Source organism: Micromonospora sp. NPDC005686 (genome assembly GCF_042871665.1).
Classification (GTDB): domain Bacteria; phylum Actinomycetota; class Actinomycetes; order Mycobacteriales; family Micromonosporaceae; genus Micromonospora.
Genome location: NZ_JBIAIY010000002.1, coordinates 462732 through 518905 on the forward strand (window position 1 = coordinate 462732; position 56174 = coordinate 518905).

General features: G+C 73.3%; 52 protein-coding genes and 1 pseudogene (2 of these 53 cut by a window edge). 36 read left to right on the forward strand and 17 right to left on the reverse strand.

The annotated features are described in order from the left end of the window. Positions 1–1259, forward strand: partial view of a fused MFS/spermidine synthase gene (locus ACFYON_RS06045; protein ID WP_354874851.1) — the 3' portion only. Its footprint begins 298 nt before the window's first position; the window shows 1259 of its 1557 coding nt (coding positions 299–1557); the start codon falls outside the window, past its left edge; the stop codon is at positions 1257–1259. Positions 1260–1330: 71 nt separating this feature from the next. Beyond that, positions 1331–2950: a protein kinase gene (locus ACFYON_RS06050; RefSeq protein ID WP_387188793.1), complete on the forward strand. Its 1620-nt coding sequence runs from the start codon at positions 1331–1333 to the stop codon at positions 2948–2950. Between the two features lie 73 nt (positions 2951–3023). On the opposite strand, the gene ACFYON_RS06055 is transcribed toward ACFYON_RS06050, so the two are convergent. Further along, a complete protein-coding gene (locus tag ACFYON_RS06055) occupies positions 3024–3692 on the reverse strand; it encodes a potassium channel family protein (protein WP_387320617.1) in 669 nt (222 codons plus the stop codon). Continuing rightward, complete coding sequence (locus ACFYON_RS06060) at positions 3682–5016, reverse strand: potassium transporter TrkG (RefSeq protein WP_355093530.1); 1335 nt, start codon at positions 5014–5016, stop codon at positions 3682–3684. The genes ACFYON_RS06055 and ACFYON_RS06060 overlap by 11 nt, the downstream gene beginning before the upstream one ends. 106 nt (positions 5017–5122) lie before the next feature. Here ACFYON_RS06060 and ACFYON_RS06065 point away from each other — a divergent pair, with 106 nt between their 5' ends. Together ACFYON_RS06065 and ACFYON_RS06070 are read left to right on the forward strand one after the other, a co-directional pair. Next, positions 5123–6241 (forward strand): glycerophosphodiester phosphodiesterase, encoded by a 1119-nt coding sequence (locus tag ACFYON_RS06065; RefSeq protein ID WP_357707237.1) that lies wholly within the window; start codon positions 5123–5125, stop codon positions 6239–6241. 241 nt (positions 6242–6482) lie between these two features. Continuing rightward, positions 6483–7238, forward strand: a complete 756-nt coding sequence (locus tag ACFYON_RS06070) for a phage Gp37/Gp68 family protein (protein WP_357707238.1) — start codon at positions 6483–6485, stop codon at positions 7236–7238. A gap of 24 nt (positions 7239–7262) precedes the next feature. On the opposite strand, the gene tcmP is transcribed toward ACFYON_RS06070, so the two are convergent. Beyond that, the gene (tcmP, locus tag ACFYON_RS06075; RefSeq protein WP_357707240.1) at positions 7263–8438 is read right to left on the reverse strand and encodes a three-Cys-motif partner protein TcmP; all 1176 of its coding nucleotides are present in this window, start codon (positions 8436–8438) and stop codon (positions 7263–7265) included. Between the two features lie 227 nt (positions 8439–8665). Beyond that, positions 8666–8896, reverse strand: a complete 231-nt coding sequence (locus ACFYON_RS06080; RefSeq protein WP_357707243.1) for a winged helix-turn-helix domain-containing protein — start codon at positions 8894–8896, stop codon at positions 8666–8668. A 283-nt stretch (positions 8897–9179) separates the two neighbouring features. Between ACFYON_RS06080 and ACFYON_RS06085 the strand changes: the two genes are divergently transcribed. The 7 genes from ACFYON_RS06085 (at position 9180) to ACFYON_RS06115 (ending at position 15429) form a co-directional block, all read left to right on the forward strand. After that, positions 9180–9482: a DivIVA domain-containing protein gene (locus ACFYON_RS06085; protein ID WP_355014791.1), complete on the forward strand. Its 303-nt coding sequence runs from the start codon at positions 9180–9182 to the stop codon at positions 9480–9482. A gap of 323 nt (positions 9483–9805) precedes the next feature. Continuing rightward, a complete protein-coding gene (locus ACFYON_RS06090; protein WP_354874237.1) occupies positions 9806–11008 on the forward strand; it encodes a substrate-binding domain-containing protein in 1203 nt (400 codons plus the stop codon). 4 nt (positions 11009–11012) lie between these two features. Continuing rightward, positions 11013–11756 carry an ABC transporter ATP-binding protein gene (locus tag ACFYON_RS06095; RefSeq protein WP_184688734.1) on the forward strand — a complete coding sequence of 248 codons (744 nt, stop codon included), beginning with the start codon at positions 11013–11015 and terminating at the stop codon, positions 11754–11756. Beyond that, positions 11756–12484 carry an ABC transporter ATP-binding protein gene (locus ACFYON_RS06100; protein ID WP_354874239.1) on the forward strand — a complete coding sequence of 243 codons (729 nt, stop codon included), beginning with the start codon at positions 11756–11758 and terminating at the stop codon, positions 12482–12484. The genes ACFYON_RS06095 and ACFYON_RS06100 overlap by 1 nt, the downstream gene beginning before the upstream one ends. A 58-nt stretch (positions 12485–12542) precedes the next feature. After that, positions 12543–13433: a branched-chain amino acid ABC transporter permease gene (locus ACFYON_RS06105; RefSeq protein WP_302905485.1), complete on the forward strand. Its 891-nt coding sequence runs from the start codon at positions 12543–12545 to the stop codon at positions 13431–13433. Next, positions 13430–14548 (forward strand): branched-chain amino acid ABC transporter permease, encoded by a 1119-nt coding sequence (locus tag ACFYON_RS06110; RefSeq protein WP_354874242.1) that lies wholly within the window; start codon positions 13430–13432, stop codon positions 14546–14548. Before ACFYON_RS06105 ends, ACFYON_RS06110 begins: the two co-directional genes overlap by 4 nt. Positions 14549–14679: 131 nt before the next feature. After that, positions 14680–15429, forward strand: coding sequence for an SDR family oxidoreductase (locus ACFYON_RS06115; protein ID WP_354874244.1), 750 nt, complete (start codon positions 14680–14682; stop codon positions 15427–15429). A gap of 53 nt (positions 15430–15482) precedes the next feature. On the opposite strand, the gene ACFYON_RS06120 is transcribed toward ACFYON_RS06115, so the two are convergent. Next, positions 15483–16283, reverse strand: coding sequence for a hypothetical protein (locus ACFYON_RS06120; RefSeq protein ID WP_355093528.1), 801 nt, complete (start codon positions 16281–16283; stop codon positions 15483–15485). 165 nt (positions 16284–16448) lie between these two features. Here ACFYON_RS06120 and ACFYON_RS06125 point away from each other — a divergent pair, with 165 nt between their 5' ends. The 4 genes from ACFYON_RS06125 (at position 16449) to ACFYON_RS06140 (ending at position 21807) form a co-directional block, all read left to right on the forward strand. Further along, positions 16449–18212 (forward strand): BTAD domain-containing putative transcriptional regulator, encoded by a 1764-nt coding sequence (locus ACFYON_RS06125; protein WP_354874248.1) that lies wholly within the window; start codon positions 16449–16451, stop codon positions 18210–18212. Next, positions 18209–20329 (forward strand): DEAD/DEAH box helicase, encoded by a 2121-nt coding sequence (locus ACFYON_RS06130; RefSeq protein WP_354874250.1) that lies wholly within the window; start codon positions 18209–18211, stop codon positions 20327–20329. Before ACFYON_RS06125 ends, ACFYON_RS06130 begins: the two co-directional genes overlap by 4 nt. Positions 20330–20462: 133 nt before the next feature. Beyond that, on the forward strand, positions 20463–20693 hold the full coding sequence (locus ACFYON_RS06135; protein WP_354874252.1) for a heavy metal-associated domain-containing protein: 231 nt from the start codon (positions 20463–20465) through the stop codon (positions 20691–20693). After that, the gene (locus ACFYON_RS06140; protein WP_387256811.1) at positions 20686–21807 is read left to right on the forward strand and encodes a hypothetical protein; all 1122 of its coding nucleotides are present in this window, start codon (positions 20686–20688) and stop codon (positions 21805–21807) included. The genes ACFYON_RS06135 and ACFYON_RS06140 overlap by 8 nt, the downstream gene beginning before the upstream one ends. Positions 21808–21832: 25 nt before the next feature. Here ACFYON_RS06140 and ACFYON_RS06145 read toward each other — a convergent pair whose 3' ends face one another. Then, complete coding sequence (locus tag ACFYON_RS06145) at positions 21833–22252, reverse strand: helix-turn-helix transcriptional regulator (RefSeq protein ID WP_026268433.1); 420 nt, start codon at positions 22250–22252, stop codon at positions 21833–21835. A gap of 232 nt (positions 22253–22484) precedes the next feature. On the opposite strand from ACFYON_RS06145, the gene ACFYON_RS06150 reads away from it, so the two are divergent. After that, positions 22485–22874 carry a hypothetical protein gene (locus ACFYON_RS06150; protein ID WP_354874256.1) on the forward strand — a complete coding sequence of 130 codons (390 nt, stop codon included), beginning with the start codon at positions 22485–22487 and terminating at the stop codon, positions 22872–22874. An 8-nt stretch (positions 22875–22882) separates the two neighbouring features. Here ACFYON_RS06150 and ACFYON_RS06155 read toward each other — a convergent pair whose 3' ends face one another. Beyond that, on the reverse strand, positions 22883–24031 hold the full coding sequence (locus ACFYON_RS06155; protein WP_354874258.1) for an SAM-dependent methyltransferase: 1149 nt from the start codon (positions 24029–24031) through the stop codon (positions 22883–22885). 181 nt (positions 24032–24212) lie between these two features. Then, positions 24213–25889, reverse strand: a complete 1677-nt coding sequence (locus ACFYON_RS06160; RefSeq protein WP_354874260.1) for a DEAD/DEAH box helicase — start codon at positions 25887–25889, stop codon at positions 24213–24215. Positions 25890–26158: 269 nt separating this feature from the next. Here ACFYON_RS06160 and ACFYON_RS06165 point away from each other — a divergent pair, with 269 nt between their 5' ends. Then, complete coding sequence (locus ACFYON_RS06165; RefSeq protein ID WP_354874262.1) at positions 26159–26392, forward strand: hypothetical protein; 234 nt, start codon at positions 26159–26161, stop codon at positions 26390–26392. Positions 26393–26484: 92 nt separating this feature from the next. Here the strand turns inward: ACFYON_RS06165 and ACFYON_RS06170 are convergent, their stop codons facing one another. Then, complete coding sequence (locus ACFYON_RS06170; protein WP_013288692.1) at positions 26485–26712, reverse strand: DUF3107 domain-containing protein; 228 nt, start codon at positions 26710–26712, stop codon at positions 26485–26487. A 65-nt stretch (positions 26713–26777) separates the two neighbouring features. Then, on the reverse strand, positions 26778–27416 hold the full coding sequence (locus tag ACFYON_RS06175) for a TetR/AcrR family transcriptional regulator (protein ID WP_354874265.1): 639 nt from the start codon (positions 27414–27416) through the stop codon (positions 26778–26780). A 149-nt stretch (positions 27417–27565) separates the two neighbouring features. Here ACFYON_RS06175 and ACFYON_RS06180 point away from each other — a divergent pair, with 149 nt between their 5' ends. The 6 genes and pseudogenes from ACFYON_RS06180 to ACFYON_RS06205 form a co-directional block, all read left to right on the forward strand. Then, positions 27566–30508: a hypothetical protein gene (locus ACFYON_RS06180; RefSeq protein ID WP_354874267.1), complete on the forward strand. Its 2943-nt coding sequence runs from the start codon at positions 27566–27568 to the stop codon at positions 30506–30508. 41 nt (positions 30509–30549) lie between these two features. After that, on the forward strand, positions 30550–31551 hold the full coding sequence (locus tag ACFYON_RS06185; protein ID WP_354874269.1) for an alpha/beta hydrolase: 1002 nt from the start codon (positions 30550–30552) through the stop codon (positions 31549–31551). Positions 31552–31556: 5 nt separating this feature from the next. Further along, positions 31557–32396, forward strand: coding sequence for a DUF3152 domain-containing protein (locus ACFYON_RS06190; RefSeq protein WP_354874271.1), 840 nt, complete (start codon positions 31557–31559; stop codon positions 32394–32396). Positions 32397–32474: 78 nt separating this feature from the next. Continuing rightward, positions 32475–33299, forward strand: coding sequence for a DUF3152 domain-containing protein (locus ACFYON_RS06195; protein WP_354874273.1), 825 nt, complete (start codon positions 32475–32477; stop codon positions 33297–33299). Positions 33300–33340: 41 nt separating this feature from the next. Next, a complete protein-coding gene (moeZ, locus tag ACFYON_RS06200; RefSeq protein WP_354874275.1) occupies positions 33341–34588 on the forward strand; it encodes an adenylyltransferase/sulfurtransferase MoeZ in 1248 nt (415 codons plus the stop codon). Between the two features lie 119 nt (positions 34589–34707). Further along, positions 34708–35577, forward strand: a pseudogene (locus tag ACFYON_RS06205) (hypothetical protein); the annotation flags it as partial. Positions 35578–36137: 560 nt separating this feature from the next. On the opposite strand, the gene ACFYON_RS06210 reads toward ACFYON_RS06205, so the two are convergent. Together ACFYON_RS06210 and proB are read right to left on the reverse strand one after the other, a co-directional pair. Next, positions 36138–37379: a glutamate-5-semialdehyde dehydrogenase gene (locus tag ACFYON_RS06210; protein WP_354874277.1), complete on the reverse strand. Its 1242-nt coding sequence runs from the start codon at positions 37377–37379 to the stop codon at positions 36138–36140. A gap of 42 nt (positions 37380–37421) precedes the next feature. Then, positions 37422–38579 carry a glutamate 5-kinase gene (gene proB, locus ACFYON_RS06215; protein WP_354874279.1) on the reverse strand — a complete coding sequence of 386 codons (1158 nt, stop codon included), beginning with the start codon at positions 38577–38579 and terminating at the stop codon, positions 37422–37424. Positions 38580–38592: 13 nt separating this feature from the next. Here proB and ACFYON_RS06220 point away from each other — a divergent pair, with 13 nt between their 5' ends. From ACFYON_RS06220 to ACFYON_RS06230, 3 genes are read left to right on the forward strand one after another with little or no spacing between them, the layout of a single operon-like run. Continuing rightward, complete coding sequence (locus tag ACFYON_RS06220) at positions 38593–38904, forward strand: MGMT family protein (protein WP_354874281.1); 312 nt, start codon at positions 38593–38595, stop codon at positions 38902–38904. Positions 38905–38936: 32 nt separating this feature from the next. Then, entirely contained in the window at positions 38937–40310 is a 1374-nt protein-coding gene (locus ACFYON_RS06225; protein ID WP_354874283.1) for an MFS transporter, read from the forward strand. A 31-nt stretch (positions 40311–40341) separates the two neighbouring features. Then, entirely contained in the window at positions 40342–41820 is a 1479-nt protein-coding gene (locus ACFYON_RS06230; protein WP_354874285.1) for an aminotransferase class V-fold PLP-dependent enzyme, read from the forward strand. A gap of 48 nt (positions 41821–41868) precedes the next feature. Here the strand turns inward: ACFYON_RS06230 and ACFYON_RS06235 are convergent, their stop codons facing one another. The 3 genes from ACFYON_RS06235 to ACFYON_RS06245 form a co-directional block, all read right to left on the reverse strand. Further along, the gene (locus tag ACFYON_RS06235; RefSeq protein WP_354874287.1) at positions 41869–42810 is read right to left on the reverse strand and encodes a hypothetical protein; all 942 of its coding nucleotides are present in this window, start codon (positions 42808–42810) and stop codon (positions 41869–41871) included. A gap of 100 nt (positions 42811–42910) precedes the next feature. Beyond that, the gene (locus ACFYON_RS06240) at positions 42911–44101 is read right to left on the reverse strand and encodes a hypothetical protein (RefSeq protein WP_354874289.1); all 1191 of its coding nucleotides are present in this window, start codon (positions 44099–44101) and stop codon (positions 42911–42913) included. Next, entirely contained in the window at positions 44094–44651 is a 558-nt protein-coding gene (locus tag ACFYON_RS06245; protein WP_354874291.1) for a SigE family RNA polymerase sigma factor, read from the reverse strand. Before ACFYON_RS06245 ends, ACFYON_RS06240 begins: the two co-directional genes overlap by 8 nt. A 135-nt stretch (positions 44652–44786) precedes the next feature. On the opposite strand from ACFYON_RS06245, the gene ACFYON_RS06250 reads away from it, so the two are divergent. The 3 genes from ACFYON_RS06250 (at position 44787) to ACFYON_RS06260 (ending at position 48760) form a co-directional block, all read left to right on the forward strand. Then, positions 44787–45344, forward strand: coding sequence for an NADH-quinone oxidoreductase subunit B (locus ACFYON_RS06250; protein ID WP_387320621.1), 558 nt, complete (start codon positions 44787–44789; stop codon positions 45342–45344). Between the two features lie 84 nt (positions 45345–45428). Beyond that, positions 45429–47342 (forward strand): carboxypeptidase-like regulatory domain-containing protein, encoded by a 1914-nt coding sequence (locus tag ACFYON_RS06255; RefSeq protein WP_354874295.1) that lies wholly within the window; start codon positions 45429–45431, stop codon positions 47340–47342. Positions 47343–47443: 101 nt separating this feature from the next. Further along, positions 47444–48760 carry a DUF2252 domain-containing protein gene (locus ACFYON_RS06260; protein ID WP_354874297.1) on the forward strand — a complete coding sequence of 439 codons (1317 nt, stop codon included), beginning with the start codon at positions 47444–47446 and terminating at the stop codon, positions 48758–48760. 35 nt (positions 48761–48795) lie between these two features. On the opposite strand, the gene ACFYON_RS06265 is transcribed toward ACFYON_RS06260, so the two are convergent. Next, the gene (locus ACFYON_RS06265; RefSeq protein WP_354874299.1) at positions 48796–49842 is read right to left on the reverse strand and encodes a glucose 1-dehydrogenase; all 1047 of its coding nucleotides are present in this window, start codon (positions 49840–49842) and stop codon (positions 48796–48798) included. A gap of 103 nt (positions 49843–49945) precedes the next feature. Here ACFYON_RS06265 and ACFYON_RS06270 point away from each other — a divergent pair, with 103 nt between their 5' ends. After that, positions 49946–50818, forward strand: coding sequence for an NADH-quinone oxidoreductase subunit C (locus tag ACFYON_RS06270; protein WP_387187596.1), 873 nt, complete (start codon positions 49946–49948; stop codon positions 50816–50818). Next, a complete protein-coding gene (gene nuoH / locus ACFYON_RS06275; RefSeq protein WP_354874301.1) occupies positions 50818–51780 on the forward strand; it encodes an NADH-quinone oxidoreductase subunit NuoH in 963 nt (320 codons plus the stop codon). Before ACFYON_RS06270 ends, nuoH begins: the two co-directional genes overlap by 1 nt. A 136-nt stretch (positions 51781–51916) precedes the next feature. Here nuoH and ACFYON_RS06280 read toward each other — a convergent pair whose 3' ends face one another. Continuing rightward, positions 51917–52960: a glutathione S-transferase C-terminal domain-containing protein gene (locus tag ACFYON_RS06280; protein WP_354874303.1), complete on the reverse strand. Its 1044-nt coding sequence runs from the start codon at positions 52958–52960 to the stop codon at positions 51917–51919. A 94-nt stretch (positions 52961–53054) separates the two neighbouring features. Here ACFYON_RS06280 and ACFYON_RS06285 point away from each other — a divergent pair, with 94 nt between their 5' ends. From ACFYON_RS06285 to ACFYON_RS06305, 5 genes are all read left to right on the forward strand, one after another. After that, on the forward strand, positions 53055–53477 hold the full coding sequence (locus ACFYON_RS06285) for an ester cyclase (RefSeq protein ID WP_354874305.1): 423 nt from the start codon (positions 53055–53057) through the stop codon (positions 53475–53477). A gap of 70 nt (positions 53478–53547) precedes the next feature. Next, positions 53548–54138, forward strand: coding sequence for an NADH-quinone oxidoreductase subunit I (locus ACFYON_RS06290; protein ID WP_354874307.1), 591 nt, complete (start codon positions 53548–53550; stop codon positions 54136–54138). Further along, on the forward strand, positions 54135–54659 hold the full coding sequence (locus ACFYON_RS06295; RefSeq protein ID WP_354874309.1) for an NADH-quinone oxidoreductase subunit J: 525 nt from the start codon (positions 54135–54137) through the stop codon (positions 54657–54659). Before ACFYON_RS06290 ends, ACFYON_RS06295 begins: the two co-directional genes overlap by 4 nt. Next, the gene (gene nuoK, locus ACFYON_RS06300) at positions 54656–55036 is read left to right on the forward strand and encodes an NADH-quinone oxidoreductase subunit NuoK (RefSeq protein ID WP_354874311.1); all 381 of its coding nucleotides are present in this window, start codon (positions 54656–54658) and stop codon (positions 55034–55036) included. The genes ACFYON_RS06295 and nuoK overlap by 4 nt, the downstream gene beginning before the upstream one ends. Further along, positions 55033–56174, forward strand: partial view of an NADH-quinone oxidoreductase subunit L gene (locus tag ACFYON_RS06305; RefSeq protein ID WP_387187592.1) — the 5' portion only. Its footprint extends 784 nt past the window's final position; only the first 1142 of its 1926 coding nucleotides appear in the window; its start codon is at positions 55033–55035; its stop codon lies off the right edge, out of view. The genes nuoK and ACFYON_RS06305 overlap by 4 nt, the downstream gene beginning before the upstream one ends.

Below are 56174 nucleotides of genomic sequence, written 5' to 3' on the forward strand. Positions count from 1 at the left end.
GCATCGCCACCGCCGTGACGCTGCCGATCGTCAGGTACGCCGGCGAGGTGCTGCGCGGCGGCGCGGCGAGCGCGGTGCTCCTGCTGACCGCGGTGACCGTCCTGCTGCCGGCCGCGTTGCTGGCCGGGATCACGCCGCTCGTGGTGAAACTCCAGCTCGCCGACCTGCGCCGGACCGGGCAGGTGGTGGGCAAGTTGTCCGGCATCGGCACGCTCGGCGGCATCACCGCCACGCTCGGCACCGGTTTCGTGCTGGTGGCCGCGCTGTCCAGCACCGTCATCGTGCTGGGGCTTGCCGCCGTGCTCGGGGTGACCGGGCTGGCGCTCGGCTTCTGGCTGCGCCGGCAGGCGGGTGCCGCGAAGCTGTCCGCGCCGGGCCGGGTCAAGGCCGCGCTGGCGTTGCTCGGCCTCGCCGCCGCCGGGCTCACGGCCGCGGCGCCGAACCCGTGCGACGTGGAGACCGCGTACCACTGCGCCCGGGCCGAGGTGGACCCGTCGTGGCCGCAGGGGCGCACGCTCTACCTCAACTCGGCGGAGCACTCGTACGTCGACCTGAACGAGCCCACCCACCTGAAGTACGCGTACACGCAGTGGATCGGCCTGGTCGCGGACGCGGCGCGGCCGGCGAAGCAGCCGATGGACGCGCTGCACCTGGGCGGTGGCGGCTTCACCGTGCCGCACTACCTGGCCGCGACCCGGCCCGGCACCGACAACCTGGTGTTCGAGCTGGACGGCGGCCTGGTCGAGCTGGACCGCCGGGAACTGGGCCTGCGTACCGGCCCGCTGATGCGCGCCGAGGTGGGCGACGCGCGGGTGCTGCTGCGCGGCGAGCCGACCGACAGCCGGGACTTCATCGTCGGTGACGCGTTCGGCCACCTCGTGGTGCCGTGGCACCTGGCGACCCGGGAGATGGCCGCCGACATCCGGCGGGTGCTGCGCCCGGACGGCATCTACGTGCAGAACGTCATCGACTACCCGCCGGGCCGGTTCATCCGCGCCGAGCTGGCCACCGTGAAGGCCGAGTTCGCGCACGTCGCGCTGATCGCCCCGCCCGGCGCGATCGACGGGAGACAGGGCGCCAACTTCGTGATCGTCGCCTCGGACGCGCCACTGCCGCTGGCCGCGATCCCGCCCGGGCTGAAGCTGCTGCCCGAGCCGGCCGAGTTGCTGGACGAGGCGAAGGTGACCGAATGGGTCGGGGACGCGATGGTGCTCACCGACGACTACGCGCCGGTGGACCAACTGCTGGCGACCGCCTGAACGGGTGACTTTCCTGACCGATTCCGACCGTTGAGGTGTACCGGAGCCCACATCGGGCAACAGGACCGACCATGGGTGGACCGGTCAGGAACGGCGTACAACTGCTCGGCGAGCGATATCGCTTGGTCGAGCAGTTGGGTGCGGGCGGCATGTCGGTCGTCTGGCGCGGCTACGACGAGGTGCTGGGCCGGCAGGTGGCGGTCAAGGTGCTGGCCTCGCGGCTGGCCAGCGACAAGGCGTTCCGGCACCGGATCCGGGTGGAGGCGCAGGCGGCCGCGCGGCTGTGCCACCCCAACATCACGAACGTGTACGACTACGGCGAGTCCGTGCAGGTCGGCCTGACCGTGCCGTACGTCGTCATGGAGCTGGTCGACGGCGGCCCGCTCAGCGGCCGGCTCGGCCGCGACGGGCAGCTCCCCTGGCGGGAGGCCATGACCATCGGCGCGGAGGTCGCCTCGGCGCTGGCCGCCGCGCACGCGCGGGGCGTGGTGCACCGGGACGTGACCCCGGGCAACGTGATGCTGACCCCGACCGGGGTGAAGGTCGTCGACTTCGGCATCTCGGCGCTGGTGGGGGAGAGCGACAAGGGGCCGGACGGCGCGCTGCTCGGAACGCCCGCCTACCTCGCTCCGGAGCGGCTGGACAACGGCCACGTCTCCCCGGCCACCGACGTGTACGCGGTCGGGCTGCTGCTCTACCGCATGCTGACCGGCCGCCTGCCGTGGCAGGCCAGCACCACCACCGAGATGCTGCGCGCGCACATGTACCGCGACCCGGACCCGATGCCCGCCGTGCCGGGGCTGCCCGAGCCGGTCGCCGCACTGGTGCAGCGGTGCCTGGCCAAGCGGCCCGAGGACCGCCCGGCCACCGCCGAGGTGGCCCGTACGCTCGCCGAGGCGGCCGGCATCGCGGCGATCGTGCCGGTGTCACCGGCGTTCGGCCGGATGGACCCGGCGCTCGCCGAGAACGCCGGCACCACCATCCTGCCGTGGTCGGCGGAGACCGACGCGCTGCCGTTCTCCGTGGTGCGTACCCGCACGAGGCGGGCGGTGGTGCGGCGGCGCAAGGTGGAGGCGGGCGTGGCCGCCGTCGGCTTGATCGCGGTGACCGCCACCCTGTGGGGGCTGACGTCGCGCAGCCCCGCGAGCGGCGGGGTGGAGCCGACCGAGGCGCGGATGAGCATGCCCGAGCCGATCCCCTGCGCAGTCGACTACTCGCTGCGCCGCGACACCGGCAAGGACTTCGCCGCCGAGCTGACGCTCACCAACACCAGCGACCGGGAACTGCGCGGCTGGACCATGAACTTCACGTTCCCCGGGAAGCAGACGGTCACCACGGCTCAGCCCACGGCACGTCAGGTGGGGCGTACCGTCTCGATCGCCGCACCGGCGGCGGACCCGGCGCTGGCCCCCGGCGCGTCGACGAAGCTGACGCTGGCCGGCCGCTACACCGGGAGCAACACGCTGCCCGTGGAGTTCCGCGTCGGGGACAGCTCCTGCGGGGTGCAGGTCTCCGGCATCGCCGGCTCGGCGCCGACCACCGCGCCGGCGGTGAAGACGCCGGTCAAGCCGGCCACCAAGACCACCACCAAGAGTGGGCCGGCGAAGGCCAAGCCGGCACCGGCGAAACCGAAGCCCAAGGCCGCGCCGAAGCCCAGGGGCAAGGAGGGCCCCAAGGGAAAAGCAAGGTAGACCGGCCGAAGGGGGGTGGGCACGGCAAGGGCAAGGGCCCGAAGAAGGGCTGACTGCCAGGTGGGCGAAGCCGTCAGCTCAGCGCGGAGAAGCGCTGCACCTGGATGATGCCGCCCTCCACGATGAGCACGCTGTCCGACTCCAGCATCGTGTCCGGCCCGGCGTACCGGAACGGCTCCCCGGACTGCTTCGCGCCCACCACCATCACGCCGTACCGGTCCTGCGGGGCGATGTCGCGCAGTGAGCGCCCGACCAGCGGCGCGGGCACCTTGATCTTGGCGATGGCGAAGTCGTCGTCGAACTCGATGAAGTCGAGCATCCGGCTGACGATCAGGTGTGCCACCCGCTCCCCGGTCTCCGCCTCGGGGAAGACCACATGGTGCGCGCCGACCGAGTGCAGGATCTTGACGTGCTTCTCCGAGACGGCCCGCGCCCAGATCTGCTCGATGCCCAACTCCGCCAGGGCCAGCACGGTGAGCACGCTCGCCTCCAGCGACGCGCCGATCGCGACCACGACCCGGCGGAAGTCCGCCATTCCGAGCTGGCGCAGCACCGCCTCCTCGGTGCTGTCCGCCTGCACCACCCGGTCGAGGTCGGACGACCAGTGCTGGACCCGGGCCGGGTCACGGTCGACCGCCAGCACCTCGTGACCGAGGCGTGACAGGGAGTTCGCCAGGCGCGAGCCGAACCGGCCCAGGCCGATCACCGCGATGCCCGTCTCGTCCGGATGCCTAGCCGACAATGGGTTGCTCCTGCGGATAGCGGTACAGCCGCCGACGGGTGTTCAACGCGATGGCGGAGCCGAGGGTGAGCGGCCCGACCCGGCCGATGTACATGAGCGCGGTCAGCACGTACTGGCCCGGTGGGGAGAGCTGCCCGGCCACCCCGACGGTCAGGCCGGTGGTGCTGAACGCGGAGGTGACCTCGAACAGCGCGGCCGAGAACGACACGTGCGAGGTCATCGCGATCAGGCCGACCGTACCGCCGGCCACCAGCGCCACGCTCAGCAGCGCCACCGTCAGCGCCTGCCGCTGGCTGGCCGCAGCCACCCGGCGGCGCCCGACCGTGGTGTCCCGCTCGCCCCGCAGCTCGGCCCAGATGGCGAAAGCGAGCAGGAAGAACGTGGAGACCTTGATGCCACCGGCGGTGCTGGCGCTGCCGCCGCCGATGAACATCAGTCCGATCAGCATGGGGTAGCTCTCGTCGGTGAGCCGCCCGACGTGGATCACGTCGAAGCCGCCGGTACGGCTCAGCGCGATCTGGGTGAACGACGCCAGCAGCTTGCCCGGCACGTCGTAGGCGCCGATCGTGAACGGGTTGGCCCATTCGGCCAGCAGCAGGTAGGCGACGCCGAAGACGATCAGCACCAGGCTGCCCCAGACGGTCAGCTTCGTGGCGACCGCCCAGCGCGCCGGCCGCCGCCACTCGCGTACCGCCTCGAACAGCGCCGGGAAGCCGAGCCCGCCGATGATCGCGCCGAGGCTGAGCGGCAACGCCACCCAACCGTCGCGGGAGAACGCGATCAGCCCGTCGGAGTAGAGCGCGAACCCGCCGTTGTTGAACGCCTGGACCGAGTGGAACACCGCCGACCAGAGCGCCCGGCCCGGCCGGTAGTCGTACGCCAGGAACAAGCGCGCGGCGATCACCGCCGTCATCAGGGCCTCGGTGGCGAACACGGTCGCCGCGATGCGCACCAGCAGCCGGCGTACGTCGCCGAGACCGAACTCGGCGGTCTCCGCCTGCACCAGCAGCCGGTTGCGCAGGCCGAGCTGGCGGGAGACCGCCAGGATCACCAGCGACGCCCCGGTCAGGATGCCCAGACCGCCGAGCTGGGTCAGCACGGTGATGATGACGAGCCCGAAGCTGTTCCAGTAGTTCGGCGTGTCGGTCACCGCCATCCCGGTCACCGACACCGCCGACGTGGACGTGAACAGCGCGGTGACGAACGGCGTGTAGCGCTGCTCGCTGGCTGCCCAGGGCAGCACGAGCAGGCCCGTGCCGGCCAGGATCACCGCCAGGAACCCCAACGGCACCAGCCGTACGGGCTTCCGGAGCAGGCGGCGCACCCCGTCATCTTCCGTCCGGAGATTCACCGGCAGGTCAGGAACCGACCAACTGGCGGTCAACCACACCCGGTCTGCTGTGCGTACCCATCGACGACAGGAGACGGCGTTGCGACGTACCCTTTCCACCCTCGGCGTGGCCGGCGCGCTGCTCGCGGCGGCGGCAGTGGTGGTGCCGGCAGTGGCCGCCCAGGCCGGCCCGGACCACCATGCCGAGCGTGCCCACGCGCCCCAGCGGCCGATCGTGATCGGCCACCGCGGGGCGAGCGGCTACCGCCCGGAGCACACCATCGAGGCCTACCGGCTCGCCATCCGCCAGGGCGCCGACTTCATCGAGCCGGACCTGGTCTCGACGAAGGACGGCGTCCTCGTCGCGCGGCACGAGAACGAGATCTCCGGTACGACCGACGTGGCCGCCCGCACCGAGTTCGCCGCCCGCAAGGCGACGAAGACCATCGACGGGGTGACTGTCACCGGCTGGTTCACCGAGGACTTCACGCTGGCCGAGCTGAAGACGCTGCGGGCCAAGGAACGCCTGCCGCAGGTGCGGGTCGCCAACACCGCGTTCGACGGCAGGTTCGAGATCCCGACGTTCCAGGAGGTCATCGACCTGGCGCGGGCCGAGTCGAAGGCGCGGGGCCGGACCATCGGGGTCTACCCGGAGACCAAGCACCCGAGCTACTTCGCGGCGATCGGCCGCCCGCTGGAGGAGCCGCTGGTCGCGGTGCTGCGCCGCAACCGGCTCACCCACCGCGCCGACCCGGTGTTCGTGCAGAGCTTCGAGACCGCCAACCTGCGCAAGCTCGACAAGATGATCGACGTGCGGCTGGTGCAGCTCATGGACGCGACCGGCGCCCCCTACGACTTCGTCGCGGGGGGCGACAAGCGGACCTACGCGGACCTGGCCACGCCCGCCGGACTGGCCTGGATCTCCCGGTACGCCGACGGCGTCGGCCTGAACAAGAACCTGATCGTGCCCCGCGACTCCGCCGGCCGGCTGCTCGCGCCGACCCCGGTGATCCGCGACGCGCACCGGCAGAAGCTCGCGGTGCACGCGTGGACGTTCCGGGCCGAGAACCAGTTCCTGCCGGTGGACTTCCGCATCGGCACCGACCCGAACGCGCGTGGTGACATCACGTCCGAGTACGAGCTGTTCCTCGACCTGGGTCTGGACGGCGTGTTCAGCGACCACCCCGACACGGCGGTGGCCGCCCGAGCCGGCCGCTGACCACCGCGTCCGTGCGGGAGATTCGCTGATCCGGTGACTCGAAGGGGTGAGGGTGTCCGGAAGTGTCCGGGCACCCTCACTGCTTCTCCTCTCGGCAATCACGCCCAGCGCCCCCGCGACCCGGCCACCGGGAATTCGTTCAGCACAATGAAGGCGAGAGATCGGTCGGAAAGCTGCCGCGCCCTTCCCATGCGTACGGATGTTCGACAGGATGGGCACTTCGCGACCGGAAGGAGGGCGCATGGCCGACAAGAGCGCCATCGAATGGACGGAAGCAACCTGGAATCCCACCACCGGTTGTGACCGCATCTCCGACGGCTGCGACAACTGTTACGCGTTGACGCTCGCGAAGCGCCTCAAGGCCATGGGCTCCACGAAATACCAGACCGACGGCGATCCGCGCACCTCTGGTCCCGGGTTCGGTGTCGCCCTGCACGCCGATGCCCTGGACATTCCTCGCCGCTGGCGTGACCCGCGCACCGTTTTCGTCAATTCCATGTCAGACCTTTTTCATGCCCGGGTCCCCCTCGACTATGTGCAACAGGTGTTCGCCGTGATGCGCGAGACGCCACGGCACACCTTCCAGGTGCTCACCAAGCGCGCTGCGCGACTGGCGAAGGTCAGCCACCACCTCGACTGGCCGGCGAATGTCTGGATGGGTGTGAGCGTCGAGAACGGCACGTACCGAGAGCGAGTCGATCAGCTGCGGGAGGTGCCGGCTGCGGTGCGCTTTATCTCGGCGGAGCCGTTGCTCGGTCCGTTGTCAAACCTAGATCTCGACGGCATCGACTGGTTGATCGCAGGAGGAGAGTCCGGGCAGGGCTGCCGCCCGATGGATCCGGCGTGGGTCCGTGACCTACGGGACCAATGCAGGTCCGCCGGCACTGCCTTCTTCTTCAAGCAATGGGGCGGGCGCACGCCGAAGGTTGGGGGTCGGTTGCTGGACGGCCGCACCTGGGATGAGATGCCATTGCCCCGCACGCTCGCGTCAGCCTAGGGGCGCAGAGGCCGGGCCACCACGTCACGGGCGCCAGACGACTTCTTTCCAAAAGTCGCCCGTGCCAGGGCAGCTGATCTGTTCTCGCCGGTACAGCGCCTTGACGGCTTGCCGCACGTGAGGGGCCCAGGCCTGTCCGAGCACCTCACCGTAGACCTCAGGCACGTGATCAACGATCTTGCAAGACCTATGCCGTTCCAGCAGTTTCATGAGGTTCCGCTCGATCGTCCCGGACCAGCGCTGGGCGTTCTCGGCCTTGTACTGCTCGGCATCGAAGACGGGGCCGTCGCCGAACAAGGTGTCAGCCAGGTGATCGTTTCGGCGTAGCTGTTCCTTCACCCAGGCCTCCTCCCACTCGACGCCGGCCTTACCCAGGGTGTCGGCAAAATGCCAGGCTCCTTCGCCGTGCCTTGTGAACAGGGTGAGGACGTACTTCGGCGCGAGGCCGGGCCGTGGCCGCACGGGCATCCGCACCGCCTGATAGTCCGATCCCTCGGCGAGGTTTCGGGCGTACCTGTCCGCGACCCGCAATGCGACGTCCGTGGCGCGCTCGTCATCTTGCGAGTCGGACACCTGGGCGAAGTAGCTGCGCCACCAAGCCCCGCCGAGGAACCGATCCAGTCGCGCGGCGGTCTTCTGCTCGCTCCCCGACAGGCCGCCCGGCCTTTGACCTGCGACGTGGACGGCACGCCCCATGCGCGCCACCGTGGAGACGCTGAAATGGAGCAATACCTCGGTGGGGGGCCAACTGGGCCGACCGAGCAGCCGGGTGCGAATCAGGTCGAAGTCGAGGGCTGGGCCGAAGGGATCGAGAAAGGCGAAGAGTGAGGCGCCCTTGGCCCGAGCCAACAACTCGGGGAGGTGCTGGTCGAGGCTGCCCTGACGCAGTTCACGTTGGACCGGGCCACCCTTCTCGCGGAGGACCTGCTCCAGGTTCGCGTAGCTGTCCGGGTCTTGCTCTACAAAGAATCCCAGTACGTCGCGGAAGCCCTGAACGAACTCGGCACACCGGGACAGGAGCAGGGGTGAACCCGGCTCCCCGCCGTCGTACTCGCCCCTGCCGGCGTAGCCGTCCAGGAAGACGATCGGGTTGCCCTGGCCCGTCTTGGACGCGAACACCACTGGATAGCGCTTGAGGATGCCGTGCTTGAGGACGGCGGCTGCCTTCTTGGAGCGGAAGAATTCGTCGTTTGCGGACAAGAGCCCTCCCCGCAGCACTCGCTTTCAGTGATGCGAAGATAGCGCTACGTAACTGCTCTCGTGGGCCGTGCTTTGGTCGCTCGAGGGTGCTCGAACCGCCAAGCATGCCCAGTGAGCAGCCGTGATGTCCTTGGCCGGATGCGCAAGGCGGCGGGACGGAGTCCATGATCTGACTAAACGGTGGTCGGCTGCCCCGGTGGTGCGAGATTCAAGATCCGGTGCGAGGCCTAGCGGGTAGGCGGCTCGGCTACATACGTGCCGCGGCCGGGCTGGCCGGTGATCAGCTCGCGATCGTGCAGCAGTGACATCGCGCGGTATGCGGTGTTCATGTGGACGCCGTAGGTCTCGGCCAACTCGCGCGTGGAGGGCAGCCGGTCGCCCGGCTTCAGTTCGCCACTCTTGATCTTCGCGGCGATGTCGTTGGCGATACGGCGGAACGGTGCTTCTGCTGTGGGCATGGTGGGGACTCCGGTTGGTTCGGCGAATCCGATCCTGCCCTACCTGCACAAGTAACTGCAACAAGTCGCCCAGCGCGTCGAGAGTGGAGGCTCGCGCATAACCAGATACTGGTGTAGGTTGAGTCGCGTCCGGCTCCGGTTGGTTCGGCAAACCTCGGGAGTCGGACCCGGATTGGGCTCCGGGGTCGTACCGCCGAACGGGCTGCGGTCTCGGTGCCGGCGACCCGCCCGCGTCCCCTGTCTGCGGGCGGGTCGCCTCCACGGCTCGGTGAGGAGGATCGGCGTGCGAAACGTGCTCAACCTGTTCCAGTCGGCGCGGCGAAGCCGCCCCGGGAGGCCGCCGAACGAGGGCTGGTACCGCTCGGAGTCGTGCCGGCCGCTGAGCGTCGGACAGGTCCGCGAGCGGCGGTTCCGCACGGTGCGGCGCGGGCTCGACCCGGCGGAGGTGCACGCCTTCCTCTACCGGGTGGCGGGTGACCTGGCGCTGGCCCGGCGCGACGCGTCCCGGTACGCCGAGGAGAACACGCGCATCAAGGCGGCGCTCAAGAGTTGGCAGTCCCGGTTCACGCCGGGCGCGCAGCGGTGAGCCGGGAGCGGTTCGTCGTACACCTGCCGGTGCTCGCGGCCGACCTCGACGGCGCGCGGGGGTTCGCGCGGGCGGCCGACCATGACGGGGCGTGCGGCGGGCGGTGACCGGGGCGCGATGGCGTGGGCCGACACCGCCGGCGGTGTGTGCGTGGTGAGTGCGGCCATCCGGGGTCGGCGCGGTTACGTGGCGATGTCCGGCGTTGTAACGAGCGGCCATCCCGTCACGGGTACTTGTGTGCGCCGACCACATAGCCCGTGGGTGACGTCACTTCTAGCGTGAGCCGACAACTGACATTCCCCCTGTCCTCACCTGGAGTCGCTATGACGATCCGGCACACGCGACGGGTGTTCCTTACCGCAGCCACCTCGGTGGCGGTCGCTCTGGCCGCCACCGCCTGTGGCAGCCCGCAGGACACCGCATCCGGCGGCGGCGACGCCGCCCCGGTCAAGGTCGGTCTGGTCTACTCCCAGTCCGGGCCGCTCGCCAGCTACGGCAAGCAGTACATCGAGGGTTTCAAGGCCGGCCTCGACTTCGCCACCAAGGGCACCGGCAAGGTCGGTGACCGCACGATCGAGGTGACCGAGGCCGACGACGCGGGCGACCCGGCCAAGGCCGTGTCCGCCGCGAAGGACCTGATCGGCAAGGGTACGAAGATCATCGCCGGGTCCACCTCGTCCGGGGTGGCGCTCCAGGTGGCGCCGATCGCCGCGCAGAACAAGGTGCTGTTCATCTCCGGCCCGGCCGCCACCGACGCGGTGACGGGCGCGAACAAGTACACGTTCCGTTCCGGCCGCCAGTCCTGGCAGGACGTGGTGACCGCCCGGTCGTTCATCGGCGACGCGGGCGGCAGGAAGGTTGTCGTGTTCGCGCAGGACGGCGCGTTCGGCGACGCGAACGAGGCCGCCGTCAAGGCCGTCATCGGCGGCGCCGGCGCGAACGTGAGCAGCGTCCGGGCCCCGGCCAGCGCCACCGAGTTCACGCCGTTCGCCAGCCAGATCAAGGCCGCCAAGCCGGACCTGCTCTTCGTCGCCTGGGCCGGCACCACCGCCGGCGCCATGTGGCAGACGCTCGACCAGCAGGGCGTCCTCGCGTCCACCACTGTCGTCACCGGCCTGGACATCCGCGCCTCCTGGCCGACGTTCGGCGCGGCCGGCAGCAAGATCTCGTTCCTGTCGCACTACTTCGACGGGGCCAGCGACACCGAGGCCGCCAAGGCCGCGAAGGCGAAGGTGCCGGGCGGCACGCTCGACCTGTTCCACCCGGACGGGTTCGCCGCCGCGCAGATGGTCGTCCGGGCCGTGCAGGAGGGCGGCGACGACGTGGAGAAGATGGTCAAGGCGCTGGAGGGCTGGGAGTTCGAGGGCGTCAAGGGCACCATGAAGATCCGCGCCGAGGACCACGCCCTGCTCCAGCCGATGTACCAGGCCAAGCTCTCCGGCAGCGGCACCACCTTCACGGCGACCGCGCAGAAGTCGCTCACCGGTGACGAGAGCGCGCCGCCGGTCGCGCAGATGAAGGGCTGAGGAGGTGCTCGCCACCCGCGGTCTGACCTGGCGGATCGGTGAGGTCGCCATCGTCGACTCCGTCTACCTCGATCTGGCGCCGGGGGAGTTCCTCGGCGTGATCGGGCCCAACGGCGCCGGCAAGACCTCCCTGTTCAACCTGATCACCGGCCTGCGCCGGCCCACCGAGGGCACGGTCCTGCTGGACGGCGCGGACATCACCGCGCTTGCGCCGCACCGGCGGGCCCGGCTCGGCCTGGGGCGTACCTTCCAGGCGTCCTCGGTCTTCGGCTCGCTGACCGTGCGGGAGAACGTCCGGCTCGCCGTACAGGCACACCGGGGTGGCTCGATGAAGCTGTGGCGGCGGGCGGCGGCCGACCGGGAGGTGGCCGCCGCCGCCGACGCGGCGCTCGACCGGGTCGGCCTGCACCACAGGGGTACGGCGCTCGCCGGCACCCTGGCCCACGGCGAGAAGCGCAAGCTGGAGATCGCGCTGCTGCTCGCCGGTGAACCCCGGGTGATGCTCCTGGACGAGCCGATGGCCGGGGTGAGCGCCGAGGACGTGCCCGAGCTGGTCAGCGTGATCAAGTCGTTGACCGGCGACAGCGGCCGGGCGGTGCTCATGGTGGAACACCACATGGACGTGATCCTGGAGCTGGCCGACCGGATCGCCGTGATGCACCACGGCGCGCTGCTGGCGTGCGACACCCCGGAGACGGTGATGGCGAACGCCACCGTGCAGGAGGCGTACCTGGGGGAGGCCCTCTGATGGTGGAACCTGTCCTGTCCGTCGAGGGCCTGTCCGTGCGGATCGCCGGACTGCACATCCTCCAAGGGGTGTCGTTCGAGGTCGCGCCCACCGGCGTCACGGTGCTGCTCGGCCGCAACGGCGTCGGCAAGACCACCACGCTGCGCGCGATCGTCGGGCTGACGCCGCGCGGCGGCGAGGTGCGCGGGACCGTGCGGATGGGCGCGCGGAGCCTGCTCGCCCGCCCCACCCACCGGCTGGTCCGCGACGGCCTCGGCTACGTGCCGGAGGACCGCTGCGTCTTCGCCGCGCTCACCGTCGCGGAGAACCTGCGGCTCGCCGAACGGCGGGGCGTCGCGCCCGCGTACGACAAGGTCTTCGCGCTCTTCCCGGAGCTGGAGCGGCGCGGACGGCAACGGGCCGGCTCGCTGTCGGGCGGGCAGCAGCAGATGCTCGCGATCGGCCGGGTGCTGCTGAACGACAACCGGCTGCTGCTGGTCGACGAGCCGACGAAAGGGCTGGCGCCGAAGGTGGTGACCGAGGTGGCCGAGGTGCTGGAACGGGTGGCGGAATCCGTGCCGGTGCTGCTCGTCGAGCAGAACCTGGCGGTGGTACGGCGGCTGGCGACCGACGCGGTGGTGCTCTCCGCCGGGAAGGTCGCCTGGACCGGCGACGCCCAGGAGTTGCTGCTGGAGACGGCGCTGACCAAGTCGCTGCTCGGTGTCGGTTCGGCGGAGGTGCATCGGTGAGCGCGAGGAGTGAGCCGGGTTTGCGAGCCCCGCAGTCGCGAACGAAAGGTGGCACAGCGTGAACACAGTGGTCCTGCTGACGCTGACCGGGCTGGGACTGGCGGCGCTGTACTTCCTGGTCGCCTCCGGCCTGTCCCTGGTGTTCGGCCTCGCCGACGTGCTCAACTTCGCGCACGGGCTGTTCCTCGGCGTGGGCGCGTACGCGACGTGGTGGGCGGCGGGCAACCTGCCCGGCGCCGGGCCGGACGGGCTCGGGTTCGTGCTGGCAGTCGTCTTCGGCGTGCTGGCCGGTTCGCTCGTCGCGGTGCTGGTGGAGCTGGTGCTGATCCGGCCGCTCTACTCCCGCACCATCGAACAGGTGCTGGTCACCGTCGGCCTGTCGCTGGCCGGTGTGGCGCTGCTCCAGGCCACCTGGGGCGCCGATCCGCGACCGTTCCCGCGCCCGGACTGGAGCCGGGGCGTCACATCGGTGCTCGGCGCCCAGGTGCCGAACGCCGGACTGCTGCTGATCGTCGCCGCCGCGGTGGTGCTCGGCGCGCTGCTGGCGTTCCTGCGCTGGACCCGGTACGGCCTGATCATCCGGGCCGGCGTGGAGAACCGGGAGATGGTCACCGCGCTCGGCATCGACGTGCGCAAGGCGTTCACGCTGGTCTTCGCGATCGGCGGGGCCGCCGCCGCGCTGGCCGGTGCGCTCGGCGGCGTCTACTTCGGCACGGTCTCGCCGGGGCAGGGCGGCTCGCTGCTGATCTTCGCCTTCATCGTGGTGGTGATCGGCGGGATGGGCTCGGTGGTCGGGTCCGCGTACGCGGCGGTCGCGGTGGGGCTGCTGCAACAGTTCGTCAACTACTACGGCACGTCCGGCCTGGGCGACCTGTGCGTGGTCGGTCTGCTCGCCGTGGTGCTGCTGCTGCGTCCGCAGGGCCTGGCCGGAAAGGTGGCTCACGCATGACCGAGGTCAAGAGCGCCGATGCGCCGGCACCCCCGGCGGCGGTGCCGGACGAGCTGACCCCCGGCCACGCCCGCTGGCACGGACTGCGCCCGTACCTGCCGCTGGTGGCGCTGGTGGTGGCGGCGATCCTGCCGTACTCCACACTGCACCTGCCCGGGATCTTCGAGGGGCCGCTGAACTCGCCGGGCACGCTGCAACTGCTCGCCATCTGCCTGGTCTTCGGTGGGCTCGCGGCCGGCTACGACCTGCTGTTCGGGCGTACCGGGATGCTCTCCTTCGGCCACGCGCTCTACTTCGCCGCCGGGGTGTACGGCACGGACATCCTGGTCACCAAGGCCGGGCTGCCGCTGTGGCAGGCCGGCGTGCTGACGGTGACCGGCGGCACCACGCTCGCCGCGCTGCTCGGCGCGGTGGCCCTGCGTACCGTGGGCATCGCGTTCGCCATGGTGACGCTGGCGTTCGCGCAGGTCGGGGCGATCCTGGTGGCCCGCGACTTCGGCGGCCTCACCGGCGGCGAGGAAGGGCTGCCGCTGGACGTGTCCGGGCTGCCGTCTGCGCTGGTGGGCGTGACGAACACGGTGAACCTGTACTGGCTGGCGCTGGCGTACCTGGTGATCGTGGTCCTCGTGGTGCACCGGGTCAGCGCCTCGCCGACCGGGCGGGTGCTGGCCGGGCTGCGCGACGACGAGCGGCGCATCGGGGTGCTCGGGCTCGATCCGTACCGGTTCAAGCTGGTCGCGTTCACGCTCGCCGGTGGTCTCGCGTCCGCCGGTGGGGTGGTGTACGTGCTGATCGTCGGCGGCGCCAGCCCGCACATCACCTCGTCGGAGCTGACGCTGTCGCTGCTGGTCATGGTGGTGCTCGGCGGACCCGGCACGCGGTGGGGGCCGGTGCTGGGCGGTGTCCTCTACATGTACCTGGATCACCGGCTCACCGCGTTCGGCAGCAGCGACGCGGTGAACAGCCTGCCCGCGTTCCTCAGCCAGCCGCTGAGCCAGCCGCTGTTCGTCCTGGGCACCGTCTTCATCCTGGCCGTCTACTTCTTCCCCGGCGGCCTGGCCAGCCTGCGCTCCCGCCTGACCCCCCTCCTGACCGCCCTCCGCCGCCCCCGCTGACCCCTCCCGCCTCTGCCCCACCCCTGCCCCGGCGATCATGAAGTTAACGCCGCGACACGCCGTGCCCGATGGCGCTAACTTCATGATCGCCCGGGGTAGGGCCGGGACGGGACGCGGGAAGGGGAGACCTCATGGGGGATCGGCGGCTTGCGGTTGTCAGTGGGGGTGGGACCGGGATCGGGGCTGCTGTGGCGCATGGGCTCGTCGGGGACGGGTTCGACGTTCTTGTCGTGGGGCGGCGGGCCGGCGTGCTCGAATCGGCTGCGCGGCGGATCTGTGACGAGAGCGGGCGGGACGGGGCGGTCACCGCTGTCGCTGCCGATCTGACCGAACCGGGGCAGGTCGGTGCGGTGGTGGAGGCCGTGGGGGAGCGCGCGGTGGACGCCGTGGTCAACAACGCCGGGGGCTACCTCGGCGGGGCGACCGACTCGCTCGGCGGGGTGGCGGACTGGTGGCGGGCCAACCTGGACGCCAACGTGCTGACCGCCGTGCTGCTCACCGAGGCGCTGCTGCCCGCCCTGCGCCGTCCCGGCGGCCGGGTGGTCCTGCTCAGCTCGATCGCCGCGCAGCGCGGTGGCGCCGGGCCGTACTCGGCCGCGAAGGCCGCGCTGCACGGCTGGGCGTACGACCTCGCCGCCCAGCTCGGCCCGGAACAGATCACTGTGAACGTGGTCAGCCCCGGCTACGTGGCCGAGACCGAGTTCTTCGGCGACCGGATGACGCCGGAGGGGCACGCCAAACGGGTCGCCGCCACGCTCGTCGGCCGGGCCGGTGTGCCGGACGACATCGCGGCGGCCGTCCGTTACCTGGTCGGCCCGTCCGCCGGGTACGTCACCGGGCAGGTGCTCGGCGTCAACGGCGGCTCGGTGCTCGGCCGCTGACACGCCGAAGGGGCGGCGGCCCCCCGTGTGGCCACCGCCCTCGTCCGTCGTCGTCAGCCGTTGAGCATCTCGTACGCCGTCGCCGGCGCCTTCTGCACCTGCGCGCCGGTCGGCGCGCTGATCTTCGGCGCCTTGCCGAAGTCGTAGTACTTGGCGACCAGCTTCATCGCCTTCTTCTTGCCCGCGGCCGGCACGTTCAGGGTCAGCGAGGTGAGGTTCCCGTCCGGCCCGACCACTGCCGTGAACGGCACCTTCTTGGCCGCGTCACCGAGCGCGTCCACATCCACTGTGGTGAAGCTCTCGCGGATGTCGGCGTTCGCGGTCAGGTCGGCGAGCCCGGTGTACTTCCCGTCGCCCTGGTCCTCGACCGTCTCCGCGGTCCGGATGACCGCGGCCATGTTGGCCGGGTCGGCGTTCTGGTAGACCGGCACGTCGGAGGCTTCGTCGAGCTTGGTGCGGTCCAGGAGCATCCAGCGCTTCGGCAGCTTCATCATGTCCTGCAGGCCGGCCATTCCGGTGATCTTGACCCGCATCCAGATGTCCTCCTCGATCACGCGGAAGGTCATCCCCATGGTGAACTCCGGGTCCTTGCTCTTCTCCGACACGGACAGCTCAAGGCCGTGCGCCGCCGGGTCGACCACCCCGTCGAACTTGTCCGCGCCCTCGATGGTGGTGAACCGGAAGGCCGGGTCGTTCTCGTCCGGCACGGCGGCCAGCAGCGTGGCCTTCGGGTCGGCCGACGGGCTCGGCGCCGGTCCGGCGCTCTCGGTGGCGTCCCCCGTCCCGCACCCCGCGGACAGGACGGTGGTGGCCAGCACTGCCGTCGCGAGAGCCGCGATCCGCCGGAGGCTCACGACGGATCCGAATCGCTGCGTCATGGTGTTCGACTCACTTTCCCAGGTGGTTGTTGCCGGGTAAGTATCGCCAGACGTCACGGCGGCCTCGCTGCCGATATGCTGCCGTCCGACTGCCGTCGGCCACAGTGGGCGGCAGCAGCTGGTACGGGGGCGGAAACTCGCATGTCAGAGGCGCTGCGCTTCGAACTCCTCGGCCCGCAGCGGGCGTGGTATGCCGACCGTCCGCTCGATCTTGGCCCGGCCAAGCAGCGGGCGGTGCTGGCCGTGCTGCTGCTCGCCGCCGGCCGTCCCGTCCCGACCGGGCAGATCGTCGAGGCGGTCTGGCCGGACGAGGCGCCGGTGAACGGCCTCAACGTGGTGCAGAAGTACGTGGCCGGTCTGCGCCGGGTGCTGGAACCCGACCGCTCACCGCGTACCCCGGCCCGGGTGCTCACCCTCACCGACGCCGGCTACCTGTTGCGCGTGCCGCCCGAGGCGGTGGACGTGGTGCGCTTCGAGCGCGGCGTGCGGCGTGCCCGGGCGGCGCAGGCGCCCGGCCGTACGGAGGAGGCGCTCGCCGAGGTGAGCGCCGCGCTGGACCTGTGGCAGGGGGAGCCGTTCACCGGGTTCGCCGGGCCGTACTTCGACGCGGCCCGGCACCGGCTGGTGGAGCTGCGCGCGGTCGCGCTGGAGACGCGTACCGACCTGGAACTGGCCGCCGGCCGGCACGGCGAGCTGGTCGGCCGCCTGGTCGAGCTGGTCGCCGAGTTCCCGGTCCGGGAGCGGCTGCGTCAGCAGCTCATGCTGGCGCTGCACCGCAGCGGGCGGCAGGCCGAGGCGCTGGCCGCCTACCGCGACTACGCGGGGCTGCTCCGCGACGAGTACGGCATCGAGCCGGGCGAACCGCTTCAGGATCTGCACCGGCGGATCCTGCGCGCCGACCCGGACCTTCTGGCGCGTCCGGAGCGGGCCGGACCGGGCGGGCGGTGGTCGGGCGGCCCGGAGCCGCCTCCGGCCGCCGCCGATCACCCGGCGGGCGCACCGGCCCAGCTCACCGTTCCGGCTCAGCTCACCGTTCCGGTGCAGTTCACCGTCTCGGCGCAGCCGGGCGGTCCGCTCCCCCCGGCACCCTCAGCCGAGTCGCCGACCGGCCTGCCGGCCTGGGTCTCGCCCCCTGTCGCACCGCTGTTCGGCGCCGTCCCGCAGTCCAGGCGTCCCACCGGTGTGCCCGGGTGGCTGAGCGTCGCCGCGACGGTGGGTGGCGCGCTCACCGCCCTGTTCTCGTTCGGCATGCTCACCTGGCTGGTGGTGCTGCTGTACGGCTTCTGGCGACGCGGCTGGGGCAGCGTCGTCGCCGCGGTCTGCTACCTGACCGTGGCCGTGACGTTCCTGGTGGTCGTCGGTGGCAGCGAGTCGGAGGAGGTCACCGCGCCCGAGGGCACCATGATCGCGATCTGGCTGAGCGCCTGGGTGGCGGGCGTCCCGCACGTGGTGCTGCTCAACGGTCGGCTGCTCGCCTGGGTGCGTGGCCTCTGGCGCGGGCGGCCGTACGCCGACCGCAACCGGCTGCGCCGGGAGTACGCCCGTTACCTGCTCTACCAGTACCCGTCGGCCCGCAACGACCTGCGCATCGGGCGTCCCGACCTGCCCCGCGCGTACGACGACGGCGGACTGGTGGACATCAACTCGGTGCCGGATCCGGTGATCGCCGGGCTGCCGGGACTGACCCGGTCGCAGGCACAGCACGTGGTGGTCGACCGGCGGATGCGGGGCCCGTACACGTCGATGGAGGAGCTGGCCTCGCGGTGCCTGCTGCCGGCGGCGGCGACGGACTCGTTGCGCGAGCTGCTGATCTTCCTGCCGCCCGCACCGGCGCCCGCTTCGCCGCCCACGCCGCCGCCCGGTCCGCCGGTGGCGTCGGCCGTCCCTGGTAGAAATGCCGGATGAGTCAGGATCGGATGGCCGTCCGGGAGCGCGCCGAGGCGGTGCTGCGGCGGCTGGCGGGTGACCACGCCCGGCTGCGCGAGGACCAGTGGCGAGCAATCGAGGCGCTCGTTGTCGACCGGCGGCGGGTGCTCTGCGTGCAGCGCACCGGCTGGGGCAAGTCGGCCGTCTACTTCGTGGCCACCGCGCTGCTGCGTGAGAACGGCGAGCACGGGCCGACGGTGATCGTCTCGCCGCTGCTGGCGCTGATGCGCAACCAGGTCGAGTCCGCCGCCCGGGCCGGCATCCGGGCGCGCACCATCAACTCGGCGAACCTCGACGAGTGGGACGAGATCACCGCCGAGATCCACGCCGGGGCGGTCGACGTGCTGCTGATCAGCCCGGAGCGCCTGAACAACCCGGACTTCCGCGACGGTGTGCTGCCGAAGCTGGCGGCCACCACCGGGCTGCTCGTGGTGGACGAGGCGCACTGCGTCTCCGACTGGGGACACGACTTCCGTCCCGACTACCGGCGGCTGCGCACGTTCCTGGCCAACTTGCCCGAGCGCACGCCGGTGCTCGCCACCACCGCCACCGCCAACGCCCGGGTCACGCAGGATGTGGCCGAGCAGTTGGGTGACGCGCTGGTGCTGCGGGGCACACTCGACCGGGAGTCGCTGCGCCTCGGCGTACTCGATCTGCCGAGTCCGGCCCACCGCCTGGCCTGGCTGGCCGACCACCTGGACCGGCTCCCCGGCTCGGGGATCGTCTACACGCTCACCGTGGCGGCGGCCACCGAGACGGCCGAGTTCCTGCGCGGCCGGGGCTGGCCGGTCGCCTCCTACACGGGGCAGGCCGAGGACGCCGACCGGCGGGCCGCCGAGCAGGACCTGCTGGACAACAAGATCAAGGCGCTGGTCGCCACGAGCGCGCTCGGCATGGGCTTCGACAAGCCCGACCTCGGCTTCGTGGTGCACCTGGGTGCGCCGCCCTCGCCGATCGCCTACTACCAGCAGGTCGGCCGCGCGGGCCGGGCCGTCGAGCACGCCGAGGTGCTGCTGCTGCCCGGCGTGGAGGACGCGGCGATCTGGCGGTACTTCGCCTCGCTCGCCTTCCCGCCCGAGGAGCAGGTCCGCGCCGTGCTCGCCGCGCTGGACACCGCGCGGCCGATCTCCACGCAGGCCCTGGAACCGGTGGTCGACCTGCGCCGGACCCGGCTGGAGCTGATGCTCAAGGTGCTCGACGTGGACGGCGCGGTCCGCCGGGTGCGCGGCGGCTGGCTCGCCACCGGCGAGCCGTGGGTCTACGACGAGGCCCGGTTGCGGCGCGTCGCCGACGCGCGCGCCGCCGAGCAGCGGGCCATGCGGGAGTACGCCTCGACGTCCGGCTGCCGGATGCGTTACCTGCGGGAAGGGCTGGACGACACCGGTGCGCAGGACTGCGGGCGGTGCGACAACTGCGCCGGCCCGCTGTTCGACGCCGCCGTCTCCGAGCCGGCGCTGACCGCCGCGCAGACCTTCCTCGGGCGTCCCGGCGTGCCGATCCCGCCGAAGAAGCTCTGGCCGACCGGGTTGGAGGCGGTCGGCGTACCCCTGAAGGGCCGCATTCCCCCGGCGGAGCAGGCGCTGGCCGGCCGGGCCGTGGGACGCCTGTCCGACCTGGGGTGGGGCGGGCGGCTGCGTGGGCTGGTCGGGCCGGAGGCGCCGGACGGCCCGGTGCCCGACGACGTGGTGGCCGCGGTGGTCGAGGTGCTGAAGGCGTGGGCGCACGGCGACGACCCGTGGCCCCGGCGGCCGGCGGGCGTGGTCGCGGTCGGCTCCCGGACGCGACCGCTGCTGGTGGGCTCGCTGGCCGAGCGGATCGCCGCCGTGGGCCGGCTGCCGCTGCTCGGCCAGGTCGTCCCGGCCGGTCCGGCGGGCGGCGGCGGGCCGCGCGGCAACAGCGCCCAGCGGGTACGCGCGCTGCACGGCGCCTTCCACCTGCCGGACGAGCTGGCCGGCGCGCTGCCGGGGCTGGACGGTCCGGTGCTGCTGGTGGACGACCTGGTCGACTCGGGCTGGACGATGGCGATGGTGGCGCGGCTGCTGCGCCGGGCCGGCGCCCCGGACGTGCTGCCGCTGGCGCTCGCGGTGGCCGGCTGACCCGTCGCGGCCGTGCGCGGTCCCCGCGGTTCGCCGGTCGCGTGGAAAGTTCCCGGGCCGGGCGGAATGCGAGCGTCACCACCGTCGGCGGACCGTCGTCCGGCCTGCGTCCGGGCGGCGGTACCGTGGGGCCATGACCGAGCAGCGACCCGTCGTCGAGACGTACACCGTGACCGGGATGACCTGCGAACACTGCGTCAAGGCGGTGACCGAGGAGCTGTCCGCGCTGCCCGGCGTCGACGAGGTCCGGATCGATCTGACGAGCGGCACCGCCACTGTCACCAGCGAGGCGCCGTTGTCCGTCGAGTCCGTTCGCGCCGCGGTGGACGAGGCGGGTTACGAGCTGGTCGGCGGCGGTGCCTGAGTCGTCGTCGGTCACGTCCGGCACCGGCGTCGTCCCCGACGACTCCCGGGCCGGTTCCGACGCTCCCGCGGCAGGGCCCGGTGACGCGGCTCGGTCCGGGGACGCGGCTCGGTCCGGGGACGCGGCTCGGTCCGGGGACGGCACGGACGGCCGGGCCGGGGCGGCTGCGGCCGGTCCCGTGGCGGTGGACCGGGAGACGCTGCGGCTGGCCCTGGTGGTGGGCGGCCTGGTGCTCGCCGTACTGCTCGGTTTCGGCCTCGGGCGGATGAACGCGCCGGCCGACCCGGCCCGGCCGGCGGGCGCGACGACAGGCGGGGTCGCCACCGGCGCCGACGGCGGCGCGCACGCCCACTCACCCGGGACCGGCGCGCACACGCACGACGGCGCCACTGTCACCCAGGGCGGCGGCGACGGCGCGACCGGGCTGTCGATCACCTCGGCCGGCTACACGCTCGTGCCGTCGACCGAGCTGGTCGCGGGCCGCGCCGGTGAGCTGCGCTTCCAGATCCGCGACGACCAGCGCCGGGCGGTCACCCGGTACGCCGTCGTGCACGACAAGCCGATGCACGTGATCATGGTCCGGCGTGACCTCAGCGGCTACCGGCACCTGCACCCGACGATGGCCGCCGACGGCACCTGGTCGGTGCCGGTCACGCCGCCGGAGGCGGGCCCCTGGCGGATGTACGCCGACTTCACCACCGTCGCCGACGACGGCCGCCAGGTCGCCGTGGTGCTCGGCGCCGACCTGACCGCGTCCGGCGCGTACCAGCCCCGGCCGCTGTCCGCCGCCGCCACGTCGGCCACCGTCGACGGGTTCACCGTCGCCTACACCGGCACGCCGGAGGTGGGGAAGGCGGTGCCACTGCGGTTCCGGGTCACCGGCACCGACGGCGCGGCGGCGTCGCTGGAGCCGTACCTCGGGGCGTACGGGCACCTGGTTGCGTTGCGTAAGGGCGATCTCGGCTACCTGCACGTCCACCCGGAGCCGGTGCGCGACGGCGATGACGTGACGTTCTGGCTGACCGCGCCGGGGCCGGGAAGCTACCGGATGTTCCTGGACTTCCAGGTCGGCGGCGTGGTGCGGACCGCCGAGTTCACGCTGACCGTGACCTGAGCCGCAGGCCGTCGCGCCTGAGCGGTCAGCCGGCCCGGCGGACCGGGCGGCGGGCCAGATAGCGGAGCAGATCGCGGATGTGGTGCTTCTCCTCGGCGGGCACGTTCGGGTCGGCGAGCCGGTCCAGGATGACCCGCACATCGGCCTCCACCGGGCCGTCCTCGGCGCCCCGGCGGCGGGGCACCGGCCCGGCGTCGGGCAGGCCCAGCGCGCGGAACGCCGCCGCCACCGGCAGGTCGAGGGCGGCGCAGAAGCCGCGCACCTTGGCGAGTTCGGGATAGTCCTGCCAGTCTCCGGCCAGCCAGCGGAACACAGTGGAACGGCCCACGCCGGTGTGGGTGGCGAGGTCGGTCACCGTCCAGCCGCGTTCCTCGCGCGCGGCATCGATGGCCCGGCGTACGAAGCGCGCGAAGGCCATCTGCGGCGAAACGTCTGCAGAACCCATTCCTGGTGGATCTGTCCCCTTCCTCCGGTGGCCCGGCTCGCCCATCGAGCGTAGCCCGCCCGGCGTGAGAAGTAACCGCCTGATCGGCCCGGAGGGCACGCTGGCAGGACGATCAAATGCCGAACTGCCGTTCGGGTAATACACTTCGGGCAACAGGCTGAGGGACCCTGAGAAGCGATGGAGGAGAAGTATGGCCGAGCCGGACCGTTCCGTACCGCATCGCCCTGGCGCGGTGAGTCTCTTCTTCGTTGCCAAGGCCGCGGTGTTCGCGCTCGGCTTCTGGCTCTGGCTACTGGTGCTGGCGGTACGCGGCGGCGAGGCGACAGGCGTACACCTGATCGCCGCGACCGGCGCGATCTGCACCACGCTGGTCTCGGTGGTGCTCGGCGCGCGGATGGCGTTGCAGCGCAACGCCGCCGTCCGGCACGCCGAGCTGAAGCGGCTGCTCGTCGACATCTCGTGGAACGCCTTCGCCGCCGCCGGGAACGGCGAGCAGCGCGGGAAGGTGGTGCCGTTCCCGAGCGCCGCACACGACGTCGAGCACGCCCCGAACCGCGGTTCCGGCGAGCGGGTGTCGGTGCTGGACCGGGGTGACCGCAACCGGGGTGACCTGGGACGGTAGGCCGCCGGTCAGCGCGCCTCGGCCAGCAGCGTCTCCAGCCGGGGCGTGACGCCCCACTGGTCGACCAGTTCGCGATACTCGGCCCGCTGCCCGTCGGTCGGGGCGCCGGCCGTCCGCCGCGCCCGGATCAGCAGGTTGCGCGGCGTGTGCTGGGAGTCGACGAACTCCACCACCTCGGCGCGGTAGCCGTGCAGGCGCAGCAGCGCGGCCCGCACCGCGTCGGTGAGCACGTCGGCGAACCGTTCCCGCAGGATGCCCTGCCGGGTCAGCAGCTCGTACGGCGCGGGCGCCTGCCCGGCCCGCAACTGCGCGGCCAGGTCGTGGTGGCAGCAGGGCGCGGCGAGCACCCAGCGAGCCTCCCAGCGCACCGCCCGGGCCAGCGCCTCGTCGGTGGCGGTGTCGCAGGCGTGCAGCGCCAGCACCAGATCGGGCACCGGTTCGACTGCCGCCTCGGCGATGGTGCCGGCCACGAAACCGACCCGGTCGGACCAGCCCAGGCGCTCGGCCAGCTCGGTGTTGCGGCGGCGCTGGTCCTCGCGTACGTCCACCCCGACCAGTGTCACGTCCAGGCCGCGCTGGTCGAGGTAGCGGTAGGCGGCGAAGGTCAGGTACGCGTTGCCGCAGCCCAGGTCCACCACCCGCAGTGGGCCGGTGAGGTCGTCGGGCAGCGTGGCCGCGAGCGCGCGCAGGAAGGCGTCGACCTGGCGGCGCTTGGCCGCCGAGCCGCCGATCTCGCGGAACAGGGGATCACCGGGGTCGAGCAGCCATTCCTTGGCCCGGTCGTGCCCGCCCGGCTCGGCGGCCGGACGGCTGGCCGCCGCGCGGTGCACCTGCGCCTCGCCGGACTTGGTGACCCGGAGCTGGAGCGTGGTGTCGGCGGTCTCGACGTGCCAGTTGCCGAACGGCTCGGCGAGCAGCTCGTCGACCGCCCCGCCGGCCTCCGTGCCAGGCGCCACGTTGCGGGTGTGCGGTCGTGAGCCGTCGGTGACGGCGATCTGCAACCGGGGGCCGGCCTTCAGCGTGACCGGGCGCAGTTCCGCGCGGGCCACCGAGGGACGCTGCCCACGGCGGCGCCCGGCGGCGACCGCGCGGGTCAGCCCCGGCGCGAGCAGCAGCGCCCGCACCTCAGCCAGCGCCGACTCCAACGCCTCAGCCATCTGTACCTACCTCTCCTGGCCCTCGCCCCACCCGCCGACAGCCCGGCGATCATGAAGTTGGCCGGTGGCGCGCACGGCGTGTCGCGCCGTCAACTTCATGATCGTCGGATGATCCGGACGGTGCCGGGACGGGGACGGCCTCCCGGGACCGGGGTCCGGGAGGCCGTTTCCGTTGCGTTCGTCAGTCGGCGTTCGTCGCCTCGGCGGGCACGCCGGTGCCGCCGCCACGGCGCCGACGCCGGCGACGCGGCTTGCTCGCCGCCTCGCCCTCCGCGGGCTGCGGTGCGTCAGCGGCGGTCTCGGTCGCGCCCTCGGTGCCGATCACCGCGGTCGGCTCACCGGCCGTCGTCTCGCCGGCCCGGCGACGGCGCCGCCGACGCGGCGTACGCGAGGTCTCGTCGTCCCCGGCGTCGGCCTGCGGGGCGGACGAACCGGCGGACGAACCGCCCTCGCCGCCCCGGCCACGGCCGCGGTCACGGTCGCGGTCCGGGCCCTCGCCGCGGTCGCGACCCCGGCTGTCGCCGCGTCGCGCGCCCCGGCGCGACCGGCCACCGCCGCCCAGGTCCTCCTCGACCTCGGCGGACAGGCCGGCGCGGGTGCGCTCGGCGGTCGGCAGCGTGCTGCTGACCTCCGTCGGGATGTCCAGGTCCGTGTAGAGGTGCGCGGAGGTGTGGTACGTCTCCGGCGGCTCGGGCATGTCCAGCCCGAGCGTCTTGTCGACGATCCGCCAGCGAGGCATGTCGTCCCAGTCGACGAAGGTCACAGCGACACCCGTGGCCCCGGCCCGGCCGGTACGGCCGATGCGGTGGGTGTAGGTGTCCTGGTCCTCCGGGCAGTCGTAATTGATCACGTGCGTGACGCCGGTGACGTCGATGCCCCGGGCCGCGACGTCGGTGGCGACGAGCGTGTCGATCTTGCCGGCCCGGAACGCCCGCAGCGCCCGCTCGCGCGCGCCCTGCCCGAGGTCACCGTGCACGGCGGCGACGGCGAAGCCACGGAAGTCGAGATCCTCGGCGACCCGGTCGGCGGCCCGCTTGGTACGGGTGAAGATCATGGTCAGCCCGCGGCCCTCGGCCTGAAGGATGCGCGCCACGATCTCGACCTTGTTCATCGAGTGCGTGCGGTACGCGAGCTGCTTGGTCTGCGGCGAGGGGCCGGTCTCGGCGGTGTGCCCGGCGTGGATGGTCACCGGGCGGCGCAGGAAGCGCCGGGACAGCGCGACGATCGGGTCCGGCATGGTGGCCGAGAACAGCATGGTCTGCCGGTCCTCCGGCAGCATCGCCAGAATCTTCTCGACGTCGTCCAGGAAGCCCAGGTCGAGCATGCGGTCGGCCTCGTCGAGGACGAGCGCGCGGACCCGGTCGAGGCGCAGGTGCTTCTGCTTCTGCAGGTCCAGCAGGCGGCCCGGGGTGCCGACCAGGACCTCGACGCCCTTGCGCAGCGCCTCGATCTGCGGCTCGTACGCCACGCCGCCGTAGATCGGCAGCACCCGGACGCCCCGGGTGCGGCCGGCGGCGTCGAGGTCCTTGGCGACCTGGATGCCCAGCTCACGGGTGGGTACGACGACCAGCGCCTGCGGGACGCCGTCGCTGCCCTCGGACGGGGCGAAGACCCGCTCCAGCAGCGGGATGCCGAAGCCGAGCGTCTTGCCGGTGCCGGTCGGCGCCTGACCGATCAGGTCGACGCCGCGCAGCGCGATCGGCAGCGCGTACTCCTGGATGGCGAAGGCGCGGGTGATGCCGGCGGCGGCCAGCGCCTCGACGGTCTCCTGCCGCGCGCCGAGCGCGGCGAACGTGGGTGCCTCCGGGGGGACCGGAGCGGTGGGGGCCAGTGGCTGGCCGGAAATCTGCTCGCTCATATGGATCTGGGGGTGCCCTCTCGTGGTGCGCCCCTCAGGTCCTCAGGGCGCGATCGGTGTGGCGCGGGCCACGCGGTCAGGGGCGAATTCGCCGAGCCGGACCGGGCCGCACGCGCGTCGGGGACCGGCGTCGGTCAGCAAGTGACCGAATCGGTGCCCACGGCAATTATCTCATCCTACCTGAACGGTCACTGAGTCGTCCCGATTCCCAGGTGGTGGCCGTGCGCGCGGGGCATCCCGTTGTGACCTGAGTCACAGATGTGGCGCCCATGACCTGCGCTCGTGCCGGCGGCGAGCCCACCGCCCCCGACCTGCGTCGCCGCGCCGCGCTCGGCGAGATGGCCGCCGCGAGATCGCGCACCACCGGCGGCTCACCGGTCGGCTCCGCCGGCGACCGGGGCGCGCTCGTCGCGGTCATACGGGCGGACCGGTGGGGGGATGTGCCGGGGCTGCTGCGCCGGCTACCCGGGCGCATACCGGGATCTGCTCGGCGTGCGGGTTGACCGAGGCGCACACCGCGCGGACGGCAACCGCCGGGTAGAACAACTGAGCCGCCGTGGCGGGAGGCCCGCCACGGCGGCCGGTGCCGCGGGAATCAGCGAACGGTGAACCCGACGGCGCGGGGCGACGCCTCGGCGATCTCGACGTAGGCGACCTTGCCGACCGGCACGATCACGCGCCGGCCCTTCTCGTCGGTCAGGGAGAGGGTGCCCTCACTCTTGGCGAAGGCGTCGGTCACGATCTGCTCGATCTCGGCCGGCGACTGCGCGCTTTCCAGGACCAGCTCCCGCGGCGCGTACTGCACGCCGATCTTGACCTCCACTGTGCCTCCTCAACTGGGGCGAAAAAGCCACCGTGGGAAGGCTATCCGATCCGGTGGGCCGATGTTCAGGCTGACTCACCTTGCAGCGGGAAGCTGGCGATGCCACGCCAGGACAGGGCCGCGACCAGCGCCTCGGCCTCTCCCTTGGGCACCTGCCGGCCACCGGCCAGCCAGAACTGGGCGGCCGTCTCGGCGGCGCCGACCAGGCCCGAGGCGAGCAGTTCGGCGCGCGAGCGGCTGACCCCGGTGTCCGAGATGATCGTGTCGGTGATGGCCGCGATGCAGCCCTGCTCGACCCGCTCCACCCGCTGCCGCACCCCCGGGTCGTTGCGCAGGTCCGACTCGAAGACCAGCCGGAACGCCTCGCTCTCGTGGTCGACGAAGTCGAAGTACGCGCGCACCGCGGCGCCGACCCGCTCCTTGTTGTCGTTGGTGCCGCTCATCGCGGCCTGCACGTTGGCGACTATCGCGTCACAGTGCGTGTCCAGCAGTGCCAGGTACAGCTCCATCTTCCCGGGAAAGTGCTGGTAGAGCACCGGCTTGGAGACACCGGCCCGCTCGGCGATGTCGTCCATCGCGGCGGCGTGGTAGCCCTGCGCGACGAACACCTCCTGGGCGGCGGCGAGCAGCTGCTTACGGCGCGCCGAGCGGGGCAGGCGGGTGGGCCGACCGGCGGTCTGTGCACCGTTCCCCACTGCGGTCATCGGATCCTCCGAGTATCTGCGTACGAGCCGGCACGTATCACCCGAACCGGTCCGGGTCCGTGAACCCGTCGCGGAATTGGCCCGCCGCTGTAACTTATCGCCACTGTCACCACACGGTAGCCTCAGCGGGGGCGACCAAGGAGCGCGCGGTGAGTGAAACAGGGCAACCCGGAGCCGCCACCCCGGGAGAGCACGGCGACGGGACGGGCCAGCAGGACGACCCGGCCCGTACCGGCGGCGGTTGGGCGCCCCCGCCGAACGGCTGGTCCCGCGGCGCTCCGGCGCCCGGCGGCTGGCCCTACGGCGACCTCGGCGGCTGGGCCGCCTCCTCGCCCCGGCACGGCGACCTGCCCGCCCCGCTGCCCGGCCACTCCGCGCCGGAACCGGGCCGCGCCAACGGCCGCCACGTCAACGGCGTGCACCACGCCGGTGAGGAGTCACCAGTGACCCGCCAGGCGCCGGTCAGTGCCCCGCCCGCGGACGAGCCGCCCCGGCCCGTCGACGGCGAACGGCTGGCCGTCCCGGCCCCACGCCCGGCGCCGACGATCGAGCAGCAGACCGACCCGGGCGACGTCGCCGGCTCCCGGCACGCCGCCGACGACCCGGCCACCCGGACGGCGCGCTGGGCCGACAGCGGGCCGACCTCCGCGCCCCCGGCCCTCCAGGTCCCGCCGGTCGGCGCCGCCGCCTCCGGTTTCGAGGTGCCGCCGGGCTTCCACGCGCCGAACACCGAATCCACCCCGTCGCTGTCCCGGGGCTGGGCCGACCGGCCGGTCACCCCGCTGCCGGCCGCGAACCGGCCGGAGGACGTACCGGGCGAGGTCCACCCGTCCGAGGGCCGGGAGGCCGCCGAGCCGCGGGCCGCCGCCGACCCTCCGGTGGCGGACGACCCGAGGGCCGCCGAACCGGACTGGTCGGGGCCGTCCTGGAACCGCCCGAGCTGGGGTGACGGCTGGGCCCCGCCCTGGGCCCGCACCGAGGAGCCGCCGGCCCACCGGTCCGAGGAGCCGCCGGTCCGAGGCGCCGAGGAGCCGCCGGCCCGCCGCGCCGAGGAGCCCGCCGAGCGGCGGGAGTGGGCGGACGACAGCGCCGCCCAGCGCACCGTCCGCGGCGACCGCGCGGCCGAGTGGGCGCCCGAGCCGGTGCGGCCGTACGAGCCGGCCCGCGTCGAGCCGCCCGCCGCCTACGAGCCACCCCGGCCCGAGCCGCCCGCCGCCTACGAGCCACCCCGGCCCGAGCCGGTACGGGCGTACGAGCCGTTGCGCGTCGAGCCGGCCGCCGCGCCCGAGGCGGCGCGGCAGTACCAGCAGTCCGCCGGTCCCGATGCGGCGCGGTCGTACCAGCCGTTCGCCGAGTCCGAGGGGCCCCGGCAGCACGAGCCGGGTACCGGGCCGGAGCCGGCGCGCGGGTTCGAGCCGCCGGCCGGGCCGGAGCCGACGCTCGAGGCGACTCGGCCGTTCCGGCTGGCCCGGGGCGACGCCGAGCCGCCGCGCGGCTACGAGCGCCCCTCCTGGGCCGCACCGCCGGTGCCGGTTCCCCCGCTGATCACGCCCCCCGGTCCCGGGCCGGCGAGTGCCCCGCCCGCGCCCGGTGCGCCACCCGTGCCCGGTGCCCCGACCCTGCCGGCCGGTGGATACGCCCCGGCGCCCCCCGCCGAAGCGGCTACCCCCGCCCCGCCGGTCTCCGGCGCTCCCGCCGCGAGCGGCACGCCGCGCCCCGACCACACACCCGCGCCCCACCCGACGAGCGCCCCTCCCTACGCGGCCCGCCGGTCCGCACCGGAACCGGTGCCGGCCGCCGACGCGGTCGCCGAGCCCTCACCGGAGGAACCGTTCCCCGTGCTGCCGCAGCGCGTCCCCTCGGAACCGGACGTGCCAGTCGTGCCGGAGCCACCGGCAGTGGAACCGTCCGCCGAGACCCCCGAACTCGCCCGCATCGCCACCCATCTGCGCCGGGACGACGAACCCGCCCCGCTGCGGGAGCGGCCGGAGGGCTTCGACGTCAACGCGATCCTCGACGCGGTCCGCGAGGTGGCGGGCGTACGCGACGCAGCGCTGCGCCGTACCCCGGCCGGCGCGCACAGCCTCCGGCTCGACCTGGCCGACGGCGCGGACCCGGCCGAGGTGAGCCGCATGGTGGCCCGGCTGCTCCAGGATCGGATGGGCCTGGCCGCCGCCCCGCAGAACCTGCCCGGCGCACCCGCCGTGCCGCCGCCGGCCCCGCTGCGCCGCCGGTCGGCCCGGCTGGACCGCTCCGGCGAGACGCGCGCGGGCGAGACCCGGGCGCCCGGGGCGCAGTCCACCCCGGGCGAGGCCTGTGCCGCGCAGCCCGAGCCGGGCGAGCCCCGTATCCAGGCGCCGCGTAACGGCGACGAGCCGGTCGGCGACGAGACGCCGGCGCGTACCGGCGTGGCACGTCCGGCCGCGAACCGCTCCGGAGACGCGCGGTTCGGTGCGGACCGGCCCGTGCGTCCGGCCGAGGCGCCCGGCGACGGCGACGAGCCGCCGCGCCGCCGCCGGCAGGCCACCCACCGGGGCCGGGCCACGGTGGACGAGACGTCGCTGGCCGCCGCGCCGACCGGCACGTCGACCGGCAGCCCGGTCACGCTCGGCACGTCGTACTCCGGTGGGCAGATGACCACGACGGAGACCGCGCCGTCGCGGCCGCTGGACACCGGCGGCGTTCTGGGGCCCCGGGTGGTGATCGAGCACGTCCTGGTGAGCACGTTCGGCCTGGACGCCACCACCGAGGTCCGCCTGGTCGCGGGCGACCGGACGGCCGAGGGCCACGCGACCGGGCCGGCTGTCGACGGGTACGTGCTGCGGCTCTGCGCGGTGGCCGCCGCCGCCGCGGTGGACGAGCTGCTCGGCGGGAGCGTCCCGGCCGGTGAGCGGGGCCGCTGCTTCGTGGAGCACGCCGCCGTGGTGCCGTTCGGCAACTGTGAGGTGGCGACAGTCGTGGTGCTGCTGGTCTGCGACGGCTGGGTGGAGCAGTTGGCCGGCTCGGCGCTGGTGGCCGGGGATCCCCGGCAGGCGGTCGTGCGGGCCACGCTCGCGGCGGTGAACCGGCGGCTGGAGGCACTGCTGTCCTGAGCGACGCTGTGCGGTACGGCCCGGGCGGGGAGACTGGAGACATGAAGCGCGCCGCACTCTGGCCGGAACACAGCCTTCCCGCACACCAGGTCCTGCCGCCGCCCTGGCCCGGCCGGCATGTACGCCTCGACGGCACGCTCGTGCACGTCCGCGACACCCCGGCCACCGGGCCCGGCGCGGAGCCCGCGCTCTACGTGCACGGTCTCGGCGGGTCGGCGCAGAACTGGACCGACCTGGCCGGCCTGCTCGCGGACCGGCTCGACGGCCAGGCGATCGACCTGCCCGGGTTCGGGCGCAGCGAGCCCGGGCCGCGCTACACCATCCCGTCCTTCGCCGAGCGGGTGATCCGCTGGATCGAGCACAGCGACAGAGGGCCGGTGCACCTGTTCGGCAACTCGCTGGGCGGCGCGATCTCGGTCCGGGTGGCCGCGCTGCGCCCCGACCTGGTCCGCACGCTCACCCTGGTCTCGCCCGCCCTGCCCTTCCTGGACTTCCGGCGCTCGTTGCAGGGGCGGATGCTGCCGCTGCTGGCGATCCCCCGGGGTGAACGCCTGGCCGCCTGGCGGCTGGCCCAGTTCAGCCCGGAGGTGACGGCGCAGCAGGTGATGGAGGCGTGCGTGGCGGACCTGACCCGGATCAGCGAGCAGCGCCGGCAGGAGTCCATCGACGAGATCCGGGTCCGGTACGAGGCGGCCCACTACGCCGCCGCGTACGTGCGGACGTTCCGGGGCCTGGTCGCCAGTTTCCTGCGCTCGTACCTGCCGGGTGAGGGCGCGCTCTGGCGGCAGGCGGCGGCGGTACGGGCGCCCACGCTGGTGGTGGGCGGGCGGCAGGACCGGCTGGTCGACGTGCGGGTGGCGCCGCAGGCGGCCCGGGTGATCCCGGACAGCCGGCTGCTGATGCTCGACGGCGTCGGGCACGTGGCCCAGTTGGAGGTGCCCCGGACCGTGGCGCGGGCGGTGCTGGGGCTGCTCGCCGAGGCGACGCCGTCGCTCGCCACCGGCACGGGGGAGAGCGGAAGGGAGCATGACGTGGCAGGCTGAGCCGGATGCCCCGCTCCCGTTCCTCCTTCCCTCACTGGCGTTCCGCCCTCGTGGTCTGTGCCTTCGTCGCCGCCGCCGCGATCGGTGTCGGCGTGGCGGTGCAACTGCCGTCGGCGGGCGCGGGAACCCGGGCCACCGACGGGTTCGCCGCCCAGCCTCCGGCCCCGACGCGGGAGCCGTCCACGCCGAGCGTCTCGCCGCCGCCCCCGGTGGTGACGTCCAGTTCGCCGGCCGCGCCGGTGCTGAGGCTGTCGGCCCCGGGGCCGGCGAAGGGCCGGGGCAGCTTCGCCTACGACGACCGCACCAGCGGCGTGCTCGGCCGCTCGGGGACGCTGCACCGTTACCGGGTGGCGGCGGAGAACGGCTCCGGCGAGGAGGCCCGCGCCTTCGGCGAGACGGTGCAGCGCGCGCTGGCCGGCCCGGGTGGCTGGGCCGGTGGCAAGCTGCGGTTGCAGCGGGTCGGCCCGGACGGCGGGCACGACTTCACGATCTACCTCGCCACCCGGGAGACGGCCAGGCGGCTGTGCGGGGCGGGCGGGATCGACATCCGGATCGGCGGGGTGCCGTACACGTCGTGCCGGGTGCCGGGCAAAGTGGTGATCAACCTGGACCGGTGGCGGACCTCGGCGCCGCACCTGGTCGCCGCCGGGATGCCGCTGGACACCTACCGGTTCTACGTGGTCAATCACGAGGTGGGACACCAGCTCGGGCACCGGCACGAGGGGTGCCCCGGCGCGGGCCGGGCGGCGCCGGTGATGCAGCAGCAGACGCTGTTCCTCAAGGGGTGCCGGCCGAATCCGTGGCCCAACGTGGGCGGGAAGCGGTACACCGGACCGGGCCTCTGATCGTCCGATCGTGAGGAACATTCGCGGCATAGGCGGCAAAAGCAGCTAAATGCCCGAATTGCATGGCACGCTGAGGTCATGACCTCGTCGTACCCCTACGACAGACCTGCCGCGCCGCCGCCCGAGCGTCCCACCCTGCGCCGGATGCGCCGTCGCCGTCGCCGCTCGGTGCTGCTGCTGGCGATGCTGCTCGCGGCCGTCAGCGGCGCGATGGGCATCACCCGGCTGAGCGCCCCGCCGGCCGACAGCGCCCAGGCGCCGCTCGCCGCCGAACCGTCGCTGGCGCGCGGTGCCGAGCCGGACGTCCCGGCCGCGACGCCGACCGGCTACCCCACCGCCGGCCCCGGCACGTTCGCGGTGGCCCAGGGCCGATCTCCGGTACGCGGACACGAGGGCCCGCTGCGCCGCTACCGGATCGAGGTCGAGCAGGGTACGGGGCAGGACGCCGACGGCTTCGCCGCCACCGTGGACGCGGTGCTGGGCGACCCGCGGAGCTGGATCGCCTCTGGGGAGCTGCGGGTGCAGCGGGTGCCCGAGGCGGCGGCGGCCGACTTCACCGTCTACCTCGCCACCCCGGTCACCTCCGAGCGGATGTGCGCCGAGGGCGGCCTGCGCACCGACCGGTACACCTCCTGCCGGCTGCCCGGCCGGGTCGTGCTCAACCTGGCCCGCTGGATGACGGCGGTGCCCGACTACGGCGCCCCGATCGGGGTCTACCGGACGTACGTGATCAACCACGAGGTCGGACACGAGTTCGGCGAACTGCACCAGGCGTGCCCCGCGCCGGGGGCGCCCGCGCCGGTCATGCAGCAGCAGACGTACGGGCTGGACGGCTGCGTGCCGAACGCCTGGCCGTACGTCGGCGGGGTCCGGTACTCCGGCGAGCCCATCGACGGCGTCTGAGTTATTCCCGGTCCCGCAGTTCGGGCGCAGTGTCCCTCATCATGGCCGATCCCCGCTCCGGCGAGCGACAATGGCGCGGTCACACCGCCGATCCCGGGGAGTCCACCGTGTCGTTGCCCCCGCTCGTCGAACCCGCCGCCGAGCTGACCGTAGACGAGATCCGCCGCTACTCACGCCACCTGATCATCCCGGACGTCGGGGTCGAGGGGCAGAAGCGGCTGAAGAACGCCCGGGTGCTCTGTGTGGGCGCCGGTGGCCTCGGCTCACCCGCGTTGCTCTACCTGGCCGCGGCCGGTGTCGGCACGCTCGGCATCATCGACTTCGACACCGTCGACGAGTCGAACCTCCAGCGCCAGGTCATCCACGGCGTCTCCGACGTGGGCCGGTCCAAGGCCGAGTCCGCCGCGGCGTCGATCCGCGAGATCAACCCGCTGGTCAACGTGGAGATCCACAACACCGCGCTGGACCGGGAGAACGTCCGGGACATCTTCTCCCGGTACGACCTGATCGTCGACGGCACCGACAACTTCGCCACCCGCTACATGGTCAACGACGCGGCCGTGCTGCTCGGCAAGCCGTACGTCTGGGGTTCGATCTACCGCTTCGACGGCCAGGCGTCGGTGTTCTGGGCCGAGCACGGCCCCTGCTACCGCTGCCTCTACCCGGAGCCCCCGCCGCCCGGCATGGTCCCCTCCTGCGCCGAGGGCGGCGTGCTCGGCGTGCTCTGCGCCTCGATCGGGTCGATCCAGGTCAACGAGGCGATCAAGCTGCTCGCCGGCATCGGTGAGCCGCTCGTCGGCCGGCTGATGGTCTACGACGCCCTGGAGATGAGCTACCGCAAGATCAAGGTCCGCAAGGACCCGAACTGCGTGCTCTGCGGCGAGAACCCGACCCTCACCGACCTGATGGAGGACTACGAGGACTTCTGCGGCGCGGTCTCCGAGGAGGCCCAGGAGGCGGTGGTCGACTCGACCATCACGGCGCTGGAGCTGAAGGACTGGCAGGACTCGGGCAAGGACATCTTCCTGGTCGACGTGCGCGAGCCCGCCGAGTACGAGATCGTCCGGATCCCCGGCTCGACGCTCATCCCCAAGGGCGAGATCCTGTCCGGCGAGGCGCTGGCGAAGTTCCCGCAGGACCGGCAGATCGTGCTGCACTGCAAGTCCGGCGTCCGGTCCGCCGAGGCACTGGCCGCGCTGAAGGCGGCCGGCTTCGGCGACGCGGTGCACCTCCAGGGCGGCGTGCTCTCCTGGGTCAAGCAGGTCGACCCGTCGCTGCCCGCGTACTGAGTCGTGTCGATGGGCCCGCCCGGTGTTCCCGGGTGGGCCCGTCGTGCTTTCCGAGGGCTCCTGGCGTGGGCATACGCCGGGTCTCGTGACCCGGCGGCGGCCGGTGGGCCGGGGCGGTCCTGGCCGAGCTACCGAGGCGTAACCCCGGCCGCACCAGTACCGTCAGTGCCGTGGTGGACTTGGACGCGGCGATCGGATTCGTCGTCGCTCACGGTGACGCGGTGGACCGCGCCCGCCTCTCCCGGTTGCGTACCGGCGCTCCGGTGCCCTCCGGCGTGCTCGACGCCGCCGAGACCGGGCAGGCGCCCGGCGGCGGCTGGCCCGCCGTCCTCGACGGCGAGGTCGCCTCGATCGACGCGACCTGCTTCCGCCTCGCTGAGCTGGACGACCTCGGCGCGCTGGGCCGCCCGGCCGCCCGGCACGCGCTGGACTGGCTGGCCGCCCGGCAACTGCCCGACGGCGGCTGGGACGAGGACCCGTCGCTGGCCGGGCTCGCCCCCGAGTGGGCCACGCCCGGCGATCCCGAGGCCCGGCTCTACCAGACCGCGAACGCGGGGTTCTGGCTGACGGTGGCCGGGCTGGACGCCCGCGCCGCCGGGCCGCTGGACCACCGGGTCGGCGGCGCGTACGCCGGTGTGGTGCAGGCGGCGGCGCAGGCGCTGGCCGCGCAGCTCGCGCCGGACGGAAGCTGGCCGTCCTTCCTGCCCGCCGGCTGGCTGGCCGCCGCGGTGCTGCACCGCCAGCGGATGTACTACGAGTCGGCGCGCATCCAGGCGGTGCTGGCCGACCGGATCCCCGGGATGTCCCCGGCCGACGTGGCCTGGCTCGCCGCCACGCTGCGCCGGGCCGACGTGGGCGAGGAGCAGTGGCTGCTGGTCTCGGCGCGCCGGCGGCTCGCCGAGACCCAGCGCAGCGACGGTGGCTGGGACAGCGACGACGGTCACCAGTTCGACGTGCACACCACGCTGCGGGCGATCCGCGCGTGCCGCCCGCACGCGCCGGAGGCCCCGGTGTCCGGAGCGCCGTTCGTGGCGCCGCAGACCGCCGAACTGTCCGCGCCGCCGGCCGTGCCGGCCCCACGCCCGCGCCGGCTCCCCGCACCGCCGCCTGCGACTGCGCCGCCCTCTTCCGCGCCTGCGCCGCCCGCCCCGGCTCCCGATCCCGAGCCGCCGCACCGCCTCGGACCCGAGCCGTCGGCTGGGTCGGGGGGCGCGTTGTCGACCGGGCCGCGGATCGCGCCCGCGTCGTCGGCCGGTCCGGACGGCGGGCAGGGGCCGTGGTCCGCCTGGATCGTCGCGCCCGACCTGCTCCCCGACGAGAGCACCGGGCCCACCGCGCCGTCAGCGCCGGACCCGCCGTCCGCCGCCCCGGCGTCGCCGGGGCTGCCTCCGCTCGCCATACCGCCATCGGCCGACGGTGATCCACTCCAGATCGCCTAGCTTCCAGCACGTTGATCAACGCCAGTTCGGCGAGGTGGCGGCATCGGAGGCAGCGGGACGCCGACGTGGCGCCCCACCGCCAGGCGAGATCGGGGCCGGCACCGGATCGATCAGCGCACGTGACCGTCCCCGGTGACCACATACTTGGTGCTGGTCAGCTCCGGCAGACCCATCGGGCCGCGGGCGTGCAGCTTCTGCGTCGAGATGCCGATCTCCGCGCCGAAGCCGAACTCGCCGCCGTCGGTGAAGCGGGTGGACGCGTTGACCATGACCGCTGCGGCGTCCACCCGGGCCACGAACTCCCGGGCCGCCCGCTGCGAGTCGGTGACGATCGCCTCGGTGTGGCCGGTGCCGTACCGGCGGATGTGCGCGACCGCCGCGTCGAGCGAGTCGACCACGGCGACGGAGATGTCGGCGGAGAGGTACTCGGTGCCGAAGTCCTCCTCGGTGGCCGGGACCACTGCGGCGGAATGGGCGGCGACCTCGGGCGTGCCGTGCACTGTCACCCCGGCGTCGGCGAACGCGGCCAGCACGGCCGGCAGGAACGCGTCCGCGACGTCGCGGTGCACCAGCAGCGACTCGGCCGTGTTGCAGGTGGACAGGCGCTGCGTCTTGGCGTTCAGCGTGACCGCCAGGGCCTTGCCGAGGTCGGCGGCGGCGTCCACGTACACGTGGCAGTTGCCCACGCCGGTCTCGATCACCGGCACCGTGGACTCCTCCACCACGGCGCGGATCAGTGACGCGCCGCCGCGCGGGATCAGCACGTCGACCAGGCCGCGGGCGCGCATCAGCTCCTTCACCGAGTCGCGGGTGCTGGAGTCGAGCAGCTGCACCGCGTCCGCCGGCAGCCCGGCGCCGGCGACCGCGTCGCGCAGCACCGCCACCAGCGCCGCGTTCGAGTGCGCGGCCGACGAGGAGCCGCGCAGCAGCGCCGCGTTGCCGGACTTCAGGCAGATCCCGGCGGCGTCGACTGTCACGTTCGGCCGGCCCTCGTAGACGATGCCGACCACCCCGAACGGCACCCGGATCTGGCGCAGTTCCAGGCCGTTGGGCAGGGTCGAGCCGCGTACCACCTCACCGACCGGGTCGGGCAGCGCGGCCATCTGGCGCAGCGCGTCGGCGATGGCGGCCACCCGGCCCTCGTCGAGCGCGAGCCGGTCGAGCACGGCCGCGGACAGCCCGGCGTCGCGCCCGGCCGCCAGGTCCGCCGCGTTCGCCGTCAGGATCTCCGGGGTACGCGCCACGAGCGCGTCGGCCATCGCGTGCAGCGCGGCGTCCTTGACGGTACGGGTGGCCGTGGCCAGGGCTTCCGCCGCGTCCCGGGCTCGCCGGGCCTGCTCGACGACGCTCATGGTGCGTACTCCTTCGGAGGTGTTTTAAGGAGGGGCCCTTGCTTACAGCAGGACCAGGTCGTCGCGGTGGACGACCTCACGTTCGTACGCCGGGCCGAGCGCCGCGGCGAGTTCGGAGGTGGACCGGCCGAGCAGGCCGGGCAGCTCCACCGCGTCGTAGTTGACCAGGCCCCGGGCCACCGGCGCGCCGGCGCTGTCGACCAGGTCCACCGGGTCACCGGCGGTGAACGCGCCGTCGACTGCGGTGATGCCGGCGGGCAGCAGCGACTTGCGGCGGCCGACCACCGCCTGCACCGCGCCGGGGTCGAGGTGCAGCCGGCCGCGGGGGGCGGTGGCGTGCGCCAGCCAGAACAGACGGGCGGCGGGACGGCGGCTGCTCGGGTGGAAGTACGTGCCGACCGGCTCCCCGGCCAGCGCCGACGCGGCCAGCGGCGCGGCGGTGAGCACCACCGGGATGCCGAAGCCGGTGGCGATCCGGGCCGCCTCGACCTTCGTCACCATGCCGCCGGTGCCCACCCCGGCGCGGCCGGCCCCGCCGACGTCCACGCCCGCCAGGTCGCCCTCGCCGTGCACCTCGGTGATCCGGGTGCTGCCCGGCCGGGAGGGATCACCGGTCCAGAGCGCGTCGACGTCGGAGAGCAGCACCAGCAGGTCGGCATCGACGAGCGCGGCCACGAGCGCGGCGAGGCGGTCGTTGTCGCCGAACCGGATCTCCTCGGTGGCCACCGTGTCGTTCTCGTTGACGATCGGCACGGCGCGCAGGTCGAGCAGCTTGCGCAGCGTCCGGTACGCGTTGCGGTAGTGCGCCCGCCGGGTCACGTCGTCCACGGTGAGCAGCACCTGCCCGACGGTGCGGCCGTGCCGGGCGAACGCGGCGGCGTACCGGCCGATCAGCAGGCCCTGGCCGACGCTGGCGGCGGCCTGCTGGGTGGCCAGGTCACGCGGGCGCCGGGGCAGCCGCAGCGGGGCGAGCCCGGCGGCGATCGCGCCGGAGGAGACCAGCACCACCTCGCGTCCGGCGGCGGCCAGCCCGCCGAGCGTGTCGACGAGCGCGTCGACCCGGGCGTCGTCGAGGCCGCCCGTCGCGGTGGTCAGCGAGGACGAACCGATCTTGACCACGATCCGCCGGGCCGAGGTGACTGCTTCACGCACCCGACCATTCTGCGCGCTGCGGTCTGCCGCGCCGCGGCGCGTTCCCATATCGTGGCAGCTCGTGACACCTGACGAGTACGTCGAGGCGGTGCTGGCGCTCGTCGAGCGGATTCCGCCGGGGCGGGCGATGTCGTACGGAGCGGTGGCCGACGCGCTCGCCGACCGCTCGGGGCGGGCGTCGCCACGGCTGGTCGGCTCGATCATGGCGCGGCACGGGGGCGGGGTGCCCTGGCACCGGGTGGTGAACGCGGCGGGGCGGCTGCCGCCGGGCCACGAGCGCAAGGCCCGGGAACGGCTGCTCGCCGAGGGGTGCCCGCTGCGCGGCGACCGGGTGGACCTGGCGGCGGCGTCCTGGTCCCCGGAGGGGATGTGACGCGGGCCATAACGTGAGTAGCATTCGGCTCCATGACGGTCTCGGCCCTGCCCCGCCGGGTGCACCTCGGGTACGCGCTGGGTTCCCTGGTCACCGGCGCCTTCGGCACCGTGCCCGGGCTGCTCCTGCTGCCGTACCTCACCGACACGCTCGGCGTCGCCGCCGGGCTGGCCGCGCTGCTGGTGCTGCTGCCGAAGGCGTGGGACGTGCTGGTCAACCCGGTCGCCGGGCGGATCTCCGACCGGACCCGGTCCCGCTGGGGCGCGCGCCGGCCGTACCTGCTCGGTGGCGGGCTGGCGCTCGCCGTGCTGTTCGCCTCGATCTTCGCCGCGCCGTTCGCCGACGGTCCGGCCGCCGCCGCGTACGTGGCGCTGGCGTTCCTGGCGACCGCCACCGCGTTCGCGTTCTTCCAGGTGCCGTACGTGGCCATGCCGGCCGAGCTGACCGCCGATCCGGCGGAGCGTACCCGGATGATGACCTGGCGGATCGCGGTGCTGGCGCTGGCCATCCTGGTCTCCGGCGCGGTGGCCCCGGCGGTGGTGACCGCCGGCGGCGAGGGCGTGCCCGGCCACCGGTGGATGGGCCTGTTCGTCGCCGCGCTCATCGTCGCCGGCACCGTCGGCGTCTTCCTCGGCACCCGGTCCGCGCCGACCGGCACGGTGGGGGAGAGCGAGCCGAGCCTGCGCGCCCAGCTCGCGGTCGCCACCGGCAACCGGCCGTTCCGGGTGCTGCTGATCTGCTTCGTGATCCAGTCCGCCGGGGTGGCCACCGTGCTGGCCGGGGTGAAGTACTTCGCCGACCAGGTGCTGCGCGAGCCGGACAGCGGCCCGACGCTGCTGTTCGCGTGTTTCGTCGCGCCCGCGCTGCTGGTCATGCCGCTCTGGTCCCGGGCCGGTGCCCGGCTGGGCAAGCGGACGTCGCTGGTCGCCGCGTCGCTGATCTTCGCGGTCGGCGCGCTGGCCCTGGTCGCCGCGCCCGCCCTGCCCGCCGCCGCGGCCTACGCGGTGGTCGCGGTGATCGGCGTCGGGTACGCCGGCCAGCAGGTCTTCGCGCTGGCCATGCTGCCGGACTGCATCGCGTACGACACCGCGCGCACCGGACGGCGGCAGGCCGGGGTGTTCACCGGGCTGTGGACCGCCGGGGAGACGTTCGGGCTGGCGCTGGGGCCGGGCGTCTACGGCCTGGTGCTCCAGCTCTCCGGCTACGTCTCCTCGTCGACCGGTACCGCCGCCGTCCAGTCCGACTCGGCACGGCTGGGCGTGCTGCTCGGCTTCACCGTGCTGCCCGCCCTGCTCGTGGCGATCCCGCTGGTGCTGCTGCGCGGCTACACATTGACCCCGGCCCAGCTGGCCACCGCCCTCGGGGCCACCGCGCCCGAGGGCGCCACGCCGGCCGCGCGGGCATGAGCGCCGGACCAGCGACGAGAGGAACCACCCGATGACCGACACGGCAGACGTGAGCGTGCTGCCCGCGCGGGGGATGCCCGCGGCGGACGTGCTCGACGAGATCCGTGCGCTGCGGGCCGCCGACCGTCCGACGCACGGCGGGCGGCTGTTCGCCTACGTCTACGACCCCGGCGTGGCCGGGCTGGACGCGCTGGCGCAGGCCGCGTACGCGGAGAGCGCACACGTGAACGGGCTCGACCCGACCGCGTTCCCGTCGCTGCTGGCGATGGAGAACGCGCTCGTCGGTGCCGCCGCCCGGCTGCTCGGCGGCGGCCCCGGCACCGGCGCGCCGGACGTGGTCGGCAGCGTCACCAGCGGCGGCACCGAGTCGCTGCTGCTCGCCGTCAAGGCGGCCCGGGACGCCCGACCCGACCTGACCGAGCCGCGGATCGTGGCGCCGGCGAGCGCGCACGCCGCGTTCGCCAAGGCGGCGCACTACCTGCGGGTCGCGCTGGACACCGTGCCGGTCGACCCGGTGACGTTGCGCCCGGACGCGGCAGCCGTGGCCGCCGCGATCCGCCCGGAGACCGTGCTGGTGGTGGCGTCCGCCCCGTCGTACGCCCACGGGGTGGTCGACCCGGTCGCGGAGATCGCGGCCGTCGCGCAGGCCGCCGGGGTGCGGTGTCACGTGGACGCCTGCTTCGGCGGCTGGGCGCTGCCCTGGCTGCGCCGGCTCGGCGCGCCGGTGCCGCCGTTCGACTTCGCCGTACCGGGGGTCACGTCGATCTCGGTCGACCTGCACAAGTACGCGTACGCGCCGAAGGGCGTCTCGGTGCTGCTGCACCGCGATGCGGCGCTGCGCGCCCCGCAGTTCTTCGCGTACGCGGACTGGCCCGGCTACACGATGGTCAACCCGGTGATCGCCTCGACCCGGTCCGGCGGGCCGATCGCCGCCGCGTACGCCACACTCCGCCACCTCGGCGAGGACGGCTACCTGCGGCTGGCCGCCGCGACCCGGGACGCGGTCGCCGGGCTGGCCGACGCGGTACGGGCCACCGCCGGGCTGCGGCTGATGGCCGAACCGGAGACCACAGTGGTCTGCTTCACCAGCGACGATGCGGGGCTCGACCTGTTCGTGCTCGTGGACGAGCTGACCGCGCGTGGCTGGCACACCCAGCCCCAGCTCACGTACGCCGATCTGCCGGCCAGTGTCCACCTCACGGTGACCGCGGCGGTGGCGCCCCGGGTGGCCGAGTTCGGGCCGGCGCTGGCCGAGGCGGTCGCGGCGGCCCGCGCCGCCGGGCCGGTGGTGCTGCCGCCGGAACTGCTGGCGCTGGCCGGCAGCCTCGCGCCGGAGGCGCTCACCCCCGAGCTGGTGGCCGGCCTGGCCGACGGGCTCGGCCTGGCCGGCGGCGCCGGGGTGCCGGACCGGATGGCGGTGGTGAACACGCTGCTCGACGCCGCCCCGGCGCGGCTGCGGGAACGGCTGCTCGCCGAGTTCGTCGGGTTGCTCCAGCGCCCGGCCTGGTGACACGGCGACGCCCGGCCGGCGCGTGGGCGCCGGCCGGGCGGGCGACTGTCAGCTCGCGGCGGCCGCGGTCACCGTGAACGACGTGGTGTTGTCCGACGGGTCCACGTCCTGCGGGTCGTCGGCCCCGTAGAAGTAGTTCCCCTTCAGGGTGAAGGTGCCGATGCCCAGCTCGCCGGCCGCGGTGCCGGCGGGCGCGTTGAGGAAGACGTCGAAGGTCCGCTCCTCACCGGGCATGAACCGGTCACCCGGCACGGAGAACCCGTGCGGGAAGCTCGGCATGTCCTGCGGCTCGATGTGGTCGACCTGCACCCCCGCGGGCAGGGCGGCGCTGACGTCGACGGCGAAGGTCGGCGCGTCGTTGCCGTAGCGCACGGTGACCGGCATCCGGCCGAGCAGGGTGCCGTCCGGCTGCGGGGTCAGCGTCACCGCGCTGCCCCGGATGCTGAGGTCGGTGTCGACGGCCTGCACGTACGGGCGCGGCTTGCGCAGGCTGCCGCTGGTGGAGCGGAAGACGGTGGTGAAGCCGGTGGCGTCGGAAGCCGCGGCGCCGTCCGGGACGACCTCGATCCGTCCGCCGGTCGCGACCATCGGGTAGCTGCGCGCGGTGGTCCAGACGTGGAACCCGAGCCGGAAGGTGAGGCTCTTGCCGGCCTGGATCTGCTCGCCGCCGCAGCTGATCACCAGCCGGTTCTCCACCAGGCGGTTGTAGAAGCAGCCACCGCCGGGCTCGATCGTGGTGAACGAGGCCCCCGCCGGCTCGGTGACGACCAGGCTCACCGACGTCGCGGTCGCCCGCCGGTTGGTCACCGTCGCGGTGAGCGTCCCGACGTACCCCCTGTCGGTCGGGTCGAGAACGAGCCGCTGCGCCGTGACGTCGACGCGGCCGGCGGTGGCGGCGCTCGGCGCGGCGGCGGCCGGCGCGGCCAGGGTGATCAGTGCGGCGGCCCCACCGAGTAGTGCGGTGGCGATCCGTGCCGTACGTGTGGTCATTGCTGTTCCTCCCGTGATTCCCCGTTGCCGGACGGCGGTGTTTCCGTCCGTCCGATGCCTGTCACACGTCCAATTAGGACGGTCGGTTGCACTCTGTCGGTCAGCCGACTGAGGTCAGCTCGACCGCGTTGTCCTTCCAGTTCAGGTCTTTCCAGTACCGCTCCTGCGAGTCGATGTGGATCACCCGCAGCGTCGGCGGCTCCTCGGCGGTCGCCGGATGGTCGAACGTGAACGTGTACGTCCTGCTCGCGCCCACCGACAGGGTGTCCAGCACGCAGGCGATGCCCCCGTCGAGCCGCACGTTCCGGCACCGGTCCAGGGCGGACCCGTTCGGTCTCGTGTAGTCGTACCAACCGGTGAACCCGAGCTGACGCACGCTCACGGGGCCGCGATTCACCACCGTCACGGTGACCGTGACCTTCCGGATCCCCTTCTTGTCCGGCGGCCCGGCCACGACGTCGCGGGCGGTCATCGTGAGGTCGGTCAGACGGGGGTCGGTGCCGAACTTCGTTGGTCCGGCGACCTGCCGGAACCGTTCGCCGTTCCAGGAGTACGTCCGCCACTGTCGTTGCGGCGCCCATTCGGGCGTGTCGCAACAGGGCTGGATGTCGGCGACGTATGCCCGGATCTCCCCGCCGTCCCGCACCGCGAACTCGGTGATGTCACCCATGCCCTCACGTGTGCCGACGACGCGGCCCATGGTGACGATCCGGCCGTCGTCGTCCCGATCGAAGGCGAGCACCTGCTTGCCCGATGCCTCGCCGTAGCGGCAGGCGACGAGGACGACCGTCTCGGTCGCGCCGTCACCGTCGAGGTCGGCGTACTCCGGCCCGGCGAGCAGCGTCGGGACCGATTCGTTCTGCGGTCCGGACCGGAGCCGGACGTCGTCGCTGACGCAGGTCTTCGGTGCGTCCGGCCAGGACACGAGGTCGAGCCGGGCCGCGAGCAGCTGGGACCGGGTGATCCGCCCGTCCGGAGCGGCCGGGGTCGAGCTGGCCGTGCTCGGCGGCGGCGTCGACGGTGGCGGCGACGTGCTCTCGGACGGAGCCGGGGTGACGGTCTGCGCGGGCGCCGGGGGCGGCCCGGGCCGCCGGTCCAGGGCGGCGTTCGCGCCCACCGGGATCACCACGGCGAGCACCACGGCCGCCGCGGTGACCACCGTGGTCCGCCGGCGGCGGTGCCGGACCGTGCGCCGGACCGCGGCCGTCCCGGCGGGGTGTACCACCGGGGCGTACGCCGCGCGGAACCCGGCGAACTCGCCGCCGACCAGGATGTCGTCGGGCTCAGCCATTGTGGTTCACCTCGTTCGTGCTGGTGAGCTTCGCCGCCAGCGCGGTCCGCCCTCGGTACAGCCAGGACTTGACGGTGCCCTCCGGCACGTCCTCCTGCGCCGCGATCTGCGCGACGCTCATATCGGCCAGGTAGTGCAGCACCACGGCGCGGCGCTGATGGGGCGGCAACTCGGACAGCGCGGCGGTCAGCGCGACCCGGTCCGGGCCGGGCCCCGGCACGTACTCCTCCCGCTGGCGGTGCAGCCATGCCTGGGCCGTCCGTAACCGCCGCCACCGGCTGGTGGCCAGGTTCCAGGCCACCCGGCGGACCCAGGCCACCGGGTCGTCGTAGCGGGACACCCGGGACCAGCGGGCGAACGCCCGGCAGAACGCCTCCTGCACCATGTCCTGCGCCTGGGACAGGTCCCCGCAGTAGGCGGTGAGCTGAAGGGTCAGGGACCGGAAGTGTGCGTGGTAGAGCCCGTCGAAGTCGACGGCCTCGCCCGGCTCGGCGCGGCTCGCTGTTCCCTCGGGTGGCTGGTCGAGCACCGGCTCCCTCGTCACCGTCATCTGGTCCTCCCCGTGTGCGTGCCGCCGACGCGGTCACGTCGGTCACACGCCCTGACGCCCGCACCGGTTGCGAGGGTTGCCGGTCCGGGCGCTGTGGTTGACTGTCGGTTCGGGGACAGCGGAGGGAGGCCAGAGATGCCGGTGCCGGCCGTGCTCGGCGAGCCGATCCGGTTCGTGCTGAACTGGGGCCGCCGCTACTCGCTCTGGGTCTTCAACTTCGGCCTGGCCTGCTGCGCCATCGAGTTCATCGCGACCAGCATGGGCCGGCACGACTTCATGCGGCTCGGCGTCATCCCGTTCGCCCACGGGCCCCGGCAGGCCGACCTCATGGTGGTCAGCGGCACCGTCACCGACAAGATGGCCCCGGCGGTCAAGCGGCTCTACGACCAGATGCCCGAGCCGAAGTACGTGATCTCGTTCGGGGCCTGCTCCAACTGCGGCGGCCCGTACTGGGACTCCTACTCGGTGACGAAGGGCGTCGACCAGCTCATCCCGGTCGACGTGTACGTGCCCGGCTGCCCGCCTCGGCCGGAGGCGCTGCTGCACGGCATCCTCCGCCTCCAGGAGAAGATCGCCGCCGAGCAGTCCGGCGTCGGCGGCGTGTCCCGCCCCGACGCGCTCACCTCCCCGGCGGACGCTGTGGCGCGGCCGGTCGAGTCCCTGACCGCACCCCCGGTACGTCCGCCGGCCTGAGCGCACGCCGTGCGGGGTGAACGGCGACCCGGTTCACCTCTTTAGGTGATCTTAAATGTTGACGGTCGCCGTTATGTTGCTGGCATGATACGACTGCGGGCTGCGGGGGCCGCCCTTCTGGCGGCGCTCGCCACGATCTCCCTCTCTGCCACGCCGGCGGCCGCTGAGGCGGTCGGCTACACCGGGCTGGTCACCGACGCCGACGGTGCGCCGGTCGCGAACGCCTGTTTCGCCCTGCACACCTCACCCGCGGAGGTGGCCGCCGAGTACTGCTCGGACGCGCAGGGGCGCTACACCATTCCCGGCGTCGCCGACGCCCCCGACTACAAGATCCGGGTGCACGCCGCCGGCTTCCGGACCGAGTGGTGGTACTCCGCCCCGGACTACCTGAACGCGGACCGGATCAGCCTTCCCGCGCACGACCTCGTCGAGCGGGACGTCACGCTCGGGCAGGGCTCGGCGGGGATCAAGGGCCGGATCACCGACGAGACCGGCGCGCCGGTCGAGGCCACCGTCACCATCTACGGCGAGGACTCGAACTACGAGGCCATCGCCTACACCTGGGACCTCGGCGACGGGCGTTACCAGATCGACAACGTGCCCCCCGGCCGGTACCGGATCTCCGTCTACGACAACACCCGTGGCTACCAGTGGGTGCCGGGTCAGGAGAGCCGGGACAGCGCCACCGTGTTCGAGGTGGCCGACGGCGCGACGCTCACCGTCGACGAGCAGGTGCTGCCGCTCGGCGAGATCGAGGCCCGGGTGACCGATTCGGTCACCGGCAAGCCGGTGCCGCGTCCCTGCCTGTACGTCATCGGAGGGCGCGACGAGTTCGTCTGCGGCACGAACGGCCTGGTCCGGGTCACCGGTGTGCGTCCGGGCAGTTGGACGACCGAGGTGACCGGCGGCGCCTCGTACTTCCCCGCCGACCCCCAGCCGACCGTCGACGTGCGGCGTGGTGCGGTCACCGAGGTCTCGTACGCGTTGCGGCCCGGCGCGGCCTTCACCACCACCGTGCGGGACGCGGCCACCTCTGCCCCGATCAGCGGGATCTGCGTACACCTGGTCCAGCCCAAGTGGGGTGGACAGTCCGCCCACATGCGGCAGTACTGCTCCGGCACGGACGGCCGCCTGGAGGTCGGCCCGTTCGAGGCTGACGAACTCCAGACCTTGAACGTGTACGCCTACCAGGCGGACAACCCGTACGACCCGCCGGTGCGCCGCTACGGCGACCAGTGGGTCACCGCCGACGGCGGCAGCGGCGACCAGCGTGTGGCGCTGGCGGTGACCTTGAAGGCGGCGCGCACCATCACCATCCCGGCCATCCGGATGGACCAGCCGGGCACGATCACCGGTACGGTCCGCAACGCCGCGGGCGACGTGGTCCCGGGTGTCTGTTCCTACCCGTACGCCTTCCACCCCGGCCAGGGCTCCATCTTCGGGAAGAACTGCTCCGACGCCTCCGGCCGCTACACCATCAACGACCTCGGCCCCTACCGCTGGCCGGTCGAGTTCGCACCCACCGCCAACAGCGGCTACGCCTGGCAGTGGTCCGGCAATGTCGCCGACCGCTTCGCCGCCACGTACACCCAGGTCACGTCGGGTGGCACGGCAGCCGTCAACGCCAAGCTGGTCGCCGGTGGCGTGCTCGCCGGCAAGGTGACCGACCCGGCCGACCCGTGGGCCAGCGGTTACGTCTGGACGTACAACGCGCGCACCGGCGACATCGCCAGCGCCTCCTACGGGTACTTCGACAGCGGCAGCGGTGGGTCGTTCACCGTCAAGGGGCACCGCACGCAGGACGTCTACGTGCAGTACTGGGTGAACAAGGACTGCTGGTACGGCAGCCGACAGGCCCAGACCGTGCGGGTCAAGGCCGGCACCACCACCACCGTCGCGATGAACACCGGCTCCACCTGCGGGGCTCCCCCCACGGGCGTGGCCCGCGCCGCCGCGGCTCCGCTGGGCATCCGACCGGACTCACGCGCCGGGCGCTGACGGCCGACGAGTGCCCGGTACGGCGGCGACCGCCGTCGTACCGGGCACCGGGCCGAGCCGGAACGGGCCGGCGACTGGCGCCGGGTGGCTAGCCTGCGGACATGACCGGCCTCGCGGAGGAGCGCTCCGCATTCATCATCGACGTGCTGACCGAGGAGTTCGGCGCGTCCATGGCCATCGACCCGGCGGCGTTCCGCCGCAAGTTCCGCAAGATGGCGGCGTCACCGTTCGCCTTCTACCGGGGCAGCGCCGCGCTGTTCTACGCCGACCAGCGCGGCGACTTCGGCAGCGACCGGTTCCTCGACGACCGGACCAGCCGGGTGTGGATCCACGGCGACCTGCACGCCGAGAACTTCGGCACCTACATGAACGGCTCCGGGCAGCTCGTGTTCAACGTCAACGACTTCGACGAGGCGTATGTCGGGCCGTTCACCTGGGACCTGAAGCGCTTCGCCGCCAGCGTGGCGCTGCTCGGCTACGCCAAGGCGCTCTCCGACCGGGTGATCGGCGAGCTGGTGGCGGGCTTCGCGCGGTCGTACCTGGCCGAGCTGCGGGCCATCGCCGCGGGTGGGGACGACGCGATCGGCTCGATCACGCTCGACAACGCCGACGGCGTGCTGCGCCGGGTGCTCCAGCAGGCACGGATGAACACCCGGGTGGACCTGCTCGCCGGGCAGACCACCGTCGACAACTACGAGCGCCGGTTCTCCCTCGGCGACGGCGTGTACGAGATCGACGACGCCACCCGGGAGAAGGTCTGCGCGGCGTTCGCCGACTACCTGCACACGCTGCCGGAGTCGGCCACCCGGATGCGCCCGGTGGCCACCGGCATCAAGGACGTGGTGCTGCGCAAGGGCGTCGGCATCGGGTCGGCCGGGCTGCCGTCGTACAACCTGCTGCTGGAGGGGCACACCCAGGCGCTGGAGAACGACGTCGTCATCTACATGAAGCAGGCGCAGGTGCCGGCCGTGGCGCGGTACGTCGACGACGAGCGGGTCCGGTCGTACTTCCGGCACCAGGGGCACCGCACCGCCGAGTCGCAACGCGCGTTGCAGGCGCACGCCGACCCGTGGCTGGGCTTCACCGAGCTGGACGGCGTCGGGCAGCTCGTCGCCGAGGTGTCCCCGTACGCGGCGGACCTGGACTGGGCCGACGTGAACGAGCCGGAGGAACTGTCCGGCGTGCTCGCCGACCTGGGCCGGGCGGTGGCCCGGATGCACTCGGTCGCCGACGACGAGTCCAGCCACGACCTGGTCGACTACTCCACCGAGGAGGCGATCGTGGCCGTGGTCGACGCCGACCCGGAGGCGTTCGTCGGCTACCTGGTCGACTTCGGGCACCGGTACGGGATCCGGGCCCGCGAGGACCACCAGCTCTTCGTGGACCTGTTTCGCAACGGCCGGCTACCCGGCATCTGAGGGGCCGGGGCGCTGCGATCCGCCGCCGCCCCGCCTCACTGCGTGAAGTCCAGCACGGCCTTGATGTCCTCACCGACCGAGGCGTACGCCTCGCGGTAGCTGGTCAGCGGCACCCGGCGGGTGATCAGCGACGTCAGCCACGACCGGTCGGCCTGGGCGAGCGCCTCGGCGGCCATCTCCCAGTGCCGCCGGCCGGCGTTCACCGAGCCGAACACCACGGTGTTCTCCAGCACCAGCTCCCGGTTGAGCGCCCCGGCGTCGAAGTTGATGGTCCGGCCGCCGCTCGACACACCGGTCAGGCAGACGATGCCGGTGGGCGCGGCCTTGCACATGGCGTCCAGCACCACAGTGGGAGCGCCGGTGCACTCGATCACCACGTCCGGTTTCACGTCCAGCTCCGGCACCGGCGCCGTGTGGTAGGTCGCCCCGAGCGCGCGGACCAGCTCCGGCTTCGGCCCGGTGGTGGTGCGGTCCAGCACGTGCACCGACAGCCCACGCTGGCTGCCGAGCAGCGCGGCCAGCAGCCCGATCGGCCCGGCGCCGGTGACCAGCACGGTCATCGGTTTCCACTCGGCCCGGCGGCCGATCCGCTCGATGTGGTCCCACGCCTTCGCCACCACGCTCGTCGGCTCCAGCAGCACGCCCACCGACGCGAGCGCCGGGTCCAGGCCGACGGCGAACTTGGGCTGCAACCGCCAGCGTTCCCGGGCGAAGCCGGGCAGCGCCTTGATGCCGTGCTCGGTGTACCGCCCGTTGCGGCACATGTCCCACTCGTCAACCGCGCAGTTCGCGCAGGGCACCGGGTCCGGGTGGCGGACCACGCCCGCAACCAGGTCGCCGGCCTGCAACGTGCCGGTCGGGTCCTCCAGCACGCGACCCAGCGACTCGTGCCCGAGAACCAGCCGGTCCTGGCCCGGCGGCGCCTCGCCGTACTCGCCGGACACGATCTCGTGATCGGTGCCGCACACCCCCACCGCCAGCGCCTCGACCAGGATGGCGCCCTCCTCGGGCGGCGGCTCGGGCCAGTCCTCGGCGAGCCGCAGCGAATCCGGGACACCGGGGGTCACAGTCACAGCGCGCACGGACCCCATCTTTCCGCGCGCTCCCGCCGCGCGTCCGGCGAAGCGACGATCCCGGCACGGGCGGCCCGACCCGGCCCGCAGCCGTCGGCCATAGGATCAGCGCATGACTCCGGAAGAGGTCGGCTTGCGAGTGGTCGCGCTGCTCGCGCCCGTCGAGGCTGCCGCGTCGGTGTCCGGCGGTCAGGGGTACGCCCGCGCCACCGTCGACGTACCCCCGGCGAGCTGGGCGGACGCGGTGCGTGCGGCACGGGACGACGCCGAGCTGGGTCTCGATTTCCTGGACTGGCTGTCGGCGGTGGACGAGCTGGCCGACGGCTTCGACGTGGTGCTGCACCTGTGGTCGGTCCGGTACCGGCACGGGCTGCTGCTGCGCACCCGGGTGCCCCGGGACGCGCCGGTCGTCGCGTCGGTGGTCGGCCTGTTCCCCGGCGCCGCCTGGCACGAGCGCGAGACGCACGAGATGTTCGGCATCGACTTCGCCGGCCACGGCGAGCTGCGCCCGCTGCTGCTGCCGCCGGAGTTTGAGGGACACCCGCTGCGCAAGGAGTTCGTCCTCGCCTCCCGGGTCGCCAAGCCGTGGCCCGGCGCGAAGGAGCCGGGCGAGTCGGAGGCCGGCGGGGGACGCCGTCCGGTCCGCCCGCCGGGCGTGCCCGCGCCGGGGGAGTGGGGCACGACGCCCACGCCGGCGGGTGCCGGCGAGGGCCCCCGCGGGGGTACGCCGGCACGCCCGGCCCGTGAGCGCCCGGCGCGGCCCGCCCCGGGTGATCGTCCGGCGCGGCCCGCTTCCGGGGCGGGTCCGGAACGGCCGGCTTCCGCCGAGCGCCCGGCTCGGTCCGCTTCGGCGGAGGCCGGGCCGGGGTCGGCCGCTGCCCCGGCGGCCGGTGAGCCGGGTCCGCTCGGACGGCCGCTGCCGGGGGAGCGGCCGACCGGGCCGCCCCGCCAGGAGCCGGAGCCCGACGCGGCGGGGGAGAGCTGATGCCGGAGTGGCTGGAGCTGGTCCTGCGGGTGGCCGGGGTGCTGGTCGCGTTCCTCACCCTGCCGCTGATCGTGGGCCAGGCCGAGCACAAGGTGATGGCGCACATGCAGGGCCGGCTGGGCCCGATGTACGCGGGCGGCTTCCACGGCTGGGCCCAACTCGTGGCGGACGGCATCAAGTTCGTGCAGAAGGAGGACGTCACCCCGCGCGACGCGGACCGGCCGGTGTTCCGGCTGGCGCCCGCGGTGGCGCTGGTGCCGTACCTGCTCGTGCTGCTCGTCATCCCGCTCGGGCCGGGTGACCTGGTCGCCCAGCCGCTGGACATCGGCCTGTTCTTCGTGCTCGCCGTGGTGGGCGTCGGCGTGCTGGCCGTGCTCATGTCCGCGTGGGCGTCGGCCAACAAGTACAGCCTGCTCGGCGGGCTGCGCGGCGCGGCCCAGTTGCTCGGGTACGAGCTGCCGCTGGTGCTGGCCGCCGCCTCGGTGGCGATGGCGGCGGGCACGCTCAGCCTGCCCGGCATCGTGGAGGCGTGGCAGCCGTGGTGGCTGCTGTGGCAGGCGCCGGCCATGGTGATCTTCTTCGTGGCCGGGCTGGCGGAGATCCGCCGCCCGCCGTTCGACATGCCGGTGGCCGACTCCGAGCTGGTGTTCGGCTACATGACCGAGTACACCGGCCTGCGGTTCGCGTTCTTCCTGCTCGCCGAGTACGTCGGCATCGTGGTGATCGCGGCGCTGACCACGGTGCTGTTCCTCGGCGGCTGGCAGGGCCCGTTCGCCGACGCACAGCTCGGCTGGCTGTGGACGCTGCTCAAGGTCTTCGCCGTCGCCTTCGTGATCATCTGGCTGCGGGTGAGTTACCCGAGGCTGCGCGAGGACCAGCTCCAGCGCCTCTGCTGGCTGGTCCTGGTCCCCCTGGCCCTGGCCCAGCTGGTCCTGACCGCCGCAGTCCGCCTGGCTCTGTAACCCCTCTCTCCCCGCCCCTCCCGCCCTCGGCGATCTTGCACTTTCTGCCCTGGCAAAAAGGGGCAAGGCACCCAGGTTCGGGGCCCAAAGTGCAAGATCGGCGGCGCTGGGCGGCGCGGGGCGGGGCGGGGCGGGGTCAGTGCAGGGGGGTGTGGGCCGGGTCTACGCGCTCGGACTCGGGTGGGGGCGGGGGTGGGGTGCCGTCGCCGAAGGGGCGACCGCCCAGCTCCTCCCGGCCGTGCGGGGTGAGCCAGTTGCTCAGGTCGGGACCGAGCGGCACGATGCCGGTCGGGTTGATGTCCCGGTGAACCTCGTAGTAGTGCCGCTTGATGTGGTCGAAGTCGATCGTGTCGCCGAAGCCGGGCGTGGTGAACAGGTCCCGGGCGTACGCCCACAGCACCGGCATCTCGCTGAGCTTCTGCCGATTGCACTTGAAGTGCCCGTGGTAGACCGGGTCGAAGCGGACGAGCGTGGTGAACAGCCGTACGTCCGCCTCGGTGATGGTGTCGCCGACCAGGTACCGCTGCCCGGCCAGCCGCTCGCTCAGCCAGTCCAGCCGGTCGAAGAGCCGGTGGTACGCCTTGTCGTACGCCTCCTGACTGCCGGCGAAGCCGCACCGGTAGACGCCGTTGTTGACGTCGGCGAAGACCAGCCCGTTCACCTCGTCGATCTCGCCGCGCAGCGGTTCCGGGTAGAGGTCCGGCGCGCCCGGCCGGTGGTACGCCGTCCACTCGGTCGACAGGTCCAGGCTCATCTGCGCGTACTCGTTCGTCACCACCTGCCCGGTGGGCACGTCGACGAGCGCCGGCACGGTGATGCCGCGCTCGTAGCCGGGGAAGCGGGCGAAGTACGCCTCGGCCAGCCGCTCGATGCCGAGCACCGGGTCCTTGCCGTCCGGGTCCAGGTCGAACGTCCAGCTCCGCTTGTCGTGTGTCGGCCCGGCCACTGCCATCGAGATGGCGTCCTCCAGGCCGAGCAGGCGGCGGACGATGATCAGCCGGTTGGCCCAGGGGCAGGCCCGGCTGACCGCCAGCCGGTAGCGGCCCGGCTCCACCGGCCAGTCGTCCCGCCCGTCGGCGGTGATCCGGGTGGCGATGTAGCGCTGGTCCCGGGTGAACTCGCCACCCGGTTCCACGTACTTGCCACCGGTCCGGTCCAGGACCTCGTTGTCGCTGCCCACACCCACCTCCGAGTTCGCTTTTCGCTCCCATCATGGTCGCTCCGGCGGCTCCCGGCAGGAGGAGTGCGTCACAGAGGGGCATAGGCTGCCCGCCGTGACCGATGTGGAGGCGGCGGCCCGGCGTTTCGTCGCCGACGTGTGGAACGCCGGGCGCGAGGAGAGCGCGTACGAGCTGGTGGCAGCGGACTGCCCGGGGCTCGGCGGCGCCGGCCCGGCGGCGGTGCTGGCGTGGCACCGGGACCGGCGGGCGTCGTTCCCCGACCTGCGTTACAAGATCGTCGAAGTGGTGGCGACCGGTACGCGGGTGGCGGTGCGCTGGCGGGCGGCCGGCACCCAGGCCGGGCAGTTCGGTCCGGTGCCGCCGACCGGCCGCGTGGTCAGCTACTCGGGCGCGACGTTCCTGCGCTTCGACGACGAGGGCCGGATCGTGGACGTGTGGAGCGTCAACGAGCTGTTCCAGCTGCTTCAGCAGCTCGGCGTGGAGATGCTGCCCCCGCTCACACCCGGCGAGGCGTGATCCGGCTGATCGTCGGCAAAGCGACGGGTGGTGGTCGCGCGCGCCGGGGCCACAGGGCAGGATGGGCGGCATGAGCGAGCACGGTGGAGTGCCCGGCGCCGGGTTGGTCAAGGGCCTTGCGGTCACGTTGAAGACGATGACCCGCCGCTCGACCACCCAGCAGTACCCGGACGTCGCGCCCGAACTGCCGCCCCGCTCCCGCGGCGTGATCGCGCTGCTGGAGGAGAACTGCACGGTCTGCATGCTCTGCGCCCGCGAGTGCCCGGACTGGTGCATCTACATCGACTCGCACAAGGAGGAGGTGGCGGTGCCCGGCGCCGCCCGCCCCCGCCAGCGCAACGTGCTCGACAAGTTCGACATCGACTTCTCGCTCTGCATGTACTGCGGCATCTGCGTCGAGGTCTGCCCGTTCGACGCGCTCTACTGGTCGCCGGAGTTCGAGTACGCCGAGTACGACATCAAGAACCTGCTGCACGACAAGGACCACCTGGGTGAGTGGATGGCCACCGTGCCGCCGCCGCCGGCCCACGACCCGCTCGGCGACCCCGCCAAGGAGGAGGTCACCGCCGCCCGGAAGGCGGCGGGTCCGTCGGCCCGTCCGGCTCCTTCCCGGGTACGCCCCGACGCCGCCACCGATCCGGGCGGAGGCGCTGCCACATGACCGGTGCGGACGTGCTGCTGCTGGCGCTGGGCGCGGTGGCGGTGGGCGCCGGTGCGCTGGTGGTCGCCACCCGGCACCTGGTCCGGGCCGGGCTGTGGCTGGTGGTCTGCCTGGGCGCGCTCGCCGGTGACTACCTGGTGCTGACCGCCGAGCTGGTGGCCTGGGTGCAGGTGCTCATCTACGTCGGCGCGGTGGTGGTGCTGCTGCTGTTCGCGGTGATGCTGACCCGCGCCCCGATCGGCCCGTCGGACGACCTGGACCGGCCGGGCTGGGCCGCCGCGCTCGTGGGCGCCGGCAGCGGCCTCGGCCTGGCCGTGCTGCTGATCGACGCGTTCCGCTGGTCCCGGGTGGACCTGCCCGCCGCGGGCACCGCCGAGCGCATCGGCGAGCAGGTGTTCCGCTCCTGGGTGCTGCCGTTCGAGGTGCTGTCGGTGCTGCTGCTGGCCGCGCTGGTCGGCGCGATCGTGCTCTCCCGCCCCGACATCGGCCGCCGGGCCGCCGACGAGGGTGGGCGCCGGTGAGGCCGGTCATCCCGTACGTCACCGCCGCGCTGCTGTTCGGCCTCGGCGTGTACGGCGTGCTGCGCCGCCGCAACGCCGTCCTGGTGCTGATGGCGGTGGAGCTGATGCTGAACGCGGTGAACCTGGTGCTGGTCACCGCCGACACCACTGTGAAGGCCGTGCTGCCGCACTCCGGTCAGGTGTTCGCGCTGTTCGTGATCGTGCTGGCCGCCGCCGAGATCGGTGTCGGGCTCGCCATCGTGCTCCAGCTCTACCGGCTACGCGCCAGCGTCACCGTCGACGACGTGCCGCTGGCCGAGCCGGCGCCCGCCGTCGCGGTGACCCCCGTCGGGCAGCCGACGACGGCAGCGCCGGGTGCGGAAGGAGCGGTCCGGTGAGCACGCCGACACTGTGGCTCGCGGCGGTGCTGCCGGCGGCGCCGCTCGTCGCCGGGCTGCTCGGCCTGCTGCTGCCGCCCGCTCCGCGCCAGGACCGGGCGTCGGCCCGGCGGCTGGCGGTCGCGCTGGGCGTGGCCGGGGCGGCGGTGTCGCTGCTGGCCGCGCTGGCGCTGCTGGTCCGCGTGGACGCTCCGGTCGAGGCGTCCACCACCTGGGTCGACCTGGGCGGGCTGCGGGTCACGCTGGGTCTGCGGCTGGACGGCGTGGCGGTGCTCGTCGCCACCGCGGTCACCGCTGTGGCGCTGGCCGTGCAGGTCTACTCGATCGGCTACCTGCGCCGGGGCCCGCACGACGACGTGGACGTCGACCACCGCTACCCGCCGTACGCGGCGCAACTGAGCCTTTTCACCGCCGCCATGCTCACTGTGGTGGTGTCCGGTGACCTGATCATGCTGCTGGTCGGCTGGGAGGTGATGGGCGTCTGCTCGTACCTGCTCATCGCCCACGACCGGCGGCTGCCCGAGGCGCCCGGCGCGGCGGTGAAGGCGTTCCTGGTCACCCGGGTGGGTGACGTCGGCTTCCTGCTCGGCATCGCGCTGCTCGGCGTGGGCGCCGGGAGTTTCCGGATCGCCGACGTGCTGGCCCACGACTACGGCAGCGGCACGCTCACCGCCGCCTGCCTGCTGCTGCTCGCCGGGGTGGCGGGCAAGAGCGCTCAGTTCCCGCTGCACACCTGGCTACCGGACGCGATGGCCGGCCCGACGCCGGTGTCCGCGCTGATCCACGCCGCCACCATGGTCGCCGCCGGGGTGTACGCGGTGGCCCGGCTGTTCCCGCTGTTCGAACGCGCCCCGGCCGCGCTCGCCGTGCTGGGCGTGATGGCCGCGATCACCATGCTGCTCGGCGCGTTCGCCGCCACCGCGCAGGACGACATCAAGCGGGTGCTGGCCTGGTCGACGGTGTCGCAGATCGGCTACATGACCGGGGCGCTGGCGGTCGGCGCACCTGCCGCCGCGCTGTTCCACCTGCTCACCCACGCCGCGTTCAAGGCGCTGCTGTTCCTCGCCGCCGGTGCGGTGATCCACGCCGTGGGCACCACGCTGATGTCCCGGATGGGTGGCCTGCGTGCCGGCATGCC

Bases quoted from the DNA above. Each gene is read 5' to 3' on its own strand.
- ACFYON_RS06050 (WP_387188793.1), top strand. From the start codon at position 1,331: ATGGGTGGACCGGTCAGGAACGGCGTACAACTGCTCGGCGAGCGATAT.
- ACFYON_RS06070 (WP_357707238.1), top strand. From the start codon at position 6,483: ATGGCCGACAAGAGCGCCATCGAATGGACGGAAGCAACCTGGAATCCC.
- ACFYON_RS06080 (WP_357707243.1), bottom strand. From the start codon at position 8,896: ATGCCCACAGCAGAAGCACCGTTCCGCCGTATCGCCAACGACATCGCC.
- ACFYON_RS06090 (WP_354874237.1), top strand. From the start codon at position 9,806: ATGACGATCCGGCACACGCGACGGGTGTTCCTTACCGCAGCCACCTCG.
- ACFYON_RS06100 (WP_354874239.1), top strand. From the start codon at position 11,756: ATGGTGGAACCTGTCCTGTCCGTCGAGGGCCTGTCCGTGCGGATCGCC.
- ACFYON_RS06110 (WP_354874242.1), top strand. From the start codon at position 13,430: ATGACCGAGGTCAAGAGCGCCGATGCGCCGGCACCCCCGGCGGCGGTG.
- ACFYON_RS06115 (WP_354874244.1), top strand. From the start codon at position 14,680: ATGGGGGATCGGCGGCTTGCGGTTGTCAGTGGGGGTGGGACCGGGATC.
- ACFYON_RS06125 (WP_354874248.1), top strand. From the start codon at position 16,449: ATGTCAGAGGCGCTGCGCTTCGAACTCCTCGGCCCGCAGCGGGCGTGG.
- ACFYON_RS06130 (WP_354874250.1), top strand. From the start codon at position 18,209: ATGAGTCAGGATCGGATGGCCGTCCGGGAGCGCGCCGAGGCGGTGCTG.
- ACFYON_RS06135 (WP_354874252.1), top strand. From the start codon at position 20,463: ATGACCGAGCAGCGACCCGTCGTCGAGACGTACACCGTGACCGGGATG.
- ACFYON_RS06145 (WP_026268433.1), bottom strand. From the start codon at position 22,252: ATGGGTTCTGCAGACGTTTCGCCGCAGATGGCCTTCGCGCGCTTCGTA.
- ACFYON_RS06155 (WP_354874258.1), bottom strand. From the start codon at position 24,031: ATGGCTGAGGCGTTGGAGTCGGCGCTGGCTGAGGTGCGGGCGCTGCTG.
- ACFYON_RS06160 (WP_354874260.1), bottom strand. From the start codon at position 25,889: ATGAGCGAGCAGATTTCCGGCCAGCCACTGGCCCCCACCGCTCCGGTC.
- ACFYON_RS06165 (WP_354874262.1), top strand. From the start codon at position 26,159: ATGACCTGCGCTCGTGCCGGCGGCGAGCCCACCGCCCCCGACCTGCGT.
- ACFYON_RS06175 (WP_354874265.1), bottom strand. From the start codon at position 27,416: ATGACCGCAGTGGGGAACGGTGCACAGACCGCCGGTCGGCCCACCCGC.
- ACFYON_RS06185 (WP_354874269.1), top strand. From the start codon at position 30,550: ATGAAGCGCGCCGCACTCTGGCCGGAACACAGCCTTCCCGCACACCAG.
- ACFYON_RS06190 (WP_354874271.1), top strand. From the start codon at position 31,557: ATGCCCCGCTCCCGTTCCTCCTTCCCTCACTGGCGTTCCGCCCTCGTG.
- ACFYON_RS06195 (WP_354874273.1), top strand. From the start codon at position 32,475: ATGACCTCGTCGTACCCCTACGACAGACCTGCCGCGCCGCCGCCCGAG.
- moeZ (WP_354874275.1), top strand. From the start codon at position 33,341: ATGGCCGATCCCCGCTCCGGCGAGCGACAATGGCGCGGTCACACCGCC.
- ACFYON_RS06210 (WP_354874277.1), bottom strand. From the start codon at position 37,379: ATGAGCGTCGTCGAGCAGGCCCGGCGAGCCCGGGACGCGGCGGAAGCC.
- proB (WP_354874279.1), bottom strand. From the start codon at position 38,579: ATGGGAACGCGCCGCGGCGCGGCAGACCGCAGCGCGCAGAATGGTCGG.
- ACFYON_RS06225 (WP_354874283.1), top strand. From the start codon at position 38,937: ATGACGGTCTCGGCCCTGCCCCGCCGGGTGCACCTCGGGTACGCGCTG.
- ACFYON_RS06230 (WP_354874285.1), top strand. From the start codon at position 40,342: ATGACCGACACGGCAGACGTGAGCGTGCTGCCCGCGCGGGGGATGCCC.
- ACFYON_RS06235 (WP_354874287.1), bottom strand. From the start codon at position 42,810: ATGACCACACGTACGGCACGGATCGCCACCGCACTACTCGGTGGGGCC.
- ACFYON_RS06240 (WP_354874289.1), bottom strand. From the start codon at position 44,101: ATGGCTGAGCCCGACGACATCCTGGTCGGCGGCGAGTTCGCCGGGTTC.
- ACFYON_RS06245 (WP_354874291.1), bottom strand. From the start codon at position 44,651: ATGACGGTGACGAGGGAGCCGGTGCTCGACCAGCCACCCGAGGGAACA.
- ACFYON_RS06250 (WP_387320621.1), top strand. From the start codon at position 44,787: ATGCCGGTGCCGGCCGTGCTCGGCGAGCCGATCCGGTTCGTGCTGAAC.
- ACFYON_RS06255 (WP_354874295.1), top strand. From the start codon at position 45,429: ATGATACGACTGCGGGCTGCGGGGGCCGCCCTTCTGGCGGCGCTCGCC.
- ACFYON_RS06260 (WP_354874297.1), top strand. From the start codon at position 47,444: ATGACCGGCCTCGCGGAGGAGCGCTCCGCATTCATCATCGACGTGCTG.
- ACFYON_RS06270 (WP_387187596.1), top strand. From the start codon at position 49,946: ATGACTCCGGAAGAGGTCGGCTTGCGAGTGGTCGCGCTGCTCGCGCCC.
- nuoH (WP_354874301.1), top strand. From the start codon at position 50,818: ATGCCGGAGTGGCTGGAGCTGGTCCTGCGGGTGGCCGGGGTGCTGGTC.
- ACFYON_RS06290 (WP_354874307.1), top strand. From the start codon at position 53,548: ATGAGCGAGCACGGTGGAGTGCCCGGCGCCGGGTTGGTCAAGGGCCTT.
- ACFYON_RS06295 (WP_354874309.1), top strand. From the start codon at position 54,135: ATGACCGGTGCGGACGTGCTGCTGCTGGCGCTGGGCGCGGTGGCGGTG.